Raw genomic sequence first — 55,357 nt, forward strand, 5'->3', positions numbered from 1 at the left:
TGCCTCACGGATTGCGGCACAGAAATGGTGGGCTTGGCTCGCCATTTCCTCGCCGGCAATAACGGCCGCAGACCCAATCTTATCGGCGTGCTGCCGTTGGCTCGACGACGCAGCCCGCCCTTTTCATGCCAAGCGCCGACCATGGCGATCTCCGGCGCCCATCTATTAGCCGGCGCTCATGTGATTTCGTTTTGTCAACACCTTTGATCTCTGCCGACCCTGTACTTATAGGCAACTGAATCTGTTGCGATCATTCGGCTAAAGGTCAGGCTGCGGATAGTCAGCGAGATGGCTAGGGCGATGAAAACCTATCGCGTCGAAGAAGTCGAAAACGACATCGTTCTGGCGACGCACCTGATTGAAGCACCGATCCCTTTCGAAGCCGCCGAACGGGCGATAAGAAGAGCAGTCACCTTGAGACGAGGTGAAACGAGCTGGATCAGAGTGACGGAAACCTGGATCAGGGCGGGTCAAACGACATCCAGGGAAAGAGTTTTCGAGTATGTGGCGATCGGCAGGGAACGACCTTCGTGAGGCTTCACGCCCGGCGTCGGCTCTCTCGATGCCTCACAAAAAGCCCGCCGGCGCTGACCAGCGGGCGAATGGAGGTTAGAGCCACCAGGATTTAACCTGGCATCAAAGCCACGAGCCGGGACAGGTTTAGTTTCAAGCTGAACACAAAAAGCCGTCCGACCAGCGCGAGCAAGGACACCGCCCGTCGCGGCGATGACCTCGAACCGCCTGATTGTCATCGTCAGGCGACAGCTCTTGATGACCATCGCCCTCGCCTCTCACCGCCGCGTGAGGGTGGCCGATTGCGACGGCCATGCCCAAAACTGCTGCCGAAGAAATACACCCAAAAAAAGTCAAGTTGAAAACGCTCTGGCAAAACGCACCAGCCGGCGAAAAACCAGTCGATTCAAGCGCCTAGATGGCGGCTCAAGCGCTGCCGTTGGCCCCGGCCAGAGGCCATCAAAAACCGCAGAAAACCGCCCTTTCCCAAGCTTTTCATGGTCGCGAAAGTGCTGGCGCGGACCGCCGGCGCGGCCCCCAAAGTGGTTCGAAACAGCCGGTCAAGCGACCCGGCAGGCGGCGTTGACAGCGCCCACCGCCAACGGATATTCGCTCACCCATGGGTCACGCCATAACCGTGGGCTGTTGATAACGGGGCTGAGGGGTTTCGGGAACAACGGCATTGGCGGGGGCGCCGGACGGGCGGGCACTTACAAGTGTACCGCCCGCTCCTGGCAGCCAGAACTTTCTCCCCACGGGGAGCGGCCCCAAATGCGACTATTTCCTCTGATTATTCCGTGGACGCAGGTATCGCTGTTGTCACCATGGATAGCTTTTGGCGCTTGTCGAGCGTCGGCTTCTTGTAGATTTTCTTCATCGTTGTTCTCACCCCAAAATGATCCTTCGGCAGATGCCGCCAGGGTGGCAGCGTTGTCAAGTTATCGCTAAAATATGAGCCGCTGCTATGCGCGTGTCGGCACCAACTGGCGGACTCCGCGCGACAAGGACCGGCGACACCGCGCTGACGGCCACGTGCGGATTGCTTACCAAGGGTGCAACGCGGGCGACCTTGGCGACCGGGAGATCGCGGCGCGGTTGCCGCAGAATCGCGAGACGTGGTAGTGTGATCCCATGAAGAACGGTTTCAAAGTCGTCCGCTCGGCCAAAAGCGGCCAGTTCGTCCTGAGCAGCGACAGGGGCGAAAAGATCAGCGCTGTCGAAGGCATGAAGTTGTCCCCGCGTATGGGCACAATCCTGAAAGAGAGCCGCGAGCGCGGACTGAGCGGCGATGAGCATAGGACGCTCATCCGCGAACAGGCACACCGCAAAAAATAGAGTTGGCCGGTGGTCTACGCCGCTGAAGACGACCCATTGTGCTACCCCGGCACGACAGTTCTTCGCAACAAGCTGAATATCGGGGATCAGGCCGAACTCGACGAGTTCGAGTTGGCACTCTTTCTGACCCGGGCCGATGAACAGATTCCTGCCGGCAATCTGGACTACGAGCACTACAGGGCGATCCACCATCATTTGTTCCAGGACGTCTATGAATGGGCGGGTAAAGTCCGCACCATTCGCATCGGCAAGGGTGGCAACTGGTTCTGCTACCCCGAGTACATCGACCAGGAGATGCAGCGGATTTTCGGCGCGTTGGTCGATGCCGATCACCTTTGCGGGATAGCCGTCCTCGATTTCGCCGGCCAGGCGGCGCACGTGATTGCCGAAATCAACGCCGTGCATCCGTTCCGCGAAGGCAACGGCCGCACGCAGCTTACCTTTCTGGCGATGCTGACTGAGAACGCAGGGTTTTCGTTCAATGCCGACGTGCTCGAGCGCGAACGTGTGCTCAACGCCATGATCGAGAGCTTTGCCGGCGAGGAAACGCCACTGGCAGATCTCATAAGAGATATTGCCAGCCAATAATCTGAGCCCTCGTGAAGAGACAGAAATCGAACTGGCCGCCGGCTCAGCTGGCGACCGCGAGCGGCGCTTTCCTGGCGGCGGGCTGGCGGCGGCGCAGGCGGCGTTTGGTGGCGAGCTTGAGCGCCACCGGCGGCTCGTTGGACAAGGCGCCAAGCGCGGCGTCGACCATGTCGTGGGCGACGAAATCGGCATTCAGGTCGCCGGCCAGTTTGGCGGCAGCCTCCTTGTCGTCGTTGCCGGTCTCCGACCAGAACACGATGCCGACCCTGAGTGCCGGCCGGGCGCGCTTCAACCGGCGCACCAGAAAGCGGGCGTGCTTGACGGAGTCGCGGTTGAGGAAGCCGACCACGACGGTGTCGACCGCACCGAGTTCAAGGCCGCGAATGCTTGCCGCTTCAATGTCGGCAAAGCTCGCCTTCGAGGCCGTCGCCCCTTGCACTTCCAGCACCTGCGCCAGCATGGCGGCGGCGGCATCGTCAAGTTCGCCGCGGCCGCCGGCACACAGCACCGAGATGCCGGTGCCGTCAGGCAGTTCGGTGTCGTCCTCGCTTTCTTCCGCTGCCTCTTTTCCCGCGTCGACCTTGGCGCCATCGGCCGGCTCCTCGTCCTCGTCCGCTTCCTCCTGCGCACTGTCGTCGAGGTTCGCCACCAGCGTCAGCGCACTCGCCGCCACCTGCCGCCTTTGCTGGTCGCCCATGACGCCACGCACGCGGTCCTGCTCGCCGAGCAGCAAGGCTGGAATGGCGACCTTGTCGTAGAACTCGACCAGATATTTTTCCTCCAGCATCTCCTCGGCATGGTCGGTGGCCTCGTCGGGATCGCCGGCCAGCAGCCGCTGGTAGAGCCTGGCATGCGGTTCCAGCACCGGCTCGTTGCCGAACAGCACGTCGAGAAATTCGAACTGCGGCACGTGCCGGCCGAGCACGACCAGACAGACGGTGAGCGGGGTCGACAGGACCAGGCCGAGCGGTCCCCACAGCCAGGTCCAGAAGATCGCCGCGACAATGATGGCCAGTGGCGACAGGCCGGTGCGCGAGCCGTAGAGCCAAGGTTCGATGACGTTGCCGGTGACCAGCTCCATGGCCACGAACAGCCCGGCGGTCCACAGCACCAGCGACCAGCCGGGCGCCACGGCCAGTGCCAGGAACAGCGGCAGCAGCGCGCCAATGACCGGGCCGATATAGGGAACGAAGCGCAGCGCCAGGGCCAGCAACCCCCATAGCAGCGCATTGGGTATGCCCAGGATCCACAGCCCTATGGCAATGGGGATGGCGTAGACGGTGTTCACGATCAGCTGCATGATCAGATACTGCCCGACCCGCTTGCCGGCATCCTGCAGCGCCTGGGTGGTGCGGTGGAGATCGCCATAGCCGACGAGGCGTATGAAGCGATCGCGCAGATCCTCCCGCTCCAAAAGCATGAAGATGACGACGATGACGATCAACCCGGCCGAGGCCAGCGGGCTGATCAGCGGACCGACAAGGTTCTGCAGAACCTGCAGCGGCCGTTCGCGGGCGACGATCTCGACCGGCACCGGCTCGCGCTTCGGCTTGTCGGCGACAGGCGGCGACGGATCCTGCTGGTCGATCTCCTGGCCGACGCGCTCGATCACCCGGCTCAACCGCGCAATGATCCCGCCCTCGACGCCGGTTTGCTTGAGCGAATGGATCTTGGTCAGGATGTTGGTCTGGTAGACCGGAATGTTCTGCGCCAGTTCGCTGACCTGCGTGGCGACAATGAAGGAGAAAAAGGCGAGCGCGGCAAAGGCGCCGAGCACGCTGACGATGACTGCGGGAAGGCGGGGAATGCCGACACGCTTCAGCGCCGACACCACGGGGGCAAGGGCGAAGGTCAACAGTAGCGCGATGGCGATCGGCAGGAACACCTCGCGCCCGAAATAAAGTGCTGCCACCGCCGTCACGATCGTGGCGACGGTAGGCAATGAGGTGCGCGGATGGATGTTGGCGGCGGACAGAATGCCCGCCAGTCCGGGCTGCGTGCCGTTTCGACGATTTGCCGCCACTGAATGTCTCCGCTGCCAACCGCCATGATCGGGTATATTTAGCTGGCGTGCAACAAATGGCTGGCGAATTGAGAGCGCACCTCTGGCTTCGACCTGTGGGGGCGAGGTCGGATTGCCCCGATTTGTCCTTCACAAATCGAATGGCAATCCGAGTCAGGGGTGAGCCTCCACCAAGCTGCAAGGCTGCTCGGCGCGCTTGACCGTGTCGGCATCGGCGGGATAAGCCCGGCGCTGTTAATGACTGCCCAATGAAAGATCCGACATGACAGACGCGATCGTGAAAGACAGCAATGGCGCGCAGTTGCACGAGGGCGATTCCGTGACCCTGATCAAGGATTTGAAGGTCAAGGGCACGTCGGAGACGATCAAGCGAGGCACGCTGGTGAAAAACATCCGCCTCACCGGCAACCCCGGCGAAATCGAGTGCAGCACAAAGCAGGTCAAGGGCCTGGTGCTGAAAACCGAGTTCCTGAAGAAGGCGTGAGTGCGCGAGCGCAAGCTGCCAATCTCCCCTTATGTTGCACCGCGATAGATTTGTTGCATTGCGATATCGGCCTGTAGGGTCGAGTCTTTGCATCGGGCGGGCTGTCAACGGCTACGGCTCCACGCGTCCATTCCGGCGCGCAGGGACGCTGCAGCACGTGTGATCCCGGCGAGACTGTTACGGCGTCTCGCCAGCCGGACTTCGGTTCGGGATCATGCGACAGGACAAGGTTTTACCATGTCAGCATCGTTCCGGCCCGATATCGAAGGATTGCGCGCCCTGGCGGTGGCCGGCGTGATCGCCTTCCATTTCGGCCTGACCGGCCTGCCCGGCGGCTTTGTCGGCGTCGACATCTTCTTCGTCATCTCCGGCTATCTGATCACCAAACACCTGCTGGCCGAGATCGGTGAGACCGGGCGGCTGAACCTGTGGCGCTTCTACGCAAGACGGGCCAGGCGGCTGTTGCCGGCGGCGCTGTTCGTCATCCTGGCCACGCTGGTGGCGGGTGCCTTGATCCTGTCGCCGGAGGAACAGGCGCTCTATTCCAAGGGCGCCATGTACGCCTCGGCCTATGCGATCAATCTGTGGCTGATCCGCTGGTCGTTCGACTATTTCGCCGCCGATGCCACCAACAACCCGTTCATCCATTTCTGGTCGCTGTCGGTGGAGGAGCAGTTTTACCTCACCTGGCCGGCGCTGCTGCTGTTGGCGGCATGGCTCAAGCCCGGCAAGCGCGGCGCCATCCTGGCGATCGGCATCGCCGGCGCGGTGTCGTTCGCCATCTGCGCCTGGCTCACCACCGTGGCGCAGCCCTGGGCCTTCTATTTCTCGCCGCTGCGTGCCTGGGAGTTCGCCGCCGGCGGCCTGGCGACGCTGGCGCCGCAAAAGATCTGGCAGGAGCGGCCAAAACTCGGCGCCGCCCTCGCATGGCTCGGCCTGGCGATGATTGCCGGCGCCTATCTCGGCTTTACCGAGGACGCCCCCTTCCCCGGCTTCCTGGCGCCGCTGCCGGTTGCCGGCACGGTGCTGTTGCTGTTGGCGGGAGCGGCCGGCGTCAGGACTGGCCCCAGTGCCGTCCTGGCGCTGCCGCCCTTGCAGTGGGTCGGCAAGCTCTCCTACTCGCTCTATCTCTGGCACTGGCCGGTGATCGTCTATGCCGCGATGCTGGTGCCCGACCTTTCGCCGCTGCAGCGCCTCGGCTGCCTGGCGCTGACGCTGGTGCTGTCGCTGTTCACCTATCACGTCATCGAGAACCCGATCCGCCGCAACCGCTGGCTGATGGCCAATGCGGCGCGGGCGCTGGTGCCGGCCGCAGCGCTGACCGTTGCCGGCGTGGTGGCGGCCTATGCCAATGCGCGGCTCGTCATGCATGATCTCGACCCGCAGCAGCGCAGCATCGCCGCCAGTGCGGCGCGCCCCTCCACCGCCCGCAAGGCCGGCTGCGTTCTCAGCTATGAGACGGTGACGCCAAAACCCTGCATGTTCGGCGAAAAAGCCGCCGGGCACACGATTGCGCTGTTTGGCGACTCGCATGCCGATCACTGGTCGACGCCGCTGATCGAGGCGGCTGAGAAGAACAACACCAAGGTCGTCACCTGGCTCAAATCCTCCTGCCGGGCCTCGCGGCTGACGGTCTGGGTGAGCAAGCTGAAACGCGACTACACCGAGTGCGATCAATGGCGCGAGCGATCGATCAAGCAGATCATCGCCGCGCGGCCGAGCCTGGTGGTGATTTCGGAGATCGCGCAGACGAGTTTGCGCAAGATGTCGGCCGGCATGCAGGCGCCCGACAGCCAGGATGCCGACTCGCGCGCCGCGCTGCGCTCGACGCTGCAAGCGTTCAGCCGGGCCGGGCTGAAGGTCGCCTTCATCCGCGACGTGCCGTTCAATGATGAGCATATCGACACCTGCGTGGCGCGCGCGCTCTGGCGAGGCGAGAGGCCGTCGCTGTGCGACCAGAAGCGGACCGACGCCGCCAACGACACCGACGCGGCGATAGAGCGCAACATCGTGCGCGCCATTCCGGGCGCCAGCTACATCGACATGACCAACCAGTTCTGCGACGCCAAGACCTGCCATGTGTTCATCGGCGGCCAGCTCGCCTACCGCGACCGCCATCATCTGGCGACGCCGTTTGCGGAATCGCTGGAGCCGGCGGTGGAACGGGCATTGTTTTAAGGGGGGTGAGATGAGAACAGCGGGGGCGCTGGCGGCCTGACCTTTCTCCTCGAGGGAGAGGTCACATTGCTCCGATCCGTCCCCTCCCGGATCGGGCAAATGCGGGTGAGAGGTGATCTCCAGGCTGGAGCACCTCTCACCCGGCTCCAGCGTGCCGTCGCCAGGCTCGAAGAACCCACGCCGAAGGAGCCTAGGCGCCGGTTTCCTTCGTCACCTTCACCTCGACGGTCATCCCCAGGAAACTCGAGGCACTGCCGGAGTAACTTCCAGAAAGCGGTATGGCCTGTTGCGGATGCCGGGCGACGGCCACCCTGATCAAATCGCGGTTGCCGACAATGCCATTGGTGGGATCGAACTCGACCCAACCGGCGCCGGGCAGGTAAACCTGGCACCAGGCATGCGTCGAGCCTCCGCCACGCACATCCGCACTGTCGCGGCTCGGCACATAGACGTAGCCGGTGACAAAACGGGCAGCAAAGCCCAGCGAGCGAACCGCTTCCATCATGAAAAGCGCAAAGTCCCGGCATGTACCTTTGCGCAGATGCAAGGTCATCAGCGGCGGCTGCGTCCCGGTTTCGAACCGACGGGAATAGACGAAGCTCTCGTGGATGGCGTAGCAGAGCGTCATCAGCAATTTGCCGGTCTCGGTGTGTCCCGTGGCACTGACGAACTGTCGCGCCCATTTGCCGATCTCGTCGCCGTCGTCGGGATGATGGCGCTCCATGGTCTGCGCAAGGTCGGCCGCCTCGTCGGGATCGTAAGAGAATGGATAATTCAGCGCGGCCTCATCGATGCGGAAATCCGGCGCATGCTGCGGCGTGTGATCGAGCCGGATGTCGGTCGCGAAACGGAGTTCACTGGCCGAACCCTCGAAATCGATCACCGCAACGCAATTGCCAAAAACGTCATGGATCCAGCCAATCGCCTTTGGCTCGGGGTCCACGGACAAAGCATGGTCCAGCAACCGCTGATCGAAACTGTCCCGCGGCCTGAACATCACCCGGTGCTCGCCAAAGCTCACGGGCTGGCGATAGCGATAGACGGTCGTGTGCTTGACTGAGAAGATGGGCATCGGCATCCGTCGGCGAATTCACCTGCGGCGCAATCATATAATGTTTTCCTCATACTTCCGATGGGTCCTGGTCGGAGCCGGCCGTCCTGTTTCCGCTGCGGCGACCCCTTCCTGCACGGTCGCGAAAGGGCGACGCCGGCGCCTTGCCGAGAGACGGCTCCATCATTGAATGCTGGGTGAAAGCGCGATCACAATCGGATGGTCGCTGAGCGTAATTTCGAGCGAACGCACATTGCTCAACGTTTGGACAGGCTCAACGCCAATTGTTGGATCGTAGGTTCTTACCGACGCGTGCGTGTCGCCAAAATGGACCGTCACACGGTCTTGACCGCTCAATCGTTCGTCCCACACGACAAGTTGGAACGTGCCGTCGCTGCGCTGCAGGAGCAGCTCGTGAACGGTCTCGGGTTGGTCTGCGATCGTGAAGTCGAGCTGGCCGGGTTTGGCTAGGATACCTTTGTCCGCCAAAATCGTCGTAAGGTTGTGAAGGTAGATCGCCGCCTTGCGCGGTGAATAATCCGCCTTGTAGAAGCCGAAAGATTGGTTGCCGCCTTCGTCGGTACGGTCCCGCAATAGATAGACCGATGTATGGGCGTAGCCGCGCTTGAACTGCGCGAGGTACAAGCTCATCAAATACAAGCCGTGCATTTGTTCCGTGACCGCACCTCCGATCGTGGTCCCGGTCTCGGTCGTGACACGCGGCAGCGTATCGAGTTGCTCCTGGGTGTAACCCCGAAACCCTCTCGCCCAGGTGACGCCGAAATTGCCGAACAGCCCGTCCACCCTGGATGCGGCGGTTGGATCGGCAGCGCGCCACGTCTTGTTGTCGGCCGGATACGGCGAATGTGAGTGATAGATGTAGTTGTGCACATTAGCGTAGTCGGCATACTTCGTGCCGTCTGGCATCAGGGTTCCGGCGCCGGGCGGGATCGTAAGGAACTGAAGGCCGACATTGTCTTTCTGCGCGCCGGGTTCCGAGATCGACCAGACAGGATACTTGGCAAGCACCGGATCGCTTTTGACGGCCTGGTAGAGATCGCGCTGAAGCTTTGCGACGGCCATCCACGAGCGCTCGCTACCGCCGCCCTTCTCGCCCTGATAGGTGACACCCCAGTTGTTCGGCTCGTTGTTGCCCTCGAACGCGAGCAGCGCGCCGGCTTCAGCAAGCACCTTGCCTGTTTCGACCAGCTTCTTCACATCAGTCCCACCACTGACCAATCCCCAATTCAGGCGCACGCCGGTTTCGCGATGCAGATCGAGAAAGGTTTGGATGGTTGTGGGGCCGTTGTCGCTCAGGCCTTCTATTCCCGCCCTTACCCATCGAAAGCCGCAATAGCGGACCATCTCGACAGTCTTGGCCAACGGCTGGCCTCGATCGGGGAATGTGGAAACGACGCCGATGCTGTTGAGAAAGTCGTTCGTCGCAATGGCGGTTTGGGGCGCCGCAAGCGAATGGCCAAGGGGCACCACAGCCAGCGCCAACCACGCGAGGGAGCAAAACATTTTGGAAGGGGTGATCATCGCCTGGGAGCCTCACTAAACCACACCTCACCATGGCGCATGAGCCAGTGCTCGCGAAAGCTCACCTTCTGGCTGAGCGATACACGGTGGTGTGTGCTTGACTGAAAAGATGGTGGCTTCCGCGGCGCCCGCTTGCGCAGGTCTCACCGCTTACCGACCATTAGCGGGGGACAACCGTCCGAACGGGGTTATGTTACAGAGTCGCTAATATTAGGGTCAGCCTTGGCCGGCTTGCCCCCGAAAGAGACCCCCAAGCCGGTCAGGCCCGATGGCCCGTCGAACCTACCCCAACAGGCTGTCGGGCCGCTGCCGTCCAGCGACCTCCTGTTGTCTTGCCTTCGCCAAGACGAGGTCGCGCCATGACGCCGCATCTCAGTTTTGAGAGGGGCTGCGAAACTCTTGCCGCTCTCGCCAACGGAACATCAGAAGTGCTGGCGCATTGCTAGTGAACGCCAATGTGGCGCACTGCCCACGGTCCCAAGATGCGACGCGCGATAACAGATGTATGGGAGTTGGTGCGAGAAAGCGTCGTTGGCTTTGTCGACGACAATGCTCTTAGTCATGGCGCAGCAATGGCCTTTTACGCCACCACCTCGTTGGCGCCAATTCTGCTCATCGTGGTCGCAATCGCGGGTCTCGCTTTCGGTCATGAAGCTGCGCAAGTGGCATTGTCTGCCCAGATTTCAGGTCTGATGGGTCCAGAAAGCGCAAGTCTTCTTCAGACCGCGCTAGAGAGCGCATCCGGCAAATCATCCGGCACCTGGGCGGCGGTCATTGGCTTCGTCACCTTGTTGGTGACCGCATCTGGTGTCTTTGGCGAAATTCAGCAGTCGTTGAACGCGATATGGAAGGTCCAACCGCAAGGCAGTTCGTTGTCGCGTCTGGTGCGCGCCCGTGCCGCAAGTCTGGGACTGGTCGGGGCACTTGGTTTCATGTTGCTCGTCTCTCTCGTCGCGAGCGCGGCGATCTCGGCACTGGGCAACATCATCAACGCTCAGTTGCCGTTTGGCACAATCGTCCTCAGTGTGATCAATGCAGTGGTTTCGTTTGTCCTGATCTCAGCGATGTTCGCCGCCATCTATAAGATCTTGCCTGATCGAACCCTGGAATGGCGCGATGTCGGGATCGGGGCCGTTGTGACCGCTGCGCTGTTCACGTTCGGGAAATCGCTTATCGGTTGGTATATCGGCTCCAGCGCGATCGCGTCTTCATATGGGGCTGCCGGTGGGCTGCTCGTCATACTGCTCTGGGTCTACTACTCGTCGGAGATTTTTCTTCTCGGTGCGGAATTCACCCGCGCCTATGCCGTTCGACACGGCAGCAGGTCCGATCTTGACGCGCTGGTTCACAGTGCCTCGCCTGCACAACTCGTCGTGCCATATCGCACTCAGCAGTCGAGTTCGGCTGGCGTTGTCGCGCTGTTAGCGGTGGCATGCGCGAGCGCAACGCTGACCAACCTGTTGCTCGGTCTTCGCCGCCCGTGATGGAGGCGGGAGGGAAACTCGATCCCTGAAATCGACAGCGCTTTCCGGCAAGGTTGCGGCCAGACCACGATAAACCGCTTCCCTAAAGAGAGAAGCCCGCCGCACTCACGAACGACGGGCTTCGGCCTGCGCCACTGGAAAGCGCGGCCCGCAGCGCTCCCACTCACTGCTCACAGCGTAAACGAATAACCTCGGCGCGGGTTTCAAGAAAAAGCCGGCAGCACGAGCCAGTCGGTTCTGTGGGCTTTGGACGTTGCTAGTTCTTAGAAGGCGGCGATGCGATGAATGCTACGACTTTTCCAAGCAGCTCGCGCTTCACCAGCGTCGGTCGTTCATATGTCTTCTTCATAAGGATTCCCCAATTGCCCGATTGTTTGGACATGCCTTTGCTCAACGGCGGCTGTCAAGCCAGCGCTCATGCAAAAAGCCGGATTGCCAGCGGCTTAGGACGCGCGTTTCGGTTCAATTCAAGCTGCCGGGAGATGACGTATGGGGTGCCTGGGAAGGGTTAGCGTCGGAAGCCAGAAACTGGGATCCCCTCACTCCCCCCTCCCCATCATCCCTTCAAACCCATCCGCCAGATTCGCCGCCGCCGCCACCAGCATCGAGCGCACGCTTTTCGGGCGGCCGGGGGTCGGGTTGGCGTCGAGCAGCACCGGCTGGCCCTGGTGGAGGACGAAATCGAATTTGCCGTAGTCGAAGCCAAGTTTTTGGCGCAGAAGGCGCAATTCGTCGGGCACTGGCACCGGCTCGCGCCTGATCGTCTCGGAGGCTTTCACCACGGCGTTGGGCGAGACATAGCGGGCGCAGCGTTCGCGCGTCCCGCAGAATACCCAGATGCGGGTGCCGAAACCGTCGGCGACGATTTCCGGCATGAATTTATCCACGACCAGATCGGGCCTTTCGAGCAGCCCTGAGGGCAAGTCGCCGCGTGTGGCGAAAACCTCGTAGCGGGGCATTTCGCGCGCGCCCGGAAAGGGCAGTTCGCCGCCGTGACGCGCGGCGCGTAGATTGAAGCGCGCTTCGGGCAGGCCATGGTGGTTGAGGTTGCTCTTGACGATCACCGGCCCACTCCAGCCATCGCCGTCGCGCAACAGCGCCTGGCTGATGCGGCGCTTGGAAATGTCTGAGACCGCAAGGTTCAGGCAGAACGGAAAGCGGCCGGCATAGTCGACATAGGCTTGCGGCACGATGGTGGCGTCGACATGCAGGATCGCGAGGTCGGCAGCGGGCGGTTGCGTCAGGCCGCTGAGCAGGTTGACCCGGTGGCCGCGCCGCTTGAGCTCGGCCAGGATGTCGAACAACATATAGGGACTATCGCGTCGGCGCAGCGGGCGCCACGGCGTCTGGAACCGGTCATATTCATGCGTGACCACAGCAATGCGCGCCACGTGTGCTCCCCCAAGCGGCGGCGCGCATATTCAAACGGTTTTTGTGGGATCGCAAGGATGGGTGCTGAGTGAGACATGCGCACGCAGCGATCGCGGTTGCCGCGAAACGCCCAGATGGTCTCGAGCGGACATCATGAAACCTTTTGATTTTTAAGCCGTTATGGGCCTTATGTCGGGGGCTAAAACCAAGCCGAAATCGGTCGACGGCGCCAAACCAGGGGGCGCCGAAAAGTCGCGGCAGGAAAAGGCATCGGCTGTAGAAGCCGCGCCTGAGGTGGACGGCCAGCCCGCGCCGCCGCCGGAGGCCGTCGAGCCCGATCCGGATTTGACGCCCGAGCAGGCCGAGCAGGCACGCAAGAAATACCTGCTGCGGCGTTTCTGGATCAGCGCGCGTGGTTACTGGAGCCGGCGCGGCGACCGGCTCGCCTGGCCATTCACGATCGGGGTGCTGCTGCTGATCTGCATCAACATCGGCTTCCAGTATGGCATCAATGTCTGGCACCGCTCGATGTTCGATGCGCTCGAGCAGCGCAACGCCCGCAGCGTCTATTTCCTCAGTGCCGTATTCGTGCCGCTGGTGCTCTGCAGCGGCAGCCTCGTCGTCGCGCAGGTTTACCTGCGCATGACGATCCAGCGCCGCTGGCGTTCCTGGCTSACYACSGCGGTYATCGCRCGCTGGCTGGCAAACGGCCGCTACTACCAGCTGAACCTCGTCAGCGGCGACCACCASAACCCCGAGGCCCGCATGACCGAGGATCTGCGCATCGCCACCGAGTCGCCGGTCGATTTCATCGCCGGCGTGCTCAACGCGTTCCTSTCGGCCTCGACCTTCATCGTCGTGCTGTGGACYATCGGCGGCGCGCTCAYCCTGCCGATCGGCGGCGAGAGCATCACCATTCCCGGCTTCCTGGTCATCACCGCGATGATCTATGCCGCCATCACCTCGACCTCGATGGTGGTCATCGGCCGCAATTTCGTCCAGCTCTCCGAACGRAAGAACCAGGCGGAGGCCGAACTGCGCTACACGCTGACGCGCGTRCGCGARAACGGCGAGAGCATCGCCTTGCTGGGSGGCGAGGARGAGGAGCGCAGCGGCATCGACCGGAATTTCGGCCATGTGCTGAGGCAATGGGCGCTGCTGACCGGCCAGCACATGCGCACGGCGGCGGTGTCGCAGGGATCGAGCCTGTTTGCGCCGGTCGTGCCGATCCTGYTWTGCGCGCCAAAATTCCTCGAAGGCTCGATGACGCTTGGCGAGGTGATGCAGGCAGCGTCTGCCTTTGGCATCGTGCAAGGCGCGTTCGGATGGCTGGTCGACAACTATCCCCGTCTCGCCGACTGGAACGCGTCGGCGCGACGCATCGCTTCGCTGATGATGTCGCTCGACGGGCTGGAGCGCGCGGAACAGAGCGATGCGCTCGGACGCATCAACCGAGGCGAAACCGACGACGGCGCCATCCTCAGCCTCGATAATCTCTCGGTCACGCTCGACGACGGCACCTCCGTGGTCAAGGAAACCGAGGTCGCGATCGAACCGGGCGAGCGGGTGCTGGTGGCCGGCGAATCCGGCTCGGGGAAGTCTACGCTGGTGCGGGCCGTCGCGGGTCTGTGGCCGTGGGGCGGCGGCAGCGTCAACTTCCATGCCGACAGGCGGCTGTTCATGCTGCCGCAGCGCCCATACATTCCATCGGGCACGCTTCGCCGCGCCGTCGCCTATCCCGCCGCCGCCGACAATTGGTCGATAAAAGAGATCAGGGCTGCCCTCGACAAGGTGGGCCTCGCCTATCTCGCCGCCAAGATCGAGGAAGACGCGGCATGGGACCAGACCTTGTCGGGCGGCGAAAAGCAGCGGCTCGCCTTCGCGCGTCTGCTTCTGCACGCTCCCAATATCCTCGTGCTGGATGAGGCAACCTCGGCACTCGATGAGAAGAGCCAAGGCAAGATGATGGAGATGCTCATCCACGAACTGCCTGATGTCACCATCATCAGCGTGGCGCATCGCGCCGAGTTGGAACCCTTCCACAGCCGCAAGATCACGCTGGAGCGGCGCAAGGGAGGCGCCAAGCTTGTCAGCGATATCGAGCTTGTCCCGCCCAAGGGCAAACGAAACCTGCTCACACGCGCCTTATGGGGCTCTGGTTCTCGCCGTGAGGTGAAGTAGTCGTGATCGCCCCACGGGACATGTGACTCTATCCGGAATGGGATGTTCAACGATCGCTTCGAGGCGCAAGGCAGTCAAGCGCGCCTCCACCTATAAGTGCAGTCCGCGTGCCTGCGCCTACTCACATCATGGAGTGCAAGATGGCCTGCATGTGCTGTTCCAAGTCGAGTTCGCCGCGTGCCTCGACAGTCAACAGGTAGTCGGCTTTGGTCCGGCGATCGCCTCTGCTGATCGCGGGATAGGAACAGATGGCGAGCAATGCTTGTTCTTCAACTTGGTCTGCCGTCTCGCGGTCGTGCCAGCTGCTGCCAGCTCGGTGAACCCGATGGAGCTCGGCATAGGCCGTGGCATGGGTAGCAATCAGCGCCTGCAATTGGCGTGAGGTATCTTCTCCCCCGGCAAACGTCGGTTCAACGCCAGACGCAACGGCGGAGAACGCTAGAAATGTACGACGGGTGACTGCGGCCATGCCTCATATCCTTGCCGGCTGACGACTGCCGGCAACCATAGCACTGGCGCGGTAGCTCTTGGAGGTGGTCTGCCACCCGATTGCATAGTCTGCTGACAAAACCTCGTTGCTCCTCCGGTGCGCCTGGGCCCAAAGGCCGCGGCCAGAAGCGGCACAGAGCCGGCCTGGGAGCCACGGGCGCACCGCCGGCACTCGATCCTCCGAGGCGGGGGCATTTTCGCCCTGAGCTCAGGAAGCAGCGGCTGTCCCTATGGTTTCTTCAAGGTCAACGTCAAAAACGCACACCAGTCCGGTCGGGTCGAACGTAATGGTGACGTTGCCTGCAGACTCGGGCCCAAGAAGCCTTTCAAGCATTCGTGTGCCGAAACCTTTGCGCTCGATAGCTGGAACCGGTGGGCCGTCCAGCTCGCGCCATTCTATTCGAACACGCCTTTGCGCCGCTTGCCCGCTTACGGCCCAGCATATCGATACGGTTCCGTCTTTGCCCGAAAGAGCCCCGTATTTGACTGCATTGGTCGTCAGCTCGTGGAAACCCAGTGACAGCGACAGCGCCAGCGTGGGGGATAGCCACACCGAATCTCCTGAGACTTGGAACCGGCTTGTATCTGCATGCGGTGAAAGCGCCGCTGTGACGACCTCCCTGAGATCGGCGCCGCTCCAGTTCTCCTGCGTAAGGATATCGTGCGCCTTAGCCAACGAGACGAGCCTGCTTGCGAGCGCCCGTCCCGCCTCAGGTAAACTGGTCGCATTGCGAAGGGTTTGGCTTGCAATCGACTGGACGACTGCCAAGGTGTTTTTGACCCGGTGGTTGAGCTCATTGACGAGAAGCTTGCGCTGTTCTTCACCGCGCTTGCGCTCACTTATGTCGAGGCTGACCTGCACCGCGCCGATAACATTGCCAGAGGTGCCTCGGATTGGCCGCGCGCTTGACAGAAGTGTGCGCTGAACGCCATTCGGAAGGATGTAGGCGAATTCCTGGTTATCAGTTTGTTCCCCACGCATTGCTCTGCTGAGCGGCCGATCTTCTCGGCTCACGGTGTGCCCATCCTGCAAAGCGATCGTGTCGATGACCAAGTCGGTAGTGCCGAAGGATTTGCGTGTGTCGGTAGGCAGCCCCATGAGCTCGGCCGCAAAACGATTGCGTATTACCTTGCGCGCTTGCGGATCATATGTGAACCAGACTGCCGCTGGGGCCGTCTCCAGAACGGCTTGCAATTCGAACTCGCGCTCAGCCAGTGTGCGCTCGGCGGCGAGAAGCGCGTCGGCGATCACTGCAAACTCGGAGATGGCGGTAGACATCGCTTTGACCGGTCGGCCGTGCCCCAAGGCATCGGCGAGGTTCGCCAGATCACCGGCCGCCTTGGCGAACCCCTTGCCGACGACATAGGCGAGCGCGGTAGAGATTAACATCGCGACAAGGGCGAGGGCGGCAATGGCTGCCAGAGATCGCCAGAAGGGCGCCTGGACGACCGAGAGCGGCACGTTTGCAGTGTAGAACCAGTTGGAGGCACCGGACCGGTAATAACCGGCGAGCAGTGTCACGCCCTGAAAGTTTCGCGAGGTGAACGTGCCAGAGCGGCCTGCAACCTTCTCCAGATATTCTGGCAAACCCGGCTTGCCAGTCATCTCCTCGTGCAGCGAGGATCGTGCCACATAGGCGCCTTCGCGATCGCCGACGCCAATCGTCCAGCCTTCAGGTACAGCGGGCATCATGACGTCGCGAATGTCGGCCGTCGGAACGGATATGGCGAGGAGCCAGTCCTCCCTGTTCGGGCCACGCACGGGGATTGCAACAGCGATGCGATACCCGTCGGGGGCGGCATAGACGCTGCTGACGATGGGCAGATTGGATTTGACCTTGGCTAGATCCGGCGTCGACAGCGGAGGGACGAGCGGTAGCTCCGATCCATACGGTGTGCTGGTGTTGACCAGCTGCTGCTGGCCCAGATCGCGCAGGAAGATGATGCGATGCGTGTCCTGCACCAAGCGAGTTGCCTCCGCATGAAAAGCCATGAGGTCGCCCCCAGCCATGGAGGAGGATTTGGACAGGCCTTGAACTACTGTGGCGAGGTTGGTGATTTCGCCTTCGACCACCAATGACATTTGGCGAGCCACCTGCAGAGCTTCGCTGTCGAACCGTGACCGTTCGTTGAAAGCATATTGAGCAAGGAGATAGGCAGCAAACAGCCAAACTGGAACGACTACGGCGGTAATCAAGCCCAGCAGATACAATCGAGCTGACAGACGAGGCAACTTCCCCCAAACGGTTTTGAGCGTTCTATTCGGAGGCAAGGACATAATTGATTGCATCCGCAAGCTGCTGCGATTCGAATGGCTTTTGAAGCGTCACGACTTGCTTGTAGCGCTCGTCCAAGCCCCGCAGACCATATCCTGTGGCGAACAGGAATGGGATGCCTCTGTCCTGAAGCACTTTTGCTACAGGAAAGGATTGTTCGTTTGCCAAATTTACGTCCAGGACGGCGAGGTCGAAACTCTCGTCCATTGCCATTTTTAGCGCGCTCTCGAGGCGCATCGCCGGGCCGAGAACGTCGAATCCCAACTCCATCAGCATGTCTTCGATGAGCATTGCGACGAGCGCTTCGTCCTCGACAACAAGCACTCTCAGGGGCATTTCATCTGCCAATTTGCGATCGCCCTCAATCCAGTGGTAATCCTAGCGAACGAAAAGCATGATGAGAATGATGATTGAAATTGGAGTTCCAAGAAGCCAAGCAAGAAGCCATGCGGCCCACTGGGGCCTCCGTTATGTTGGTCAGCGCACGCTAACAATTCGCAAAAGGACTATTCGTTCCCTGACGACGGCTCGCTTCGATGTGAGTTAGGCCGGGAAGACCCTTGGTTGCTCAATATCTTAGGTGAGACTGCGGTCTCGTCTGTGTCGCCGCTGAAGTCTGTAGTCACACGTTTGGACAAGCCCGGTTCACAGCGATAGCGGACAACCCGCCTACTTTTTCTTGGCGGCAGCCGCTGGATTATTTCCCGTCGGGGAGGTCGATTTGGCATCCTTTGAGTGTGCGGCTAATGCAGGTCCAGCTCCTGTCGCCTTCCTCATATCGCCAGTTTTGCTTTCGGCCGCTCTCTTGCTCGCCGATCCTGAAAACAACTTTCCGAAAAAACCCATTTGAACCTCCCGATAATGGCTGCCGACCAGTGGTCGACGCCTGTTGCTAAATTGCGGGTCGGGGATTTTGTTCCTCAAGCAACCGAATTGTCCTGACCCATTTTATCTCGGGAGCCGACGCCGGGCGTATCGCTGCTTCACAGCCCGAACGATTTGCAGCAGGCGAGGGTCCTGTATTGGAGGAGCAGGTGCTGGCGCGGGAGCCAGAGGCTCCTGAGGAACAGATTCACGACATTGTACCTCTGGTCGGGCTCGATAATGCGTCGATTTTCCGCGAAGCCCGACAGTTGCCGCGCAAACGCTCGGCCAACGCTGGGGAAAGACCGAGCTGGGATTGCGATAGCTTCAGCTCGATAGGGCTTCGGAGGCGACGGAAGTCTTCCAACAGGAAGCGACCATCGACTGAACAATTTCCACGATGTCCATTGCCGCGGCAGGTTTGTAGATCACATGCTGTGGCTGCAGGGCTGCATGATCGCCTTCGAGATTGTCACCCGTATAAAGAGCGAAGGGTATGCCGCTTGCGGTCAAAATCTCCGCAATGCCAACGCAATCTCCATCCCTCAGCTTCACATCCAGAATAGCAGCGGCCGGGCGATGCGCTGTCAACCACGCCGCCGCGTCCGTGCATGAATGCACAAGCGTGACGTCAAAACCTACTTCTGACAGCGCTGCTTCGAGTTCTATGCCTATGAACACCTCGTCCTCAAGAACCAGGACGACGGGCATTGTCTTCTCGACCGTTTTCGGCTGCTCGACAAGAATGTCACGCTGCTCTTGGTGCTGGTTCATCTCATCTCGCTTTTTGGCGCGTCGCAATGGCAACCAGGAATGCTTTCGCCGCCGCATCGCAGGCGATACGCGAGGGTCCATTGGCTGCAAGTATGACCCGGGCTGACTGTAGGGCTAAGCCATGTTTGTCAGCGAAAAAGGTGGCATCGTATCCGGTGTCCTCGGCAACCAGGACTTTGTCGCTGCGCGATTTCATAACTCGCCCTCCGAGTTTTCGTCGAAATCGCCTTGTACAATCTCGATAAGCAGCCCGCCGGCGTAAGTGTCGGAAGGCGTTCGGTCGAATTCAATGGCCGCGGAATGGAGTTCGGCGAAGCCAAGCACCAGTCGCTCGGCGTCGCGTGGGCTTAGCGCTTCAGATTGGTGTCTTGCCAGAATTTCGGCCGCGGTCACCGGAATGTTGACAATCCCGATCTCGGATATGGCTCGGAGGACCGATCTGTTGGCGTCTTCGCAAAGGCTGCTGGAATAACTCATGGTCAACTCCTGTCCAAGGACGGGGTTTTCCCCTCGACTCAACGTATGCGCTCGTCGATCGGAAAAAGCAAAGCAAATACACAAATTATATAATTTTTTCAACTAGTTAGCAGAATGGCTAATATGATCATCCGACTGTGGTTGATCCAATTGAGTTGATGCAGTGCGCCATGCTATTGCAGCCGACGACGCAAATGGCTACTTATTAGCGGCTTGCACCACTTACTCATTTTGCTCAAGGGCAAAAGCGGGGTGAAAAAAATGGCTGACCTGGAAAGAGAAGAGCGCCTTCAAGTGATGCTAACAGCTGAAGAGTTGGCGGCGTTGGACACCTGGCGGTTCGACAAGCGAATGCCAAGCCGCGCTGCAGCTGTGAGAGAGCTGCTCCGAAGGGGCCTGGCCGCGGACGGCTTTTTGACCGCGGAGCAGGGGACTCATTCCGCTGAATTTGGAGTGGTTCGAAAGTGACTCTGCATGCCGATCATGCCGATCGTCTGCGAGACTGGGTCGGCAATCGCGCCCTCTACAATACGTAAACTTCCCTTGGTCTTCTGAGCAGAAGTAGCGGTCCACCGGCGCGACAGCCCGCCACCGGCACTGATGCCAAGGAACCTAATGCAGCCTTGCCGGGTTCCCTCTGTTGCAATTGTAGGGGGCCCGTCGTGACAGATGCTATCAGCCCGAGTGCAGCGCGGGCATCAGTTTTCGCCGAGCTCGACTACAAAGATTTTTTTGAGAATGGTGGCGTTGCGCTTCACGTCGTTGATGGGGAGGGAAAGATCCTTTACGCCAATCAGGCGGAACTCGATCTCCTCGGTCATCAAGCGGGCGACTACATAGGTCGAAACATCACCGAATTTTACCCCGACCCCGATGCCATCGGTGATATCCTTGCGCGCCTCGGCCGCGGCGAAAAGATTGAGAGATATCCAGCCCGCCTTTGCGCGTCGGATGGGTCTCTCAGGCACGTCGAGATCACGTCATCCGCCCATTTCGAAGGCGGAAAACTTGTCGGGACGCGCTGCTTTACGATTGATGTGACAGAGCTGCAACGCACACGGATCGAGCTTGTCCAGCAAGACGATCAGTTTCACCAGATCCTCGATAATTTGCCTGTCGCCGTCTATACCACGGACGCGGCGGGCACGATCACATACTTCAATCCAGCTGCGGCAGGCTTCGCCGGTCGGACGCCGGAAATTGGTAAGGATAAGTGGTGTGTCACGTTTCGGCTGTTCAATCCTGACGGCTCGGATTTGCCCCACGATCAATGCCCAATGGCAATCACTCTTCGAGAAAACCGTCCCGTTCGCAATCAGCAAGCTTTGGCTCAGCGCCCAGACGGGTCACTCTTTCCGTTTCAGCCTTTTCCAACTCCGATCCGTGATGAGAACGGCAAGTTGATCGGCGCCGTGAACATGCTGCTGGACCTTACCCCGCAAGCAATAGCGGACGAAGCAAGGCAGCACCTTTCAGCGATTGTAGAGTCTTCCTTCGATGCCATCGTCAGCAAGAATCTGGATGGGGTCATCACCAGCTGGAACGCCGGCGCGGAACGACTTTTTGGCTATACGGCGGACGAAGCAATAGGGAATCCTGTCGCTATGCTCATTCCCGAAGATCATCAGGATGAAGAGCCGCGCATCCTGGACCGGATAGGGAAGGGCGAGCGGGTGGAAAGTTATGAAACTGTCCGCCAACGAAAGGACGGAAGCCTCGTCCCTGTCTCGTTGACGGTGTCGCCAGTGCGCGGCGCCGTCGGCCGGATTGTCGGCGCTTCGAAGATTGCCCGGGACATTTCGGGTGCAAAGGAGAGCGAGCACCGTATCCGGATGCTTATGCGTGAAGTCAACCACAGGGTGAAGAACCAATATTCAGTCATCTTGTCGATGATCCGCGAAACGAACAAGCGCTCCGAAAGTCCGGCGGTGTTCGAACGGCAGGTCCGAGAGCGTATCATGGCGCTTTCGCGTTCTCACGACCTGCTTGTGTCAGGGGACTGGAAGGGCGCGACCATTTTCGAATTGTTGTTGGCGCAGTCCAAGCCATTTGGTGGTGAGGACCTGCTGTCAATGTCAGGTCCATCGATAATTCTTAGTCCAAATTCCGTACAGTATCTGGGAATTGCGTTCCACGAGCTCGCCACCAACTCCGCCAAATATGGCGTCCTTTCCGGCAATACGGGAAAGATCACTGTTGGCTGGCACGTTACAAGGCGAGAGGGACAGCGGGTCATGCGGCTGACCTGGGTCGAAACAGATGGGCCAAAAGTTCAATCGATTGCCAGTGGCGGGTTCGGCACCGTCGTCCTGAAACGTATCGCTCCGCAGGCTTTGAACGGTACAGGCAATCTCGAATACAGTGAACACGGAGTCGTTTGGACGCTTGAAGCGCCGCTTGCCTTTGTGGAGGCAGGCTTGAACGAATCCGCCGTGGCTTGATAGCGGCGAAGGGTGGCGCGCGCCCTTTTCTACACGCCGAAGACAATCGACCACGGGAACCACTAGGGGCGGCCTGATGTTATCCATCAGCCTTATATGCGGAGTACAAAATGGCTGACAGCGAAAACCGCAGGGAATCCGGCGCGACGAAATATCCAGCTAGAACTGGATCTGATCCCTCCGACCAGTCCTCCCAAGATGCTGCCGGAAACAAAAAACCCAAAGACGGGACTGGATTGACCAGGCGACAGGGTGAGGTTGAAGAAAAGACGCATCAATCCGACGGCCAAAGCGTTCCCGCTCGCCCCGGCGGCCCTACCGAGGATTGACCAGACTGGCGTAGTAACTCGAAGGCCTCGAAGGGCGATCGCTTCTCTTGTCGATCGACGGCATCGAGATTGCCCAGTCGAAGGCCGAATTATCGGCGGCTTGCACCTACACGACCCACAAGCAGCGAATTTTAATAGGGCGCTCCCGCCAGAGCCGCGCGGGATCTCGCCGGGTCAATGCGACTTCGTTGTGGTGTTGTATTCCCGGTTTGCCGCATAGTCGATCGTGAACGTGCCCTCGGCAATGCGAGCGGGTTGCTTGACGTTGAAGATGCTTATCGTCGTCGTTAATCCGCTTTCGTCGGTGACGCTCCATTTGCGCAAGTCGAGCGATTTTCTATCAAACATCATCGTGATATCGGATTTGCCGAAGGCCGATTTGTCGGCCAGCCTGATGAATATCAGGTCGCCGTTTTCCTTTATGCTTTTGAAGCGCCTGCTCGAAAAGTCGACGTGGTCTTCGAGGAGCAGTTTGAGTGGCGTCTTCGAGAGCGCGTAGAGCCGCGATGTCTTGAGTTTCTTGTTGTAGACGACCAACGATTTGCCATCGGCAATGACGCTGACTCCCGATTGGCCTGCATAGTTGAATCGGATCTTGCCGGGGCGCTGGAGAAAGAACCTGCCGCTGGTCTTTCCAGCCTTCGGCCCCGACTGAACAAAATCGCCGGACATCGATTTTACGGATGAGAAATGATCGGCGATCTGCTGCGGCTCAACAGGTGCGGCCGAGGCCGCATGCGTGAGTTCCATGTTGATAGCGCCGCCCAGGACAAATCCAAAACCAATCAGCGTCATCGTGAGGCGGCGCATACAATTTTCCCAGCCAGAGCAGCGTGATCGAAACTGATCACGCGCCTCGATTTCAATAGCCGTCAGGGCAACGTGCAATGTAGACGCGGCCATGGCGATCGCGATATCGGCATTGGCCGGCTTCGCTGGCGTGGCCGATTACCGCGCCGGCGATCGCACCGACCGCGCCGCCAACAACGGCTCCCTGTACGGGATCGTTGGCCACAGCGGCACCAATCGCAGCGCCACCCAGGCCGCCAACTGCAGCGCCTTGCTCGGTCTGGGAGCATGCTCCCAGCGGAATGAGCAGGCTCAACAAAAGTAGTGTCTTTTTCATTCGTACTCTCCAGGGCTTTAATTAGCCGGAGATAAAATGCGCCAGTGAGTTTTTCGATCCATCGATTCCAATGGTTGCCACGTTTCATTGGAACCAGTCGATGTTAGTGAGACCAAAGAATCCCTCAGGACCCAATGCTATAAGACCTTGTGCGGTCGCATGACGCGCCATTCGTGCCATATCAAGACCATGACCACCGCATCGAAGACGGTGAGTATTAGCAGACCCGGCGAATGCGTGTAGGAATAGCGGTAGACCTGATAGATCATGAACGCACCCAGTGCCGCGAGCGAGGCCGGATACGACCACAGCTTGCCTCGCAAAAGCCCGGCAACCAGGAGCAGCTTTATCAGGCCGTGGCTGAGAAGGTAGAAGGCGTAGAACTCCTTGCTGGCGATCGAAAAATGGCTTGCCATTTGCGACAGATAGCCAGCTATGAAGTCGTTCGATCGACCAATTCGTCCTGGGTTAGAGCATTGACCCACGAGGCAATGGTGTCTGTGGTGACGAGGTAAAGCAGGACACCGCCAAGACACTCGATCAGCGCGTGCGCACCCTTGAGCCAGACGCTGATTTCAAAAATCTGATGGATGCGGCGTTGGTCGATGGCTTTCACAAAATTCACCTCGGCCTACTGCGAGAACTCCCAGCTGAACAACCTAGTAGAACGATTGTGGTGTGCCAGCCCATCGCTGTCGGATGCGACTTCAGAATTAGGCGACGAAATATCGATATCCCAGCCATCCAGCCAGTGCGACCGATCCGGCCCATATGCAAGCGATCGTCGCCGCCGCGCCGCGGCTCACAGGTCTATTTACAGCCAAGGCCGCCGCCGCTCTGTGTTTCGCCATGACTTCAGGCGGTATCATCTTCACCACGGCAAGCACGCCTAAGGGGACAAGTATCGCATCGTCGAGGTACCCGATCACCGGTATGAAGTCCGGGATTAGGTCGATTGGCGACAGGGCGTAGCCGGCGACGCATCGGCAAGCGCCTTTGCGTACCATGGTGTTCGGGGATCGCGCGATGCGAGGTAAAGCGCATGCACGTCGCGCTTGATTGTCCTTGCCCTCTCAGCCTGCTCCTGGCATTCCCGCTAAGCGAGCAATGTGAAGTCCGACAGGATGCATCTCACATGTGAGAGGACCTCCCGACAGGGAGGCCCTTCAAGAAAAGCTGGTTCAGCGTTTGATCATCCTGGCCACTGCAATCAAGATGCAAGCCCCGATGAAGCCAGCAACCAGGTAACCAAGCCACCCGGCCAACGAGACGCCGAGCGCCCCCAGGAGTACGTTGGCAATAACGGCGCCCACAATCCCCAAAATGATGTTCATGAGCACGCCCATGTTGCTTTTCATGAACATCTCGGCGAGCCAGCCGGCAAGGCCGCCTATGATGATCGCCGCAATCCAGCCGACGCCAGGATTCTGCATTTGTGTTCCCCTTTCCTTGAACCGCAATTGGTTCGGGCCGGAAACGCTTGTTGAGCCAACTGGTTCCGCCAGAAGGGCGATGATTTGGCAGGGCTGCGAGCCGAATGCGAGCCAACTCATTTGGCTCGCACAATGATGGAACTTCGATCCGTAAGGCTCGTTGTGCAGACGCAAACAGTGCCGCGTTCAGCCACCGATGCAATGGTTAAACCGAACGCGGCGTGCATCAACATAACGCACAAGGAAACCTATCATGATCCGCAAACTTTTGGCTACAACAGCCGTCGCAACGCTTCTCACCGCCGGAGTCTGGGCCACAGGGGCCTCAGCCGAAGATGCTGCAAAGCCTGCCAGCACAACGCAGACAACTACGGCCGCCCCGGCGACAATGGCCGAGGGGAGCCTGGCTACCAAGATCATCGGCGCTGACGTCTACGACAGTGCTGCGGACGATGCCGCCAAGATCGGCGACGTGAAAGACATCGTCCTCTCCAAGGACGGCAAGGCCAAGTATATTGTTATCGGCGTTGGCGGCTTTCTGGGCATTGGCGAAAAGAACGTCGCCTATGACTTCAGCAAGGCTGAATGGGTCGAAAAAAAGGGCGAACGCTGGCTGGTCGCCAAGACCACCAAGGAAGACCTCCAGGCGCAGCCCGATTTCGACCTTAAGGTCTATGATCCGGCGACAGCTGCGAACGGCGCCGCTGCCACCACCGCCAACAACGAACCGGCTCCTGCGACCACAACGGACAACACAAAAACGGCTGCCATCGACAAGGCGTCGCTGACCGAGCTGCCGATGGATAAGATCAGCACCAAGGACTTCATCGGCACGACCGTCTACGGCGCCGACGATGCAAAAGTTGGCGAGATCGGCGACGTCGTTCTGAGCGCCGACAAGAAGGTGGATGCCGTAGTCGTCGACGTCGGCGGCTTCCTCGGTATGGGGGAAAAGGAAGTGGCCGTGGGCCTGGAGAAATTGAAGTTCATGTCCGACAAGGACGGAAACCGCTATCTTTACACCAATTTCACCAAGGCCCAGCTGGAAGCGCAGACCGCTTATGATAAGGGCACCTACGCCCAGAACCGCGACAAGCAGCGGATCGTCATCAGCCAGTAAACGAATGGCCCGCGCCGACCCGTCGGGGCGGGCCACACTCCCATGAAAAGATAGCAAGAGGGCTTTAATGGTTGACAAAGCAGCGGCAGAAAGCGGTGCAAGGTTCGATCTGGGACGGATGACCCGCGTGTCCGTGCCGCGGCACGAATTGGATTTCATCGGCAAGCTCGGCCGCATCGATCACCAGGAAGCATTGGCCCTCTTGCAGAAACACAAGGGAGATCGAGAAGCGGTCTTTTCGGAGCTCGTGTCTCGACAGAAGCGGTGAGGCGTATCGAAATTTCTGAAAGGGCATTCGCGTCTGTCAAGAACGCGTCGCTCGCAAGCGGAACATCAGCAGGGCTGATGCATTGCTGGTGGACGCCAATGGAATTGCCGACGGGCTCGACATGCGCCGCGCGATCAAAACTGCATGGGATCTGTTGCGAGAAAGCGTAGTGGGCTTTGTCAACGACAATGCGCTCAGCCATGGCGCTGCCATGGCCTTTTACGCCACCACATCGTTGGCGCCAATTCTGCTCATCGTAGTCGCAATCGCAGGTCTCGCATTCGGTCATGAAGCCGCGCAATTGGCGTTGTCTGCCCAGGTCTCCGGCCTGATGGGTCCAGAAAGCGCAAGTTTCCTTCAAACCGCGCTCGAGAGCGCGTCGGCCAAATCATCCGGCACCTGGGCGGCGGTCGTGGGCATCGTTACCTTGCTTCTGACTGCATCTGGTGTCTTTGCCGAAATGCAGCAGTCGTTGAACACAATATGGAAGGTTGAGCCGCAGGGCAGTTCGTTGTCACGCCTTGTGCGCGCACGTGCTGCGAGTTTGGGACTGGTCGCTGCCCTTGGTTTCATGTTGCTCGTCTCTCTCGTCGCGAGCGCGGCGATCTCGGCCCTAAGCAACGTCATCAACGCTCAGTTGCCGTTTGGCACAATCGTCCTCAGTGTGATCAATGCGGTGGTTTCGTTTGTCCTGATCTCAGCGATGTTCGCTGCCATCTACAAGATCTTGCCGGATCGATCTCTGGAATGGCGCGATGTCGGGATAGGGGCTGTTGTGACCGCTGCCCTTTTCACGATCGGGAAATCGCTTATCGGTTGGTATATCGGCTCCAGCGCGATCGCGTCCTCATATGGGGCCGCGGGTGGGCTGCTCATCATACTGCTTTGGGTTTACTACTCATCGGAGATTTTTCTTCTCGGGGCGGAATTCACTCGCGCCTATTCCGTTCGACACGGCAGCAGGTCCGATCTTGATGCGCTGGTTCACAACGATGTGCCTGCGAGCCGCGTTGTCGTCTCGCGCACAGAGAAACATTCCAACAGCGCTGGCGTTGTCGCGCTGGTTGCCGTGGCATGCGCGAGCGCAACGCTGACATCGTTGATGCTGGGTCTTCGCCGCTGAAGACGCGCCAACTAGCGCAATGCCGGCGCAACTCTCATGCAGGATGTCCCCGTTTGCTTTAACGCACGGAACCATTCGCTTCGCCCGCTCTTTCATCTGAAGCCAATTCGGGCAAGGAGCATTGTAATGAAAACGCTGGCCGATATTTTCGAGCATACCCTCCAGGACATGTATTATGCGGAGAACGCGATTACCAAGGCTTTGCCGAAAGTGGCCGCGGCGGTGAAGGACGCCAAGCTAAAGAAGGCGGCCGAAGACCACCTTGAGGAAACGAAGGGGCAGATCAGGAAGTTGGATCAGGTGTTCAAGTCGATAGGCAAGAAGGCGTCTGGTGAAAAGTGCGATGCTATCGAGGGGCTCCTCAAGGAAGCCGATGGACTGATGAAAGAAGCATCGGGGACGGCTCTCGATTCCGGCTTGCTGGCTGCTTGCCAGGCAGTTGAGCACTACGAAATTTCCCGGTACGGCTCGCTGCGGGAATGGGCAAAGGACCTTGGGCACGACGAGGCGCACAAGTTGCTAAGCGAAATCCTCGACGAGGAGAAAGCCACCAACAACAAGTTGACGAACCTTGCAGTTACGTCGATCAACAGGACAAATTGACAGACTTGGCTTGGCGTTGGGACAGTCAGGGCGCAACGCATAGGGTTGGCAACCGCGACGGCTAGCGCAGCAGGCCCTCGTCCTCGAACTCGTCCCATCCCTCCGGTCTTGGCGAGGGGTCACCTGCTCGAAAGTTACTCTTGGCGACGCGGGCTTTCGCGTTGCCCTTTCCTGCACGCGTCAGGGCTGCCTTGCCGGCGCCGCGCCGCCTGTTTTCGGCAACTTCCCGCGCATCCTCTTCCCGCCAGACGGTAGGCAAGTCGCGATCAAGGACGTCCTCGATGTGGCGGGGATCGAAAACGTGGAAGGTGACTTTCTTCGATCGCCCCCGCATCTTCACGGTACGCGTGCCGATACTTTGCAACCGACCATCCTTGACCCATTTGTGGCGCTCGCGCGACGAGATCGTCAGAACATCTTCGACCTCGCGCGGGAGCACGGGTAACTCGTCGATGCCCACAAGCATTTTGGTGATGGTGGCCGAGGCGGTCTCGAACTCGTCCGCCTCGTCTTCCAGCATTCGCAACGCAATGCGCCCTGTCTCAGCCTTTACGTGCTTGCGCACCGCCCATAGCAGGCGCGCCCGCACTTCGCGTTCGATCCCCTTTGCGCGCACTGATGACCCGAGCGTCGCGGATGTCGGCAACGGCCATTCAGCAATCAAGGATTGCGACATGCTTACCTCCGACGCCGTCCCGTTCACCTTGCGGTGGCGGATCGTGCTTATCAACTTGGCTCCAAATTTCTTGAGCGCTGGCGAATGAAGATTTCCGACCATTTTCGAAACGGCGCGGTTGCGATATCGTCCATGCTTGTCCAATGAACACCTGCAGGCTGGCTCAGTGGGAACTTCAAAGGGCACGCGAGGTTCCACGTACGGATCAGGCCGACACGTTCGATTCGTGACCATTGACTACCTTGGGCAAGAAGCGGACTGGCGGCTTCTGGCTGCCGAGAAGTGACAGCGAACGTTTAAACCTGCAGGGGCTACTCGGAAACCTATCCCATGGCGCTGTTTCATCGCAGCGTAAAAAGCCGTCGCAGGCCGCGCGGAGCGCAGACTCTGCTCCAGTTTCCCATCACAAAAGGAACTACGGACTTGTGCTACTCGCCAAGAATCATGTGCAAGAGTTGGACCGTGCTTCGTGCGTTGGTTTTCTTGAGAAGATTGGCCCTATGGAACTCGACCGTTCGCGGGGCAATTTTCAAGGTGCGGGCAATCTCCTTACTCGAATAACCCCTGACGATTTGGGCGAGCACGATACGCTCGCGGGCAGTGAAAGCGGTGTGGTCGGTGTCCGCTAGGATATCCAGTGCGCCATTCAGCTTCCTGATTTCCTGCCTGGCGGCCTGGAGCTCCGGCGTCTCGAGAAATTCCCATTCTCCGTTTCGTCGGGTGATGGTGAATTGATGCGCTCGCGCGACATCGAGCAGGTCCACGGCCCTGCTTTTCGACAGGGAATAAGTGCACAGAACGAGCATCTTCTGACCCGCCAGCGAGTGGTCGAGTTCATGCTCGTATTGGCAAAACTCCTGCCAGTGGCTGGTCCCGATCCAGAATGCGTTACCGCTGATTCTGATTCCGGCATAGCCCCGTTCCAACGCTGCGCGCAGCTTCTCATTCCATCCGCCGGTGATGCGCTGTATGTCGAACTCGCCGCCCGGAAGGTACCAGTCCGTGGCAGGGATCATCTCCATTTGGCCGGCCAACAGGCGTGCATCGATGTCGGGGATCGATTGCCGCAGCGCATCCTTCGCCGTCTCTGCGTTGATCGGATCGGAGACCGCCCAGATGCAGAATTCGTTGTTCTCCAGCCCAGCCGCGAAATAGGAAGCGTTTGCGGCAAGCAGGTCCTGTTCCGCTTCATAGAAGACGCAGATGTGTGTGCCCCAGGACATCTCGCCCATGACGCGGATGCCGGACTTACGGAGCGCGTGGGCAGGCTCATCGTTCATGTCCATGCCGCTTTCCGGGTGCACGAGTGCGTCACTGAGCCACTAATCAGTCGCAGCCCACGGGGCCAACGCTACGTCGACCATTCCGTGACGGAACCTGTTGATCGTGCCAGTAGAATATGCGCGATAGCTGGCCATTTATGGGGGCATGCATATCCGGATACTATCAGCCGTGGCCCCAACATGACAGAGATTTTCAAGGCCGGGTTCGGCAGTCTGATCCGCACCACCGCAGCCTCCAATCCGCGCCGCTTAAGCGTGCCGGAAGCGATCGCCACCCGGCTGCCCGATCTATCGAGAGATGGTTTGGCCATCAGCGATCTGCGTGAAAGGGGCATGGCGCTCGTCTACGTCAACCGCGCTTTCCAGGACATCACCGGCTATCCTAGTGACGAACTGATAGGGAGAAACTGCCGTTTCCTGCAAGGCAGCGATCGGCTTCAACCCGAAATCCAGTCCATTCGCGACGCAGTCGCCCGGCGAGCGGATGTTGCCGTCACATTGAAGAACTACCGAAAGGACGGTAGCTGGTTCTGGAACGAACTCCGCCTCGCGGCCATGAGCATCGCTGGTGGCGAGCCGACGCACTATGTCGGACTCATCCGGGACGTGACGGTGAGCAGGGCCGCTGCAGCCCAAATTGCCCAGAGCACCCGCGCCGACATGCTCACCGGTGTGCTCAACAGATATGCCTTCGTCGAGGACGTTGACGTCCTGCTGAGTAAAGGGGAACGGCCGATCCTAATTGCGAAGATCGACATGGCACGGTTCCATGACATCAACGAAGGTTACGGATATGACGTTGGCGACCAGGTGCTGATGCAGATTGCCCAACGCCTGACCAACACTGGCGCGGCACTGGTCTGCCGCACGGGATCCAATGAGTTTGCGCTTGCCCAGCCTCTGAGCCATGCCGACGAGGCTCGAGCGACAATTGAAATGATCCGGCAGTCCTTGGCGCCGCGGTATCTCGTTGCGGGCGCAACGATCAGGATACGTTTCGCGATGGGCTATGTCGTTGGCAACCAAACGACGGACGCCATGACGCTGGTTCGTCGTGCCGGTGCCGCTTTGCATCGGTCGAAGTCGTCCGCGTTTCTTGATGTTTGCGCATTCAGCTCCGAGGACGATAAGCGCGCCCGAAACCGACTGCGAATGACCAGCGAAATGCAGCAGGCCCTGGAACATGACGAGTTCGATTTCCACTACCAGCCGCAGGTCGACCTCGCCACGGGAACTATTGTCGGCGCTGAGGCCCTATTGCGATGGGACCATGGCCTGTTTGGGATGCAGTCGCCGGACAGGTTCATCGGCCATGCCGAAGACACGGGTCTCATACTTGACATTGGCGCCCGTGGTCTTCGAACCGTTGCGGACCTTGCCGCGCGCGTGAACAGGGACCGACCAGTGCCGATAGGCTTTTCATTCAACGTTTCGCCGATTGAGTTCAAGCTTCGCGACATGCCGAAATTTGTCTCCGACGTGCTCACGGCCAGCGGCGCCGATGCCGCATGGATCAAGCTTGAGCTCACCGAGAGCCTGATGGTCGAGAGTTCCGCGGAAATGCTGTCGATCATGAGAGATTTGCGGGAACTTGGCGTCGGCCTATCGATCGACGATTTCGGTACCGGTTACGCAAATCTGCGCTATCTCGAAGATTTCCCCCTCACAGAGATCAAGATCGATCGAGGTTTTGTCAAAGGGCTGGCACAAAGCCGATCCAAGCGGGTCATCATTGAGTCGATCATCAGGATTTCAAGAGAACTCGGCTTTCATGTCGTCGCTGAGGGAATAGAGACAGAGATGGAACGCACGCTCTTGCGAGATATGGACTGTGATTTCGGGCAAGGATTTCTGTTCGGTCGGCCGGTCGCCGCTGCAGGATTTGAATCACTGGTTTGAAAGCTCGCACGACCACATGAGGGCAGTACCCTCGCGTGGATTTGAGGTCGTGCGACGCGGCTGAAGAAGGCATATGGTCTAGCCGGCGTGGTCGACCCGTTGCTCTCCTTGCGGCAGCGGGTTTTTTCGGGGCATCAAGAGGCTCGAATTTTTTTGCGCAGGGGTCTTGAAGCTGTTTTCGACGCTTCCCAAATCGTCCGCCGTCGAGGCTGTATGGCTCGACTACGGGCGGCGCCGTTGGGCGACGCACCTTGTACCCATGTTGCTTCAAGGAGAATGTGGCTATGAGAACCTTTGACTCGCTTTATCGAACCACCGTCGGATTCGATCGTCTTTTCGACATGCTCGAAAACAGCGCCAGGACCGACTGGCCGCCTTACAATATCGAGAAGACCGGTGAAAACGACTACCGTATCGCCATGGCTATTGCCGGCTTCAGTTCCGAGGAAGTGGAGTTGACGCAGAATGGCCCGGAACTTGTGGTTGTCGGCCAGAAATCCACCGACACGGACGGGCGTCAAGTGCTGCACCAGGGCCTTGCCTTGCGCAACTTCAGACAGGTGTTCAAGCTGGCCGACCACATGAAGGTGGTGGCTGCGTCCCTTGAGAATGGCTTGCTCAGCGTCGAGATCGTGCGGGAAATCCCCGAGGAACTGAAGCCTCGCCGCATCAACATCGGCCCTGGCGACGCCAGGGCGGTCAGCAAGCAGATCATCCAGGACGTCGAGAAACCGCGTAAGGTTGCCTGACGCCGATATTCAACACGGACACTGCGGTCGCCTCCCGGCTTCGGTCGGGAGGCCTCGATTGCGGAGATTGGAGATGAATCAGCAGACTGAAACATCCCGCGCGGCAACCCGGCGCGGCGGACTTTTCGAGGGTCTTTTTTGCCTTCTCGACAGTCCGAGCAATGTGCTCAACCAGCCACGCATGAGCCTGGACGAGAAGCGGGCCTTGCTCGCATCATGGGCGTCTGATGCGTATGCCGTCGAAAATCAGCCAATCCTACGCAAACTGGACAACGGCAAGATCGTCCCTGTCAACGATATCTTGCGATGCCTAAAGGCGTTGGATCAAGTCGGCCCCACCGGCAAGGATCTTTCGCGTCGGGCAATGCCGTGGAACATGGCATTTGACCGCCGCGGCCCGCGCATAAATCGCTTGCTGCGTAAGCGGCGCTCTACCGGCAGGGACGATGACGATGATCCGCCGCCTTGCCCGGCGGCAGTATCACCACGCGTACCTGGCGGCGGCCAAAGTGGCGCGTACATGATGGTTGAGCGCGAGCCCGCTTATGCCTGACGGATCGCCTCTCGGTTTCCGAAAGCACAAAGAACCCGCTGCGTCGGTTCGCAGCGGGTTCGCAAGGCGTCCCGCCTGCTGTTGAAGATGATCTGCAAACTCCGCCCTTTGCTGAAGTGCTCGGCGTTCCGGCTGCAATGAACGGCCGCGTGTCTTCATCATTATCTGGCATGTCCGTCAGGACTATCGCCAGTCTTTGCAATCTGCTTTTTGGTCGAGTCGCTTGCTGTCCATTGAAGCTCGAACATTCGGTGAAGCGTTGTCTGAATGGTCGCCGACCGTCCGGTCGTTTCACGGACATCAGCGCGCGACCGGCCGGCCTGTGTCGTTGACTCAGGCCTTGCCAAAAGCGTAAGTCGCGGTGCGCGTCTCACGTCCAAGGCGCAGCGCTTCATCATAAAGGTATCAAAAATGGACGACAAATATGCCAACGCGCGCGAGCACTTTTTCGCGGCGATCAGGACGCTAGCAGCGTCTTCGGACAGTGTTCAAACGCGCCTGATCGACGCAAATACGAACATTCTGGACGTTACGATCGATGAGTTCGATGGTGACCCAGAACTCAAGTTCAAATTTGCAAAAATACTGGATCTGCTTGCTGTCGATCAAGACGATATGGAAACGGTCGCTGTTGAGACCGCAGCGCACATGACGGATTTTGAAGCGGTCAAGGTCGCGGACCTGATTTGTGATTTCTACTATGAGCTGACGTAATTTGGCGTAGCGGGCGGAGCGCCTCGGCTTCGTCCGCGGCCAGTTTCAATACCCGTGATCTACATGAGTGCGATAGCGGCATCCACGGGGGCGCCTCGGACGTTCCGGAAAGCGTGATGATCACCAACCGCGTCTTCCTGCGCAGATTATCACGGCCTTGTCGACGTTGCTGAATCGGCATGATTCCGACAATTGCTGGCTACCTATGGCATCGAAGTCTTTGATCAGGCCAGGGCAATCAACCGGTCATAGGACCTAGGTCGTATGCGCCTCAGGACTGAAGCCCTTGGTGGGAACTAACCCGTGGAGCAGTCGTTTCCTCAATGATTTCAATATCAAGGAGGAATTCATGGCAGACCGACCTACCATCGTGAACTCAGGCGGAGGGGGAAACTGCTGTCGCAGTTGTTCTTGCCATAGTGGCGATCGCGATCCTGCTTCTCTTCACCGGGGTGATTCATCTCGGGAGTAGTGGCGGGACCAAAGATGTCAACGTCAAGGTGGATGTGCCGAAAGTTGAGGCCCCATCGCCCGCCTCCCCAGCGCCTGCACCGGCCGCACCCGCTAGTGGAGGCTGAGCATGTGCAATGGCACCAGCGCGCGACGCTCGAGCGCTAGAGCCGCTTTGTGAATGTCGCGATCAAGGAGCAAGGTATGAAGGAGCGGCACAACAGCCTTATCGAGGCAGGTTGGTTACGGGCGGTGCCCGCGTCACTTGCGCTGACGCTGCGTTTCGCAGGCTTCTTTCTGTCATGAACCGATTTCTATTTCTCGCCGCTGACTTTCTGTCGCGTCCGCCCGGCTTCTATATGTTGGTCGTGGCGATGGTTCTCTGCACGTTATTGGTGCCGTTCGGTTTAACAAATGCCGTCACCTACGCGCTGTCGGTTGCAGCAATTATCATCACCGGCGTTGTGCTGATTCAGGGCTATCGTGACACGGCCGCCATACATGCAAAGCTGGACGAGCTCATTATTGCGTTGTCAGAAGCGCGGAATGATGTGGTTGGGCTGGAACATGCCGAGCCGCATGTGATCAAAACCAAACTGACTAAGCTTGAAAAGGAAGCGGTAGCGGATCTGTCGGTCCAGGCTCCGCAAGAGCAGGCCGACACGTGAGAAAGTCAAAGCCCGTCGCCCACCAAGAGGAGACGAGCTTGCGGCGTAGCATCGAAAACGACCGTCCGCTTTGCGGGTCAAGGCAGGCAACTCGTCGTCACGCGACAGCTGCCTGGTGGCTGCACCGTCCTTGGCAGCGCTTCATTTGAAGCGGTCTGGAACGAATGCCGCAGCGCTTAGTTTGAATAGCGACGGGACACCACGGAGAAATTGAAATGACAAGCCGACCAAAGATTTTGGCCAGCACCGCTCTCGGTTTGCTGATCGCCTCTGCGCCGTTCGGGGCACTGCTCAGCAGCACAGCGTTTGGTGCCGCACGGTTCATCGCATCTGAACCGCCAATTCTTATCAAGCTAAAATGCAAGGAGGGCGAGTCTGCCGAAGCCTGCGCGCTGAGGCAACAGACTCCGGCCGAAAACGCTGCTCCACTTCCAACGACCGAAGAGCAGCCTGCTCAGGAACCGCAGGTGCAGCCAGAGGCGGCCCCAGCGCCTGAGGCAAGTCCAGTTCCAGAATCTGCTCCCCAGATCGACCCGTCCGCGAAGGAACAGCCGGCCCAGCCGGCCGTGACCACACCACAATCCCAGCCTGCGCCGGCTTCCACCGACCAAAAGACGCCAGCCGCGGACAAATCGGCGCCTAAGCAAGTCGAGCCTGCAGGTCAGGCGCCAGCGGTCAACGCGCCTGCCTCGGCCCCTGCCGCGGTCGACGAGCCTGCCCCGGCCGCCGAGCCCGCGCCAAAGCAGCCGGCGACTGGCGAGCAACCTTCAACCGGTCAGCAACCTTCATCCTCCGAGCAGCCAGCCAGTGGCGAGCCGGCTAAGCCCCCTCAAAGCGAAAAGCCTGTCCAGGGCGAGGCGCCAGCAAATCCGAACGCCGCGCCCATCCTCGACAGTGAAAAGGATGCAAAACGTCCGGGCAAGGACGGCAAACCGCCTGCTCAGCAGAGCGATGGCGGTCAGACGTCCGCGCCTGCGGCTGCCCCAGTAGAGGCCGGACCACCGCCTGCTGACGACAAGGCAGCGCAGCAGGAGATCAAGCCGGAGAAGATCGTTCCGGTAACGGACGAAAAAGGGACCCGACGAGACAAGGCGCCAGAAAGCCAGGCGCCGGATCGCCCAAAGGGCGCTGACGTCCTCACGGAAATTGGCGGCCGGATTATCATCCAGTTCAACAACCAAACGATAGTCGAGAGCAACGAAGCTCCGCGAATGAACCGTGGTGCCAAGGACGTGTACTACGAGGATTTGCCGGGCGGCCGCACCCGCGAGACGATCATTCGCGACAACGGCAACCAAATCGTCACCATCCGCAACCGCAATGGTGACGTCTTACAGCGCTCGCGCATCACGCCCGACGGCCACGAGTATGTCTTGAGTTATGTCGACGAGCGGTATTACCAGGATTTGCACGATTGGCGCGACCCCGGAGATGACCTGCCAGCGATGCGTCTCTCCATCCCGCGCAACCAATATATCCTGGACTCGGAATTGGTCGAAGATCCCGGTGACTACTACACCTTCCTCGAACAACCCCCGGTGGAAAAGGTCCAGCGCCTCTATTCGGTCGACGAGGTTAAGCGCTCCGCGCGTGTGCGCGACATCGCCCGGCGCGTCGATCTCGACACGTTGAATTTCGAGTCCGGATCGGCAACGATCTCGGATAGCGAAGTCCAAAAGCTGCAAGGTGTCGCGGACGCAATGGAGCGGTTGCTGAAGAAGAACCCGGCAGAGACTTTTTTGATCGAGGGCCACACCGATGCGGTCGGCAGCGACAACGCAAACCTGGCCTTGTCCGACCGTCGAGCTGAGGCAGTTGCCGAGGCCCTTACCAACACCTTTGGCATCGCGCCAGAGAACCTGACGACCCAAGGCTACGGCGAGCGCTATCTTAAGGTGAACACGACAGCGGCGGAACGACAAAACCGCCGTGTCGCTATCCGCCGCATCACGCCGCTAGTAGCGCCCGTCGCCAGTTCCAACTGAACGGGACGTCTCGCGATTCGGCCAGCTCGCCGACTCGCGAGACGCTTGCCGCGCCGTGGCGGCGCGATGCCAATCGTTCTGCGTCCGACTGCCATGCGCTGGCTTGGGCTGAAGCAAAATCCGCGCAACCCATCTGGTCCTGTCCTTCCAGCTGTACGATGGGGAAGGAGGTGCGGGCTCGATGCGTAGTGAAGGCATAGTCGTCAGCCGCTGGGCGATAATGCGCGGCAAGATCGTCGACCCTGATACTGTGCCGCAGGCAGCAATGACGCCGGCGTCCCGCCAAGCCTATATGGCTGGCGGACAGTGGGCGTGCCCCCCGCCGCCGGACTTAAGTCTGATCAAATAACGCAAAGGTCCTAGCCGTCACTTGAATTGGAACAGCCTAAGGCCAAGGTCGTTGTTTCCCAAATAGTTGGGAGAAATCAGATGGATAGAAGTGTGCAGCAGGCGCGCTGGTTGCTCGCCCCGATCTTCGCAACGGCGATGGCTCTACTTGTGATTGGCATCGCTCTTTCCTGACAACCGCAGATTGGCGCAGTCCCGTCCCGTCCTGCGCCGATAGGGTTCGCCRCCACGAGTGCCGAGCGAACCCTCATTTTTTCAATTTTCGTAATCATCAAGGAGAGAAGTCATGGCTGAGGGTCCAACCGTTATTAACTCAGGCGGGGGCGGAGGCGGCGGCACTGCCATCGCGGTCGTTCTCGCGATTGTCGCAGTGGTAGTGCTGCTGCTGTTCACCGGTGTAATCAACCTCCATAGCGGCGGCAGCGGACAGGACATCAACGTCAAAGTGGAAGCGCCAAAGGTCGAGGCGCCGGCAGCGACTGCTCCTGCGAAACCGGCCGAACCTGCACCGGCCGCGACGGCGCCGGCCAGTGGCGGCTAAGCAGCGCACGCTCTACAATAAAAGATAAAGATCCGGAACAATATATACTTGGCAGAGTTGTGCTTCAGCAGTGAAAATGCTGCTCAAGTGAACTTAGTAACGAAAGGTTCGATCATGAAGAAGTATCTTGTCGCCACCGCTGCAGGTCTTGTGATGGCCGCCGGAATCGGTGCCGCTTTTGCGGAAGACGTCATCATTCTCAAGCCCGAGCAGCAGACGGTCGTTCGCGAATACGTCCACTCGCATAAGCTTGCTTCGGTGAGCTTGCTGGGTGTCGAGCTTGGTGTGGGCACCGCGCTGCCGGACACCGTCGAATTGCACGCCATCGATGTTCCTGACGTGAAGTACAAGTATACGGTCGTCGGAGACCATGCGGTCTTGGTCGACCCGGATACGCGCAAGGTCGTGCAGATCATCGAATAATCTGCTTCGATCAAGGAAGGCCCGCCGCTGCCGTTGATGGAGTGGCGGGTTTTTCATTTTTGCTCGTTTACGCGCGGATGGAACTCATGGGCGTCTCGCGCTTTGACCGGGCCGACCCCGTTCGGTCCTCAATCCCCGGAATGCACTGCCCCGCCGGCTCGCGCCGGCCGGTTTTTTTGAAACCTGCGTCGAAGTTATTCGTTAGGCTAGGAGCGGTGCGTGGGAGCGCTGCGAGCCCGCGCTTTCCAGTGGCGCAGGCCGAAGCCGTCGTTAGGGGGTGGCGGCGGGCTTTTTCGTTTCGGCTCGGAACTTCCTTCGTCAGTGGCTGTTGAGCTGCAGCGGCTGGTTCTGCCGGTTCCGGCTGCTGACTGGGAGTCCCTCCTCGGTCGGCCCGCGTCCTGCTATAGGGCGCGGGCCACTCCGCAATCCGCCTACGCCATGCGGAGTTATTGAGTTTCGGAACCATTTTAGCGCATGCTTATTGATCGCCGGGCGTGAGGTTCAATGCATGCGTGTGAGCGAATAGATATTGAGGTCGAAGACGCGCTCGACGCCTCTTGGCGTTTCTTCGCCAGCGGTCGGCCTGATCGGCACCTTGATGACGCTGAACTTTGCCCGCGCTCCTTCTCCCCGAATGCGGGGCTGCGACCGTTTTGTTGAAGAGTCCAGAAAGCGGCTAAACGATAAACCGCCTGGCATGTCGGAACATTAGCTGTTTCGATTAGTTTTGGTTCATGCTTCGGATGTTGTCACTGGCATCCGGTGCAAAGGCTGGTGGGAGCCGGCCCGCGTCATTGGTCCCTCCATGACGCGGGCTTTTGCAAGCTCTCTCAGCTACATTAGCAACTACTGAAACAAAACTCGGGTCTGAACGTTATGGATTTCGCCAGAGCTCAATCTGGCTGCTCCAGAACCCTCCCGCTGGCTTCGGCCGGCGGGTTTTTTCGTTTCGCTAGGAACTTCGCTCGTTGCGGCATGTTGATCAGCGGCGGCTGGTTTTCTTCCGCACCGGCTGCTGACTAAGAGACCCTCATTTCTTGGTCGGCTCGCGTCCGCTGCAAATGGGCGCGGGCCAATTTCTGCGCAACCGCAAGGGGGGCCGTCACCGGTGCCCAACGGAACATTAGGGCCATCTAATAGTTATAGCTGAGCGGTAAGACTTATGACATCGGGTGACGGATGAAAATGACAGCAAAGCGGATTGCAATCCAGGAAGGGTATGCAAACAACGAGAGCCCAAAGGCTATCGCCACACGACTTAACTGTAGCGTGGCTTCTGTCAAAGCTACGGCCAGTCAGCTAGGCATCACCCGCAGCCAGAAAGCTGCGTCAGACTTTCGACGTGGCTTCGCAGTCCCGGCAGAGATGCTGGTGCACTACAAGAAACTGATGGCCAACAGATTCAGCTCGAAGGAAAGTGGAGAGCTTCTGGGGCTGGTGTGATTGACACTGATGAGCGAACGTTGCGAGAAACGTTCCGTTAACCATTCGGGCTCACCCTCAATGAGCGGCTTCAAGCACCGCGTTACAGGCAACCGACAAAAGGCCCGTCGCTCCCGTACCCCTCGGAGCGGCGGGTTTTTGCAAAGGTGGCGCGGCAAGGAATGCAACCAAAAGTGAACATGAAGAAGATCTACGCACGACCGACGATCATCAAGGCTGCCAAACTAGCGGCGATTGTGGCCTTTGCGGTTTCTAAAGGCGCATAGCCAGCAGCAGCGCAGATCATTGCTGGCGCATAAAAGCCCCGCTAGATGCGGGGTTTTTCTTTTGGGGAACCATTTTAGCTTACGCTAATTGAATCGCCGTGTGGGTGGATCATGAGTTTGAAGTTTGTCGAGCCGTTAATGCCGACCTTGGTTGAGAAACCTCCCGAGGGCGATGGCTGGCTGCATGAGGTGAAATTCGACGGGTATCGTTCGCAGATGATCATCGGCGACAAGGGGACACGGATCTTCACGAGACGTGGGCTGGACTGGACCTCCAAATATCGCGACCTCGCCGCGGCAGGCGGGGCACTCGGCGTCGAAAGCGCCATCATCGACGGTGAGATCATCGTTCTCAACGACAAGGGCCTGTCTGACTTCGGCGAATTGCGGAAAGCCATCACGTGTCGACAGCATGACCTGTATTTCGTGGCCTTCGATCTCCTGCACCTCAGCGGCCACGATCTGCGCGATATGCCGCTGGAGGATCGGCGCGAGATCCTCGCCGGGAAGATCCCGAAAGGCAGTCGCATTCAATTCAGCGAAGCGCTGTCAGGCACCGGCGCCGCTGTCTTTCACCTCGTCGACCAGGCCGGGTTGGAAGGCATGGTGTCAAAGCGCAAAGACAGCAAATATCGAAGCGGCCCGTCAACCAACTGGCTGAAGGCAAAGTGCTATGCGATCGACGAGTTCGATTTGCTAGGCGTCGAGCGCGAGGCCGGCAAACCCGCCTTCGCTCTGATGGCGGAATGCGGCACCGGGCGCTATGTCGGCAGCGCCTTTATCACCTTGAACAGGGAATTGCGCGAACGGCTCTGGCAACGCGTCCAGGACCATGCGGGGACGGCGCCCAAGGGCATGAAGCGACCTGCAACGCAATGGGTTAAGCCGGGCCTGGTGGCCACTGTGAAGCACCTACGCGGCGAGGAAGACTTACGCCACGCCTCGCTGCAGGACTTTCGGGAGGAGGAGTGATGGCCTTGGCTAAAAAGGACCATGAGCGTTTTGCATATGCATGGATGTACGGCGTCCAGGCTCGCAAGGACGGCAAGGCGCGAGACGTGCCACAGTACTGGGACGAATATGCGGACGCGTGGCTGAAGGGCTTCGACGGAGAGCCGATTGCCGACAGGCCCAAGTCTGTCAGCGATCAGTTGGAAGCGGAGCTCGATGATCCTGCGGTCCGGCCGCTTGGAACCTAACGCCTGCTTCCGGGCTTATGGGCGGATGAGCACACGCGGCACCGACTTTTTGTACAAATGGATCGGCGCCAACGTCCCCGAGACGGTAGGCGCTGATATCCTCTCAGTTGCAGAGCTCGTGCAAAAGCTTTTCGCCGACGCCAAGTCGATAGGCATCCCGAGCATTGAGATCGAGGAAGACACTGGCAGCGTCTACGAGGCGATCCTTGCTGCCATCGTGCACCACCAAGCCGGCTTGGTGGATTGACGATTTCGCCTCTTGCCGGTGACGTCGGTTTGAGGAATATAATCCTCCCGTTGCGGCGACCCCCTCAAACGGAGTTCGCTACCATGGCCAGGACCAAACTTTCCAAACAGCTTTCTCAACCTGAAATCGACCGCTTTCTGGTGGCAGCGGAAGCGCTGCATAGGAGCGTGGTACAACCGCTACTATCGCCTAGCTGCGCACACTTCCGAGCGCTTCAGGCGGCTCATGAAGCTTTGCTGAAGACGGTGCGAGATATCACCGGCAAGGATGCGTCATGGTCAGTTCTTTGTCGTCTTCGACCACGCAACCATTCGCCGCAGGATCTCGAAGGGAACGACTGAAGTGTAATTTGTTGGACGGCGCCGCCTCTGACGGCTCACCATGCGATCCAGGGCTGCCGTGGCAATGGGCGCTGTGTCTGCCAATTGTGGGTCGCGGAACCATACGGAACGATACGGGAAGACTTTTGATTTTGGCCCACGAAAAACTCAACAAAATCAACGTTTTTTGTTCGCCCTCCGGGCCCACCAACTTATTATATATCAATACCTTACGCCTAATTCCTTGAGTTTGAATTGAGCGCTATCGGGTAAACCTATGGCTTCTGGGCAAAATGGTTTTGAGCCTGTTCGTCAATTTTCTCCGTCTCGTTGATGGCACCCGTCACACGTAGCTCAAGAATTTCTGCTTCGAAAGACCTTCCCACGATTCATGGGGTAATCGGCGGCAATGGCGTGCATATAGGCGGCAACACAGACCTACCTCTATGCTCATCTCGCGCTGAAGGAGGCCGCACTAGCGAAGGTGACAGCTATGGAGTGGCAAAAAGAAGCAGTCATTCGCTTATGCATTTGATCCCTGAGTGGCAGACAGGGGCAAGCTGGAAGTCTGCGTATATCCTGCGGCGTCTTGGAACGGTGGTGTGGAGGCTTATCCGCCTACGCTGGCCTCCATCCAGCCAGCATAGACACCTTAGTATAATCGACGTGTGCGGCTCTTTTGGGCAATGTCCGAGCCGAAGCGCAGCGCCACCGGATCGCCCCAGGGCGAACGTTCGCGAATAAGTAGCTTATGCGATTAGTCCGTACTGCCGTGCTTTGTTCCGCAGGAACGGCAGACCATTGCCCATAACCACCGCTTCACTCTCGGCCACTGGACGCCACACGCTGAGGCCAAACGCCAGAAGCGGATCCATATTGATGAAGCTCTCCATCGCGAGCCCCCCCTTGAAACCGATCGCCGCCAACGTCGCGAACGTTTCGTCCCAATTGCAATTGCCTTCGCCCGGGGTGCCGCGATCAGACTCGGAGAGATGGATATATTTGAGATAATCGCGGGCGACGATAATACCGTTGCCCATACCCTTTTCCTCGATGTTCATGTGGTAGGTATCAAGATGCACGAACATATTGTCAGCGCCCACTCGTTCGATTAGCGTCACCGCCTGCGCCGCAGTATTGATGATGTGGTTCTCATAGCGGTTCACGGCTTCGACACCGAGTTCGATCCCTCGCGACTTGGCTTGCGCGGCCGCGACCGTCATCACTTTCGCGATGTTATCCAGTTCGTCCTGCGTAGGTGGCACGCCGGTGCGCTCGCCGATGCCGCCATAGATTACGCCGCATAGCGCCTGGGCCCCGATATCGGCCGTCTTGTCGATAGCCACCTTGAGAAAGTCGATCGCTTCCTGCGGATGGCGAGACGCCCACGCATATTCGGGCAGCCCAAGCGAGCACACCGCCTGCATGCCATTTGCCGCCAGCAGCTTGCGGGTGTGATCGGCATCGCAAGAAAATGGATCGGCCAGTGAAATTTCGATGAAATCGAGATCGTATTTCTTGACCGCCGCTACAGTGTGCTCGGCGCCCTCTACGGACCAACCACTCGTCCACATGCTCGTATGAACGCCAAAACCTTTCATCGTGTTATCCTCATGAAATTGAGCTGCCCGGCAGCCCACCGCAAGATCATGACGCCGATCAGCATGATGCCCCAAATGGCCGTGGCCAGGTGCTGGCTGGCGCCCAAGAGATTCAGTCCCGAAGAAAGCAACTGCAAAACGATGAGGGCGAGGAAGACCGAAACGACCTTGCCGAAGCCGCCGAACGGGTTCACCCCGCCCAAGAAGCAGGCAAGCACAGTAATCAGCACATAGGACTCGCCATGGCCGACCCGGACCGAATTGAATCGTGCCATCATGATAATTCCGGCCAACGCACACATGGCGCCAGACAGCGCGTAGATTAGAATGATGACGCGTCGCGTCGAGATGCCGGAATAGCGCGTCGCTTCGATGTTAGAGCCGACCATGTAGTTTGAAAAACCAAGCTTGGTTCGGGTCATCAAGATATGCCAGACGACGACTGCGCCGAGCAGGATTAGCAGGGGGATTGGAATGCCGGCGACACTGCCGTGACCGAGCGGCTGGATGAATTCGGGAAAGCCCGAAATATCTGCGCCGCGGGTCAGGAATTCGCCAAGGCCGCGCAGGAAAATCATCACCGAGAGCGAAACGAGGATGGGATGCGCGCCGGTATAGGCGATCACCGGACCCATGACCAAGCCGCTTGCAGTGCCAACGCCGACTGCAAGCACTGAACCGAGTAGAAAGGCATAGATGCTTGCGTCAGGTCCTCCGTTGGCCTGAAGGACCCAGGCGAGCGTGAGGCCGCAGAGATTGGCCGTGAACGTCACGGCGAGATTGATGCCGCCCGAGATGATTGGCATCAACATGGCGAGCGTAAGCAGTCCAAGTTCAGGCAGCTGAAAGGCTACCGATTCAAAGGTAGCTTTGGACAGGAACCGCGGTGAGAGAGACCCGAAGAATCCAATCACCAAAATCAATGCCAGCAAAAGTCCAATATTCTCGGCGCCCAGCTTGCCGGCGAGACGGCGCAAGAATCCATGCCGTAGCGCTCCAGTTTCGAGCACGCGCTGGGTCATGTGCCCATTCTCTGCCGCAAGCTGGTCAGAATGTGCCCGAGCGGCGCATTGGACAGGGTGATGGCGATCAGAATGATCGCCCCGACGATCATCTTGAAAGCATAGGGTGAGATGCCAAGGAGGTTCAGCCCGTTTTGCGTCACCGACACAAGAAACACCCCAAGGATGCAACCGAGCACGGTGCCGCGCCCGCCACCCAGTCTGGCACCGCCGAGGACTACAGCTGCGAGCACGTCCAGTTCGCGCCCCACCAACGCGTTGGGCACGACTTCCTGAGAATAGTGCACCTGCACGAGTCCCGCGATCCCCGCCATCAAACCAAGCCAGCCGAAGGCAATGAAGTGCATTGCGGCGATGTTGATACCGAGGCGACGGGCGCCCTCCGGGTTGTCGCCAAAGGCGTATAGCTGCCGTCCGGTGGTCGTATAACGGATAAGCCCCCAGGTGGCGGCGACGCAGACCGCCATGATCGCAACCGGCAGGGTTAGCTCGGCCCAATTGCCATTCGCCTGTTGGAACTCGAAAAGCACAGTGCGATGCGTCCACCAGGCAGGCAGATTGTAGATCGATACACCATGCGTGAAGAACATCAGCAGGCCGAAAAAGATATTGAAGGTAGCGATGGTGACAACGATGGAAATGATCTGGAAGCAGTAGATGAGGCCGGCGTTTACCGCACCCAGGGCTATCCCGACAATTGCCGCCAAGGTGAGGCCGATGAACCAATCGCCACCGCCTATTTGGGCAAGAGCCAGCGCCACAACGTATTGAACCACTGACGCGGCCACAGCGAAGGAAATGTCGATGCCCCCCGCGATCAACACCACCAGCAGCCCAACCGCGAAGATCAGGTTTGTCGAGCTTGTGTTGAGCAGGTTGAAGAGATTGGCGATGGTGAAGAATTTGTCACTCGCGAGGGAGAGACCTGCGCTCATGATGAGAAGAACCACAATGAGCCATGTCTCGGTGGGGTGAGCCCGGAAGAGCTTGCCGCGGCTATGCATAGACGGCAGCTTCCAGGTCACCGAGCGAGACGGCGTGCGGATCGTATTCGGCGACTATCTTGCCCGCGGCCATATGAAGGATACGATCGGCGTTGAAATAGACCTCCGGCACTTCATCGGATATCAGCAGAATAGCCAAGCCCTCGGCAGCGAGCTTGGCGACAATCTCGAAGATGCCGGCACGCGCGCCAACGTCCACCCCCACGGTTGGCGAATCAAGAATGATCAGCTTCAGACCGACCGCCAGCCATTTGGCGATGGCCACCCGCTGCTGATTGCCACCCGAGAGCGTGGAAATCGCATCGGTCTGCCGCCCGATTTTTATCGCCAGTTCCTCGATCCAATGATTGACGAGCGCATCCTTCTTCTCTGAGGAGATCAGCCCGCGATCAAGGATCTTGTCGAGCACCGGGATAACGGCGTTGTCGGCGATCGACTGCGGCTGTATGAGACCAAGAGACAGACGGTCTTCGGAGAGGTAGCCAATCCCTGCGCGGATTGCGTCGCGGTTGGAGTTCAGATGAAGAACCGTCCCGTTGAGTGAGATGCTGCCGCGATCCGGGCGCAGCATGCCGAAAATCGAAAGCGCGAGTTCTGTGCGACCGGCGCCGAGTAGTCCGGTCAGGCCAAGCGTTTCACCGCGCCGTATTGTCAGCGAAACGTCGTCATAGTCGCCTGCGCGGGTCAATCGATCGATCTTCAATACAACCGGTGAACCGCTCAGGTTTCTTGTGCTCACGGTTTGGTCAAACGTCTTGCCGGTCAYCAGTTCTGTGAGGCGTGACTGGGTCATTCCGGCGGTCGGAAACACCCCGACGACCTTTCCGTCGCGCAGAACGGTGACGCGGCTCGAAATCTCCAGAACTTCTGCAAGACGGTGGCTGACAAAGACGATGGCCATGCCTTCGTCGCAGAGGGTTCGAACGATGGCGAGCAGTCGGTCGGTTTCCGATTGAGTAAGCGACGATGTCGGCTCGTCCATGAAAATAACCTTCGCATCGCCGGCCAGCGCCCGGGCGATGGCGACGATCTGACGTTGGGCGATGGCGAAGCTACGCAGGGGCGCGTCGACATTGAGGTCGGCCCCAAGCCGCGCCAACAGCCCTCGCGCCACCTCGCGAATGCGCGAATGATCGACGAGCCGAGGCATGTTGCCGAGCACAGTTCTGATCCCGATATTTTCAGCGACTGTCATTTCAGGAAACAGTGCGAGGTCCTGCCAGATGACCTCCACCCCGGCGCTGCGCGCGGCAGCCGGCGACATGATGTCGACGGACTTGCCGGCGATCGACATGTGTGCGCCGGCTAGCGGCTGACAAACGCCGGTGATTACCTTGATCAGGGTGCTCTTGCCGCTGCCGTTCTCGCCGGCGATGCATTGCACTTCGCCCGGGAGTACCTCGAAGGCGACATCCTGGAGGGCTCTGACGCCACCAAATGTAACGCTTATGTTGCTAAACGACAGAACCGATGGGAGGTCCTGCGTCGTAGACGCGACAAGGCTCACGGCAGGTCTTTCTGAAATGACAAGGATGGGGCGTGCCGGGATTGATCTGCCACCCCGGCACGCCAGCCATGGTCCGCCGCCTAAAGCCCTAGGGCCGCAAGACCATCGACCGTTTCGACCGTGATAGGCTGCACAGCGTCCACGATGATGGTGCCGGTTTTGAAGTCAGGGTGAACGACACCCAGACCCTCGATCGTCATGCCGTCGGTGATTTCACCGCCGCCCGCCAGAAAATCAGCCATCGTTACGAATACTTTGCCTGCTTCCAGAGGATTCCACATATAGCCGCCATCGATAATGCCGGACTTGAGCATGGCGCTGCCTTGGCTAGGCGAGAATGATCCGACAAGAACAACCTTGTCACCCAGCTTCTGCTCCTCGATCGCGCGTCCGGCGCCGATCGGTCCCTGGCTGCCGAACGTCAGGAAGCCGCCGAGATCCGGGTTGGCGGCAAGCACGTCCAGAGCCGTCTTCCGGCTGTCATCGGCGCTTTCGGCGACGCCGTATCTGTCGCCAACCATTTGCATGTCGGGAAAGTTCTTCTTCAGATAGGCGATTGCAGCATCGGCCCAGGCATTGTGTGCGGGTACGGTAAGAGAACCTACGTACACGACATACTTGCCCTTGCCGCCCATTTTCTCGGCAAACAGCTTGGCATGAGCCTCACCGAAGCCAACGGACGAGACCATCTCGAAGTCCCAATCAGCGTTCACCTGGTCTGGCGATTCATGAGTTATGACCTTGATGCCCGTGTCGCGCGCCTTTTTTAGCACTGGCTCGAGAACGTTTGCATCATTCGGCACAACGCCAATTACGTTGACGCCCTGAGCTATCAGGTCTTCGATCGCGCGGACCTGAAGTGCCGGGTCGGCGCTGGTCGGCCCGACCATGAAGCCGTCGTCGCCAAGCTCTTTCGACTTTTCCTTTATTCCCGTTTCCATAGCATTGAACCAAGGAATACCGCCGATCTTCACGACGACTCCAACCTTGACGTCCTTTGCCAGCGCAGCATCCATTGCGACGACCGAAAGGGCTGCGCCGAACGCTGCCACGAGTATAGTTTTTGCGAACATTTAGTTCCTCCCTGATTGACGAGTTTTTGGGCTGCCTGGTGCCCATGTCGGCTTAGTTGGGCTCACGCCTTTGTGCCCGACGCATTGACGCACTCGGCGCCGCATTCCTCCCAGAGCGCACCATAAAAGACCGTGAACGGCGGCCGGTCAAGGTGCTAAATAGATTTAGCAAGGGCTATCCGACCACCAGCGTCGAAAAAACATTTCTCGATTGATGTAAACGATCCGCCCTACCGCAATCAGGCTGCACCCGCGGAAACGACCTGCGATCCCCGCGAGCCTTGGGTGGAGGCGGTGCTACCCAGATCCGAAGCGCCGATGAACGGAGTTGAACTTCTGCAACGATGTCTTGTGACAAGGAATTGCTAGTCGATGGATGCCGAATCCCAATCTTCCTGGGCGCCGTCATGCTCTCCGGTTCGCCCAAAGCTGGTCGGTACGGTCACCAGCGGAAAATGGTCTATTGGATAATTCTCCAGCAGCGAAAATCCTTCAGCAATCATCACCTCGACATTCTGCCGGACCATGGTCACGTCGAAGGGCAAATGCGCCGCGAATGGATCCCAATCGAAGCTTCCAACAACAATCCGTCCAAGCTCACTTGAGGCCAGTGTCGAAGTGAACCGCAATGTTCCTTCAAGAGCTGTGACGCCGTTGACGAACATACCCGAGGGCAGGTGCCCAAGCTGAGCGTATCGTGCAGCGAGAGACCGGGCAGCATTGGTCGGTGCATATCCGCAGCAGTCAATCGTACCTGGGCCCGCAACAATCCCGTGAGCTGCCAGGACATCGTGAAAACCCAGCAAACGGCTACGGGTTGCGTCATCATCGGCAACTCCGCCAAAGAAAAAGAGATCGTCGGTCGAGCCCCCGCGTTCTTTCAGTTTCTGAACAATGGTCTCGGTGAGCGCCTTGGCGCCTCCGTAGTTGTCAGAAACAACTGAGGGAGCGCGACGGCCTGGCAGATCGATGTTGATGCACCGGACGCCCGCTGCCCGGCACAGATCATTCAGCGGATCGGGGTCACGGACGCCCGCAAGGAAGAGAAATTCGACCTGCTGAGCCAACAGGGTTTCCGTCACGCTCAACTCGTTATCAGGATTGCGATGCGTGCTGACGACGATCGGACACAAATGGCGGACGCGAGATTCCGCTTCAAAGGCTTCGGCCAATCCGGCGAAGAAGCGATTGCGATAGTGTGGCAAGATCATTCCGGCGAGCCCGGATCGGGAAAGCCGCAATCCTCGTGCCTTGAGGTTGACGGCATAGCCAAGGCGGTCAGCCCAGTCGAGGATCGTCGCTGCGGTTTCCGCCTTGATCCGGTGCTGTTGCCACGAGCCATTGAGGACGAGACTGACCGCGGTCGGCGACGAATTGGCCGCCACCGCGATATCATAAATCGTTGACTTGCGTCGGACAGACTTTCTCGCCATTTGTGACGCTCCCGCTGGCAGATGCAGTAGACGCTAGTGCGGGGTCAAGGCAACATCTCTAAATTGCGTCAGCCGCCGTGGTGCCCTCGGGGATGGCGCGAACGTCACGAGTCTCCAACATGAGACACATCAGATCGAGAATGTTGTCTTCGGTGCGTTTCAGGACGCTGGCAATCGAGCGACGGCACCATATGGAAAGTTTGCAGAGCCAATTGCGCTACAATGGGCACCGCACCCGGCGCTACCGCTGACGCGCTCGTAGAGTCGATTTTCGGCGTTGCTGGAACTGAGCTGATCACCAAGTGCCGTAGGGCCGCTCGCGCGATATCGCGGCCTACTTCGAGCTGACGTAGTGGCACTAGCAGTCCCGGCACCTCGATCGTTGTTCAGGGCCGCATCTCCAAGGCCGGCGACGCGGACGTGCAGCGCGCGCTACGAGGCGGCATCAGGATTGATGACGCACTTCAAGGGCAAGGACAAGGTCAAGGGGCTGGGAGACCGCCAAGCGCTCCTGCCACCGATCTCGGCTCTCTCGGACCGCGCCGGCCTCTAAGGGCTCTTGCTGATTTGCCTTGACTGCGCGAGAAAACTCTACTGTATTTGTGGATACAAAAATCCAATTCGACGTTGATCGGAAATTTCGGCGGAAAGATCCATAGATGAGCCATTCGGCAATTCCCTACGCCCAGACGCCGGCCACTGCGGAGCAGGAAGCTTTTCTACATTTGCAATCTGCAATACGCCTCGGGCGTTACCGTGCAGGCGACCGGCTCATCCCGGAAGAGATCGCGGCCGAGATCGGTATGAGCCGGATGCCTGTGCGGGAGGCCTTCCAGCGGCTGGCGCTCGAAGGGCTGGTTGTGATCCGCCCAAATCGTGGCTGTATCGTCGCTGGTCTGACGCTGGACGAGATCTACGAGACGTTCGAGATTCGCTCGGTACTGGAAGGGCTTGCCGTTCGCCTGGCAATGCCTCGGATGAACGCCGAAACCATTGCCGAACTTGAGCGCTTGTTGGCCCGGATGGAGCGCAGTGGCGCTGCCGGCGGAGCCGATTGGGTGACAAGGCACCAGGAATTTCACGGCTATATCTGCAATCTCAGCGGCCGCCCGAAGCTTATTCGGCAGATCGCATCACTGCATGTGACTATCGAACCCTATCTGCGCATCTGGTTCGACTATGTCGAAAAGCCGCTCAGTGCGGCGGAGGAGCATCTGGCCGTGATCGATTCGCTACGCGGCGGCGATGCCGGAGCCGCTGAAGCGGTCATGCGCAGCCACATTCTCGACACGGCGCCGCTGCTGGCCGAGTTCGCGAGCCCGAGCCGACGTTGAGGCAGTCGGGCCGGAAGGATTCTCGATTTCTACAAGTGCCCTCGAAGGGCCGAAAAAAGGGGAACAGAACCATGAAACTATTAGCCATTGCATGTCTTGCGGCCGGATTGAGCTTAGCTGCCGCTTTGTCGGCTTCGGCCGAGGATGCACCAAAGAAAATCACCATAGCGACGGAGGGCGCCTATGCGCCCTGGAACTTTACCACCGCTGATGGAAAGCCCGATGGCATGGAGGTCGAGCTCGCGCGCAATCTCTGTGAGCGTATGAAAGTCGAATGCACCATCATTACGCAGGACTGGGATGGGCTCATCCCGGCACTGACGGTAGGCAAGTTCGACGTCATCATGGCGAGCATGTTCATCACCGACAAACGACTTGAAGTCATCGACTTCACTCAACCCTATGCCATCGATCCTTCCGGATTCGCCGTGGCAAAGGACAGCCCGCTCGCTGCGTTGGCCGGTTCGACCGAGAAGATAAAACTGGAGGACGAGGCCCCCGCCAAGGCGGCAATCGACAAGATCAAGCCCCTGATCGCCGGCAAGATCGTCGGCGTCCAGGCTGCGACAGCGAACCTGGAGTTCCTGAAAAAGTATTTCGATGGCGCCGTCGAAATCCGCGAGTACAAGACCACGGAACAGCACGACCTCGATCTCGCGGCCGGCCGTGTGGATGCCCTGTTTGCACAGCAGACCGCTTTGGCGGCAACATTGGCCAAGCCGGAATTCTCAGGCTACACGGTCGCTGGTCCCGGTTTTCTCGGCGGGGTTTTCGGACGGGGCACTGGGGCAGGGCTGCGCAAGCAGGATACGGTGCTCAAGGCGATGTTCAACAAGGCGATCGATGAAGCCATCGCCGACGGCACCATCAAAAAGCTTTCGCTGAAATGGCTGAAGGCCGACGTCACGCCGCCCAAGTGAAATGCCCTTCCCGGAGCGCGAACTAGCCGATGCTGGATAGCGTTCGTCTGCTGGGGTTTGGCGACGGCGGCTGGGCGGTGGCGCTGCTCAGCGCTGCCCTCGTAACGCTTCTGCTTTCGGTCGCCGGATTTATGGTCGGCTCGGTGATCGGCGCTTTGGCAGCTGCGGCCCGGGTCAGCGGGTCGCGCTCCCTCGGCCTGCTCGCCGATGCCTATTCCACGGTATTCAGGGGAGTGCCCGACCTCTTGACCATCTATCTCCTGTATTTCGGCGGTAGCATGGCGCTGACTGCGGTCGGCCATTGGTTCGGCGCCCAGGGCTTCCTCGGATTACCCGCTTTCGCCACCGGCACGACGGCAATCGGCATAATTTCGGGTGCCTATCAGGCGGAGGTCTTTCGCGGTGCCTATATCGCCATCGACCGCGGCCAGATCGAAGCAGCGCGCGCCTATGGCATGCCGCCTGCGCTCATGTTGCGCCGGGTGATCGTGCCCCAGCTTATGCGCCACGCCATACCGGGGCTAGGGAATGTGTGGCAACTGGTGCTCAAGGATTCAGCGCTGATTTCGGTAATCGGGCTTGTCGAACTGATGCGTCAGGCACAGATCGGGGCCGGTTCGACTCGCGAGCCGTTTCTCTTCTACACGGCTGCCGCCGCGCTCTACCTGGCCATCGCCTCAGCGACCGGGTTGCTGTTCAAGCGCGCTGAACGCCGCGCGCTCCGCGGCATTCGGAGAGTGTGATGGATTTCGCCTTTTTCGCTGAAATACTGCCTAAGCTGCTTGCCGGCCTGCCGCTGACGCTTGAGCTTGCCGGCACGTCTATCCTGCTTGGCGCCATCCTCGCCTTGGCCTTGGCGCTGGCCCAGCGCCTCCGTCAGCCCTTGATTGACTGGCCGATCAAGGGTTTCGTCGCGGTGTTTCGCGGCACACCTCTGTTGGTCCAGATATTCCTGATTTACTACGGCCTTGGCCAGTTTCGGCCGACGTTACAGGAACTCGGTCTGTGGGGCCTTTTCCGCGAACCTTATTGGTGCGCCATCCTGGCGCTGACCCTCAACACCGCGGCCTATGGCAGTGAAATCCTCCGCGGCGCCATGCAGTCGGTGCCGTCCGGCCAGATTGAGGCGGCGCAGGCCTTTGGCATGACGCGCCTGATGACGCTGCGCCGCATCGTCCTGCCGATCGCACTGCGCCAGGCTTTGCCAAGCTATGGCAACGAAATCATCTTGATGGTCAAGGGAACGTCACTTGCGTCCATCGTTACGCTGATGGAAATCACCGGCATCGCCCAGGGCATCATCTCGCAAACCTACCGGGCCATGGAAGTTTTCGTCTGCGCCGGCGCTATCTACCTGATCCTCAATTTCATCATCACCCGGACGCTGGGCCGGCTCGAATACAATCTGTCACGGCATCTGCGCCCTGCATCGGGCCTTGCGACCAGTCCAGCGTGATTGGCTAGCCCGTCACAGAATTCGTTTTAGGGAGTTTTTTCGCATATGAGGGATTTCGAGAAACCAAACCGGTCGGTCGTGGTCGCACGGCATGGCATGGCTGCGACGTCCCATCCGTCGGCCACGCTTGCAGCCGTTCGGATTCTGGAGGCTGGCGGCAACGCACTCGATGCGGCCATCGCCGCCAGCGCCGTACAGTGCGTGGTCGAACCGGGATCGACCGGCATCGGCGGAGACTGTTTCGTCCTGATGTCGAAAGAAGGGTCCAGCGAGATCATCGCCTATAACGGATCCGGCCGTGCTCCGGCGGCCGCAACAGCCGATTGGTATGCATCTCAGGGCATCACGGAAATCGAGCGTCACTCACCGCATGCAGTAACCGTTCCCGGTTCGGTTGACGCCTGGACACAGCTCAATGCCGATCATGGAAAATTGCCGCTGGGCAAGCTTTTCGCTCCTGCGATCGAGTTCGCCGAAAGCGGCTACGCCATCTCCCCACGCGTGCATTTCGACTGGGACCGGGAGGCGGCGCTGCTTTCAGGCGATCCCGGCGCAAAACGCATCTTTCTCCCTGAGGGGCGGGCGCCAAGGATCGGCGAGGTGCACCGGCAACCCGAACTCGCCGCAACATTGCGCAAGATCGCGAAGGATGGACGCAACGCCTTCTACATGGGGGAGGTCGCGCAGGACATGGTTTCGCGCCTGCAATCCCTCGGCGGTTTGCACACACTGGATGATTTCAAGGGCGCCAGGGGCGAATATGTGACGCCGATAAGGACAGGTTTCCGCGGCCACGACGTCTACGAATGTCCGCCAAATGGCCAGGGCGTCATAGCGCTCATGATCCTCAATATCCTGTCGCGCTTCGAGGCCAAGGGTGACCCTCAGTCCGCCGACCGGCTGCACATCGAGATCGAGGCGACGCGACTTGCTTATGCGGCGCGCGATGCTTTGCTCGCCGACCCGGCGAAGGTGGCGGTGCCGGTCGAGCAACTGCTTTCAAGCGCGACGGCGGATCGTCTGGCGGGGATGATTGATCTTGGCCGCGCGCGCGCGGATCTTCCTTCATTCGATATGCCGGTGCATCGCGACACGGTCTATATTTCCGTCGTCGACAAGGATCGCAACGCCGTCAGTTTCATCAACTCGATCTATTATGGTTTTGGCTCGGGCATCGTCGCGGCGCGCTCGGGCGTGATACTCAACAATCGTGGTATAAGTTTTTCGCTGGATCCCAACCACCCCAACGTTATCGAACCAGGCAAGCGCCCCCTGAACACGATCATTCCGGGCATGCTGGTGAAGGATGGGCGCGTTGTCATGCCTTTCGGCGTGATGGGTGGAGCGTATCAGGCCATGGGTCACGCGCACTTCCTGTCAAAAGTTCTTGATTTTGGCCTCGACCTTCAGCAAGCCATTGATCTGCCCCGCGTCTTTCCAATTCCTGGCACGATGGACGTGGAGGTCGAGAGCACGCTTCCAGTCGCGGTTCAGGACGAACTGGCCGGTCGCGGGTTCCGCATCGTCCCGGCGGAGGAGCCGATCGGGGGCGCCCAAGCGATTATGATCGACTGGATGAATGGAACGCTGCAGGGCGGTTCAGACCCACGCAAGGACGGCTGCGCAATCGGCATTTAGAACGCTACACAGGCGTTGGAGGAGGAACAAAGGTCGAGGCCACTGCCGGCCATCTCGCATATTTGGGCCTGTAGCCTCATCCTCGTAGCAACCAGCGGGGTCTGATTTGACCATGCCTTCTTCTACCACCAAGCGTGCGCTGATCACCGGGGCGGGTGCTGCCGACGGCATCGGCTTTGCCATTGCGCGGCAGCTCGGCCTTGCCGGTCATGCCGTTTTCCTGAACGGTGCCAGCGCGCGTGTACTCGATCGCGCCGCCGAGCTTTGCGCCGAAGGCATCAATGCCAAAGCCGCGGTCGCCGATCTCACCATCGCAGCCGAAGTCGCGCGGCTGCGGGCTGATGTCGGCGCTGTCGACATCCTGGTCAACAATGCCGGCATGGGTTCGCTGGCATCGCCCTCGGCGGACAAGGCGTTTCTCGCCATGACCGAGGCCGACTGGGACCAAGGGATCGACGTCAGCCTCAAGACCGCATTCCTGGTCACCCGCGCGTTTCTGCCGGCGATGGTAGAGGCGGGCTATGGGCGCATC

The 55,357-nt window shown here is 59.4% G+C and carries 55 protein-coding genes and 2 pseudogenes; 33 read left to right on the top strand and 24 right to left on the bottom strand.

The features are described 5' to 3' along the window. Positions 1-300: 300 nt before the first annotated feature. The 3 genes from AC1DXN_RS28275 (at position 301) to AC1DXN_RS28285 (ending at position 2,436) form a co-directional block, all read left to right on the top strand. Positions 301-534, top strand: coding sequence for a hypothetical protein (locus AC1DXN_RS28275; protein WP_477278169.1), 234 nt, complete (start codon positions 301-303; stop codon positions 532-534). A 1,110-nt stretch (positions 535-1,644) separates the two neighbouring features. After that, positions 1,645-1,848 carry a hypothetical protein gene (locus AC1DXN_RS28280; RefSeq protein WP_477278171.1) on the top strand — a complete coding sequence of 68 codons (204 nt, stop codon included), beginning with the start codon at positions 1,645-1,647 and terminating at the stop codon, positions 1,846-1,848. A 9-nt stretch (positions 1,849-1,857) separates the two neighbouring features. Then, on the top strand, positions 1,858-2,436 hold the full coding sequence (locus AC1DXN_RS28285; protein WP_477278173.1) for a Fic/DOC family protein: 579 nt from the start codon (positions 1,858-1,860) through the stop codon (positions 2,434-2,436). Positions 2,437-2,479: 43 nt separating this feature from the next. On the opposite strand, the gene AC1DXN_RS28290 is transcribed toward AC1DXN_RS28285, so the two are convergent. Then, entirely contained in the window at positions 2,480-4,459 is a 1,980-nt protein-coding gene (locus tag AC1DXN_RS28290; protein ID WP_477278175.1) for an AI-2E family transporter, read from the bottom strand. A 262-nt stretch (positions 4,460-4,721) separates the two neighbouring features. Between AC1DXN_RS28290 and AC1DXN_RS28295 the strand changes: the two genes are divergently transcribed. Both AC1DXN_RS28295 and AC1DXN_RS28300 read left to right on the top strand, forming a co-directional pair. Beyond that, positions 4,722-4,943 (top strand): alkylphosphonate utilization protein, encoded by a 222-nt coding sequence (locus AC1DXN_RS28295; protein ID WP_477242115.1) that lies wholly within the window; start codon positions 4,722-4,724, stop codon positions 4,941-4,943. 237 nt (positions 4,944-5,180) lie between these two features. After that, positions 5,181-7,121 carry an acyltransferase family protein gene (locus AC1DXN_RS28300; RefSeq protein WP_477278177.1) on the top strand — a complete coding sequence of 647 codons (1,941 nt, stop codon included), beginning with the start codon at positions 5,181-5,183 and terminating at the stop codon, positions 7,119-7,121. Positions 7,122-7,311: 190 nt separating this feature from the next. On the opposite strand, the gene AC1DXN_RS28305 is transcribed toward AC1DXN_RS28300, so the two are convergent. Together AC1DXN_RS28305 and AC1DXN_RS28310 are read right to left on the bottom strand one after the other, a co-directional pair. Continuing rightward, positions 7,312-8,193 (bottom strand): transglutaminase family protein, encoded by an 882-nt coding sequence (locus tag AC1DXN_RS28305; protein WP_477278179.1) that lies wholly within the window; start codon positions 8,191-8,193, stop codon positions 7,312-7,314. Between the two features lie 162 nt (positions 8,194-8,355). After that, positions 8,356-9,714 carry a glycosyl hydrolase gene (locus AC1DXN_RS28310; RefSeq protein WP_477278181.1) on the bottom strand — a complete coding sequence of 453 codons (1,359 nt, stop codon included), beginning with the start codon at positions 9,712-9,714 and terminating at the stop codon, positions 8,356-8,358. A 455-nt stretch (positions 9,715-10,169) separates the two neighbouring features. On the opposite strand from AC1DXN_RS28310, the gene AC1DXN_RS28315 reads away from it, so the two are divergent. Then, positions 10,170-11,198, top strand: a complete 1,029-nt coding sequence (locus AC1DXN_RS28315; RefSeq protein WP_477278183.1) for a YihY/virulence factor BrkB family protein — start codon at positions 10,170-10,172, stop codon at positions 11,196-11,198. A gap of 539 nt (positions 11,199-11,737) precedes the next feature. Here the strand turns inward: AC1DXN_RS28315 and AC1DXN_RS28320 are convergent. After that, positions 11,738-12,589, bottom strand: a complete 852-nt coding sequence (locus AC1DXN_RS28320) for an ATP-grasp domain-containing protein (protein WP_477278185.1) — start codon at positions 12,587-12,589, stop codon at positions 11,738-11,740. Positions 12,590-12,758: 169 nt separating this feature from the next. Here AC1DXN_RS28320 and AC1DXN_RS28325 point away from each other — a divergent pair, with 169 nt between their 5' ends. Then, positions 12,759-14,750, top strand: coding sequence for an ABC transporter ATP-binding protein/permease (locus AC1DXN_RS28325; protein WP_477421755.1), 1,992 nt, complete (start codon positions 12,759-12,761; stop codon positions 14,748-14,750). Positions 14,751-14,871: 121 nt separating this feature from the next. Here the strand turns inward: AC1DXN_RS28325 and AC1DXN_RS28330 are convergent, their stop codons facing one another. The 6 genes from AC1DXN_RS28330 to AC1DXN_RS28355 all read right to left on the bottom strand — a co-directional run bounded on the left by AC1DXN_RS28330 (position 14,872) and on the right by AC1DXN_RS28355 (position 19,630). Then, positions 14,872-15,219: a hypothetical protein gene (locus AC1DXN_RS28330; protein ID WP_477272524.1), complete on the bottom strand. Its 348-nt coding sequence runs from the start codon at positions 15,217-15,219 to the stop codon at positions 14,872-14,874. A 228-nt stretch (positions 15,220-15,447) separates the two neighbouring features. Then, positions 15,448-17,529, bottom strand: coding sequence for a sensor histidine kinase (locus AC1DXN_RS28335; protein WP_477272522.1), 2,082 nt, complete (start codon positions 17,527-17,529; stop codon positions 15,448-15,450). After that, positions 17,498-17,851, bottom strand: a complete 354-nt coding sequence (locus AC1DXN_RS28340) for a response regulator (protein ID WP_477273385.1) — start codon at positions 17,849-17,851, stop codon at positions 17,498-17,500. The genes AC1DXN_RS28335 and AC1DXN_RS28340 overlap by 32 nt, the downstream gene beginning before the upstream one ends. Before the next feature lie 855 nt (positions 17,852-18,706). Next, complete coding sequence (locus tag AC1DXN_RS28345; protein WP_477272520.1) at positions 18,707-19,153, bottom strand: response regulator; 447 nt, start codon at positions 19,151-19,153, stop codon at positions 18,707-18,709. Position 19,154: 1 nt separating this feature from the next. Continuing rightward, positions 19,155-19,349, bottom strand: coding sequence for a hypothetical protein (locus tag AC1DXN_RS28350; protein WP_477272518.1), 195 nt, complete (start codon positions 19,347-19,349; stop codon positions 19,155-19,157). Beyond that, positions 19,346-19,630 (bottom strand): hypothetical protein, encoded by a 285-nt coding sequence (locus tag AC1DXN_RS28355; protein ID WP_477272516.1) that lies wholly within the window; start codon positions 19,628-19,630, stop codon positions 19,346-19,348. The genes AC1DXN_RS28350 and AC1DXN_RS28355 overlap by 4 nt, the downstream gene beginning before the upstream one ends. A gap of 261 nt (positions 19,631-19,891) precedes the next feature. Between AC1DXN_RS28355 and AC1DXN_RS28360 the strand changes: the two genes are divergently transcribed. From AC1DXN_RS28360 to AC1DXN_RS28370, 3 genes are all read left to right on the top strand, one after another. Then, positions 19,892-20,098: a hypothetical protein gene (locus AC1DXN_RS28360; RefSeq protein ID WP_477272515.1), complete on the top strand. Its 207-nt coding sequence runs from the start codon at positions 19,892-19,894 to the stop codon at positions 20,096-20,098. A 194-nt stretch (positions 20,099-20,292) separates the two neighbouring features. Further along, a complete protein-coding gene (locus AC1DXN_RS28365; protein WP_477272513.1) occupies positions 20,293-22,071 on the top strand; it encodes a PAS domain S-box protein in 1,779 nt (592 codons plus the stop codon). Positions 22,072-22,181: 110 nt separating this feature from the next. Beyond that, a complete protein-coding gene (locus tag AC1DXN_RS28370; RefSeq protein WP_477272511.1) occupies positions 22,182-22,400 on the top strand; it encodes a hypothetical protein in 219 nt (72 codons plus the stop codon). 174 nt (positions 22,401-22,574) lie between these two features. Here the strand turns inward: AC1DXN_RS28370 and AC1DXN_RS28375 are convergent, their stop codons facing one another. The 6 genes and pseudogenes from AC1DXN_RS28375 to AC1DXN_RS28400 form a co-directional block, all read right to left on the bottom strand. Continuing rightward, entirely contained in the window at positions 22,575-23,195 is a 621-nt protein-coding gene (locus tag AC1DXN_RS28375) for an outer-membrane lipoprotein carrier protein LolA (protein WP_477273383.1), read from the bottom strand. Between the two features lie 67 nt (positions 23,196-23,262). Beyond that, positions 23,263-23,526 (bottom strand): YMGG-like glycine zipper-containing protein, encoded by a 264-nt coding sequence (locus AC1DXN_RS28380; RefSeq protein WP_477272509.1) that lies wholly within the window; start codon positions 23,524-23,526, stop codon positions 23,263-23,265. Between the two features lie 137 nt (positions 23,527-23,663). Further along, positions 23,664-23,942, bottom strand: coding sequence for a DUF2127 domain-containing protein (locus tag AC1DXN_RS28385; protein ID WP_477272507.1), 279 nt, complete (start codon positions 23,940-23,942; stop codon positions 23,664-23,666). Positions 23,943-23,959: 17 nt separating this feature from the next. After that, the gene (locus AC1DXN_RS28390; protein WP_477272505.1) at positions 23,960-24,142 is read right to left on the bottom strand and encodes a hypothetical protein; all 183 of its coding nucleotides are present in this window, start codon (positions 24,140-24,142) and stop codon (positions 23,960-23,962) included. 151 nt (positions 24,143-24,293) lie between these two features. Beyond that, positions 24,294-24,595, bottom strand: a pseudogene (locus AC1DXN_RS28395) (YkvA family protein); the annotation flags it as partial. 112 nt (positions 24,596-24,707) lie between these two features. After that, positions 24,708-24,959 (bottom strand): GlsB/YeaQ/YmgE family stress response membrane protein, encoded by a 252-nt coding sequence (locus tag AC1DXN_RS28400; RefSeq protein ID WP_477273381.1) that lies wholly within the window; start codon positions 24,957-24,959, stop codon positions 24,708-24,710. Between the two features lie 253 nt (positions 24,960-25,212). On the opposite strand from AC1DXN_RS28400, the gene AC1DXN_RS28405 reads away from it, so the two are divergent. The 4 genes from AC1DXN_RS28405 (at position 25,213) to AC1DXN_RS28420 (ending at position 28,073) form a co-directional block, all read left to right on the top strand. Beyond that, positions 25,213-26,079 (top strand): PRC-barrel domain-containing protein, encoded by an 867-nt coding sequence (locus AC1DXN_RS28405; protein ID WP_477272503.1) that lies wholly within the window; start codon positions 25,213-25,215, stop codon positions 26,077-26,079. Positions 26,080-26,146: 67 nt separating this feature from the next. After that, entirely contained in the window at positions 26,147-26,347 is a 201-nt protein-coding gene (locus AC1DXN_RS28410; protein WP_477272502.1) for a hypothetical protein, read from the top strand. 88 nt (positions 26,348-26,435) lie between these two features. Beyond that, positions 26,436-27,470, top strand: coding sequence for a YihY/virulence factor BrkB family protein (locus AC1DXN_RS28415; protein ID WP_477273379.1), 1,035 nt, complete (start codon positions 26,436-26,438; stop codon positions 27,468-27,470). Positions 27,471-27,596: 126 nt separating this feature from the next. After that, entirely contained in the window at positions 27,597-28,073 is a 477-nt protein-coding gene (locus AC1DXN_RS28420) for a YciE/YciF ferroxidase family protein (protein ID WP_477272500.1), read from the top strand. A 61-nt stretch (positions 28,074-28,134) separates the two neighbouring features. Here the strand turns inward: AC1DXN_RS28420 and AC1DXN_RS28425 are convergent, their stop codons facing one another. Both AC1DXN_RS28425 and AC1DXN_RS28430 read right to left on the bottom strand, forming a co-directional pair. Then, complete coding sequence (locus AC1DXN_RS28425; RefSeq protein WP_477273377.1) at positions 28,135-28,749, bottom strand: hypothetical protein; 615 nt, start codon at positions 28,747-28,749, stop codon at positions 28,135-28,137. A 428-nt stretch (positions 28,750-29,177) separates the two neighbouring features. Continuing rightward, the gene (locus AC1DXN_RS28430) at positions 29,178-30,035 is read right to left on the bottom strand and encodes an MEDS domain-containing protein (protein ID WP_477272498.1); all 858 of its coding nucleotides are present in this window, start codon (positions 30,033-30,035) and stop codon (positions 29,178-29,180) included. 177 nt (positions 30,036-30,212) lie between these two features. Between AC1DXN_RS28430 and AC1DXN_RS28435 the strand changes: the two genes are divergently transcribed. From AC1DXN_RS28435 to AC1DXN_RS28490, 12 genes are all read left to right on the top strand, one after another. Next, the gene (locus AC1DXN_RS28435) at positions 30,213-31,931 is read left to right on the top strand and encodes a putative bifunctional diguanylate cyclase/phosphodiesterase (RefSeq protein ID WP_477272496.1); all 1,719 of its coding nucleotides are present in this window, start codon (positions 30,213-30,215) and stop codon (positions 31,929-31,931) included. A gap of 284 nt (positions 31,932-32,215) precedes the next feature. Beyond that, positions 32,216-32,680, top strand: a complete 465-nt coding sequence (locus AC1DXN_RS28440) for an Hsp20 family protein (RefSeq protein ID WP_477272494.1) — start codon at positions 32,216-32,218, stop codon at positions 32,678-32,680. A 73-nt stretch (positions 32,681-32,753) separates the two neighbouring features. Then, positions 32,754-33,233: a hypothetical protein gene (locus AC1DXN_RS28445; protein ID WP_477272492.1), complete on the top strand. Its 480-nt coding sequence runs from the start codon at positions 32,754-32,756 to the stop codon at positions 33,231-33,233. Between the two features lie 267 nt (positions 33,234-33,500). Next, complete coding sequence (locus AC1DXN_RS28450) at positions 33,501-33,947, top strand: hypothetical protein (protein WP_477272490.1); 447 nt, start codon at positions 33,501-33,503, stop codon at positions 33,945-33,947. 752 nt (positions 33,948-34,699) lie between these two features. Then, positions 34,700-35,065, top strand: a complete 366-nt coding sequence (locus AC1DXN_RS28455) for a low affinity iron permease family protein (RefSeq protein WP_477272488.1) — start codon at positions 34,700-34,702, stop codon at positions 35,063-35,065. A 215-nt stretch (positions 35,066-35,280) separates the two neighbouring features. Then, positions 35,281-37,050, top strand: a complete 1,770-nt coding sequence (locus AC1DXN_RS28460; RefSeq protein ID WP_477272486.1) for an OmpA family protein — start codon at positions 35,281-35,283, stop codon at positions 37,048-37,050. A gap of 634 nt (positions 37,051-37,684) precedes the next feature. Then, positions 37,685-37,939, top strand: coding sequence for a hypothetical protein (locus AC1DXN_RS28465; protein WP_477272484.1), 255 nt, complete (start codon positions 37,685-37,687; stop codon positions 37,937-37,939). A 114-nt stretch (positions 37,940-38,053) separates the two neighbouring features. Then, the gene (locus tag AC1DXN_RS28470; protein WP_477272482.1) at positions 38,054-38,362 is read left to right on the top strand and encodes a DUF1236 domain-containing protein; all 309 of its coding nucleotides are present in this window, start codon (positions 38,054-38,056) and stop codon (positions 38,360-38,362) included. A gap of 1,820 nt (positions 38,363-40,182) precedes the next feature. Then, positions 40,183-41,043 (top strand): ATP-dependent DNA ligase, encoded by an 861-nt coding sequence (locus AC1DXN_RS28475; protein WP_477272480.1) that lies wholly within the window; start codon positions 40,183-40,185, stop codon positions 41,041-41,043. Beyond that, positions 41,043-41,270, top strand: coding sequence for a hypothetical protein (locus AC1DXN_RS28480; protein WP_477272478.1), 228 nt, complete (start codon positions 41,043-41,045; stop codon positions 41,268-41,270). Before AC1DXN_RS28475 ends, AC1DXN_RS28480 begins: the two co-directional genes overlap by 1 nt. Before the next feature lie 25 nt (positions 41,271-41,295). Beyond that, entirely contained in the window at positions 41,296-41,517 is a 222-nt protein-coding gene (locus AC1DXN_RS28485; RefSeq protein WP_477272476.1) for a DUF768 domain-containing protein, read from the top strand. A gap of 83 nt (positions 41,518-41,600) precedes the next feature. After that, entirely contained in the window at positions 41,601-41,858 is a 258-nt protein-coding gene (locus tag AC1DXN_RS28490) for a hypothetical protein (RefSeq protein WP_477272474.1), read from the top strand. Between the two features lie 728 nt (positions 41,859-42,586). Here AC1DXN_RS28490 and AC1DXN_RS28495 read toward each other — a convergent pair. From AC1DXN_RS28495 to AC1DXN_RS28520, 6 genes are all read right to left on the bottom strand, one after another. Continuing rightward, the gene (locus AC1DXN_RS28495) at positions 42,587-43,438 is read right to left on the bottom strand and encodes a sugar phosphate isomerase/epimerase family protein (protein WP_477272472.1); all 852 of its coding nucleotides are present in this window, start codon (positions 43,436-43,438) and stop codon (positions 42,587-42,589) included. Then, complete coding sequence (locus AC1DXN_RS28500; RefSeq protein ID WP_477272470.1) at positions 43,435-44,460, bottom strand: ABC transporter permease; 1,026 nt, start codon at positions 44,458-44,460, stop codon at positions 43,435-43,437. The genes AC1DXN_RS28495 and AC1DXN_RS28500 overlap by 4 nt, the downstream gene beginning before the upstream one ends. Next, a complete protein-coding gene (locus AC1DXN_RS28505) occupies positions 44,457-45,464 on the bottom strand; it encodes an ABC transporter permease (protein ID WP_477272468.1) in 1,008 nt (335 codons plus the stop codon). Before AC1DXN_RS28505 ends, AC1DXN_RS28500 begins: the two co-directional genes overlap by 4 nt. Continuing rightward, entirely contained in the window at positions 45,457-46,971 is a 1,515-nt protein-coding gene (locus AC1DXN_RS28510; protein ID WP_477421757.1) for a sugar ABC transporter ATP-binding protein, read from the bottom strand. Before AC1DXN_RS28510 ends, AC1DXN_RS28505 begins: the two co-directional genes overlap by 8 nt. 80 nt (positions 46,972-47,051) lie before the next feature. Next, a complete protein-coding gene (locus AC1DXN_RS28515; RefSeq protein WP_477272464.1) occupies positions 47,052-48,044 on the bottom strand; it encodes a substrate-binding domain-containing protein in 993 nt (330 codons plus the stop codon). A gap of 365 nt (positions 48,045-48,409) precedes the next feature. Then, positions 48,410-49,477, bottom strand: a complete 1,068-nt coding sequence (locus AC1DXN_RS28520; protein WP_477272462.1) for a substrate-binding domain-containing protein — start codon at positions 49,475-49,477, stop codon at positions 48,410-48,412. Between the two features lie 314 nt (positions 49,478-49,791). Here AC1DXN_RS28520 and AC1DXN_RS28525 point away from each other — a divergent pair. The 7 genes and pseudogenes from AC1DXN_RS28525 to AC1DXN_RS28555 form a co-directional block, all read left to right on the top strand. Next, positions 49,792-49,998: pseudogene (locus AC1DXN_RS28525) on the top strand (transposase); the annotation flags it as partial. 138 nt (positions 49,999-50,136) lie between these two features. Then, positions 50,137-50,811, top strand: coding sequence for a GntR family transcriptional regulator (locus AC1DXN_RS28530; RefSeq protein WP_477272461.1), 675 nt, complete (start codon positions 50,137-50,139; stop codon positions 50,809-50,811). 71 nt (positions 50,812-50,882) lie between these two features. Continuing rightward, positions 50,883-51,731: a transporter substrate-binding domain-containing protein gene (locus tag AC1DXN_RS28535; protein ID WP_477272459.1), complete on the top strand. Its 849-nt coding sequence runs from the start codon at positions 50,883-50,885 to the stop codon at positions 51,729-51,731. Between the two features lie 29 nt (positions 51,732-51,760). Next, positions 51,761-52,474, top strand: a complete 714-nt coding sequence (locus tag AC1DXN_RS28540) for an ABC transporter permease (RefSeq protein ID WP_477272457.1) — start codon at positions 51,761-51,763, stop codon at positions 52,472-52,474. Beyond that, positions 52,474-53,187 carry an ABC transporter permease gene (locus AC1DXN_RS28545; protein ID WP_477272455.1) on the top strand — a complete coding sequence of 238 codons (714 nt, stop codon included), beginning with the start codon at positions 52,474-52,476 and terminating at the stop codon, positions 53,185-53,187. Before AC1DXN_RS28540 ends, AC1DXN_RS28545 begins: the two co-directional genes overlap by 1 nt. 45 nt (positions 53,188-53,232) lie before the next feature. After that, the gene (gene ggt, locus AC1DXN_RS28550) at positions 53,233-54,825 is read left to right on the top strand and encodes a gamma-glutamyltransferase (RefSeq protein ID WP_477272453.1); all 1,593 of its coding nucleotides are present in this window, start codon (positions 53,233-53,235) and stop codon (positions 54,823-54,825) included. 112 nt (positions 54,826-54,937) lie between these two features. Beyond that, positions 54,938-55,357: SDR family NAD(P)-dependent oxidoreductase (locus tag AC1DXN_RS28555; protein WP_477421759.1), on the top strand; the 420-nt coding region annotated here is incomplete at its 3' end.

It is taken from the genome of Mesorhizobium sp. P2_H9 (genome assembly GCF_056403215.1).

Excerpts from the sequence above, each read along its gene's own strand:
- AC1DXN_RS28295 (WP_477242115.1), top strand. The coding sequence starts at position 4,722 with ATGACAGACGCGATCGTGAAAGACAGCAATGGCGCGCAGTTGCACGAG.
- AC1DXN_RS28355 (WP_477272516.1), bottom strand. The coding sequence starts at position 19,630 with ATGAGTTATTCCAGCAGCCTTTGCGAAGACGCCAACAGATCGGTCCTC.
- AC1DXN_RS28275 (WP_477278169.1), top strand. The coding sequence starts at position 301 with ATGAAAACCTATCGCGTCGAAGAAGTCGAAAACGACATCGTTCTGGCG.
- AC1DXN_RS28435 (WP_477272496.1), top strand. The coding sequence starts at position 30,213 with ATGACAGAGATTTTCAAGGCCGGGTTCGGCAGTCTGATCCGCACCACC.
- AC1DXN_RS28530 (WP_477272461.1), top strand. The coding sequence starts at position 50,137 with ATGAGCCATTCGGCAATTCCCTACGCCCAGACGCCGGCCACTGCGGAG.
- AC1DXN_RS28450 (WP_477272490.1), top strand. The coding sequence starts at position 33,501 with ATGGTCGCCGACCGTCCGGTCGTTTCACGGACATCAGCGCGCGACCGG.
- AC1DXN_RS28520 (WP_477272462.1), bottom strand. The coding sequence starts at position 49,477 with ATGGCGAGAAAGTCTGTCCGACGCAAGTCAACGATTTATGATATCGCG.
- AC1DXN_RS28445 (WP_477272492.1), top strand. The coding sequence starts at position 32,754 with ATGAATCAGCAGACTGAAACATCCCGCGCGGCAACCCGGCGCGGCGGA.
- AC1DXN_RS28535 (WP_477272459.1), top strand. The coding sequence starts at position 50,883 with ATGAAACTATTAGCCATTGCATGTCTTGCGGCCGGATTGAGCTTAGCT.
- AC1DXN_RS28425 (WP_477273377.1), bottom strand. The coding sequence starts at position 28,749 with ATGTCGCAATCCTTGATTGCTGAATGGCCGTTGCCGACATCCGCGACG.
- AC1DXN_RS28515 (WP_477272464.1), bottom strand. The coding sequence starts at position 48,044 with ATGTTCGCAAAAACTATACTCGTGGCAGCGTTCGGCGCAGCCCTTTCG.
- AC1DXN_RS28465 (WP_477272484.1), top strand. The coding sequence starts at position 37,685 with ATGGCTGAGGGTCCAACCGTTATTAACTCAGGCGGGGGCGGAGGCGGC.
- AC1DXN_RS28500 (WP_477272470.1), bottom strand. The coding sequence starts at position 44,460 with ATGACCCAGCGCGTGCTCGAAACTGGAGCGCTACGGCATGGATTCTTG.
- AC1DXN_RS28470 (WP_477272482.1), top strand. The coding sequence starts at position 38,054 with ATGAAGAAGTATCTTGTCGCCACCGCTGCAGGTCTTGTGATGGCCGCC.
- AC1DXN_RS28380 (WP_477272509.1), bottom strand. The coding sequence starts at position 23,526 with ATGAAAAAGACACTACTTTTGTTGAGCCTGCTCATTCCGCTGGGAGCA.
- AC1DXN_RS28460 (WP_477272486.1), top strand. The coding sequence starts at position 35,281 with ATGACAAGCCGACCAAAGATTTTGGCCAGCACCGCTCTCGGTTTGCTG.
- AC1DXN_RS28440 (WP_477272494.1), top strand. The coding sequence starts at position 32,216 with ATGAGAACCTTTGACTCGCTTTATCGAACCACCGTCGGATTCGATCGT.
- AC1DXN_RS28545 (WP_477272455.1), top strand. The coding sequence starts at position 52,474 with ATGGATTTCGCCTTTTTCGCTGAAATACTGCCTAAGCTGCTTGCCGGC.
- AC1DXN_RS28345 (WP_477272520.1), bottom strand. The coding sequence starts at position 19,153 with ATGAACCAGCACCAAGAGCAGCGTGACATTCTTGTCGAGCAGCCGAAA.
- AC1DXN_RS28315 (WP_477278183.1), top strand. The coding sequence starts at position 10,170 with ATGTGGCGCACTGCCCACGGTCCCAAGATGCGACGCGCGATAACAGAT.
- ggt (WP_477272453.1), top strand. The coding sequence starts at position 53,233 with ATGAGGGATTTCGAGAAACCAAACCGGTCGGTCGTGGTCGCACGGCAT.
- AC1DXN_RS28420 (WP_477272500.1), top strand. The coding sequence starts at position 27,597 with ATGAAAACGCTGGCCGATATTTTCGAGCATACCCTCCAGGACATGTAT.
- AC1DXN_RS28480 (WP_477272478.1), top strand. The coding sequence starts at position 41,043 with ATGGCCTTGGCTAAAAAGGACCATGAGCGTTTTGCATATGCATGGATG.
- AC1DXN_RS28305 (WP_477278179.1), bottom strand. The coding sequence starts at position 8,193 with ATGCCCATCTTCTCAGTCAAGCACACGACCGTCTATCGCTATCGCCAG.
- AC1DXN_RS28370 (WP_477272511.1), top strand. The coding sequence starts at position 22,182 with ATGGCTGACAGCGAAAACCGCAGGGAATCCGGCGCGACGAAATATCCA.
- AC1DXN_RS28280 (WP_477278171.1), top strand. The coding sequence starts at position 1,645 with ATGAAGAACGGTTTCAAAGTCGTCCGCTCGGCCAAAAGCGGCCAGTTC.
- AC1DXN_RS28430 (WP_477272498.1), bottom strand. The coding sequence starts at position 30,035 with ATGGACATGAACGATGAGCCTGCCCACGCGCTCCGTAAGTCCGGCATC.
- AC1DXN_RS28310 (WP_477278181.1), bottom strand. The coding sequence starts at position 9,714 with ATGATCACCCCTTCCAAAATGTTTTGCTCCCTCGCGTGGTTGGCGCTG.
- AC1DXN_RS28495 (WP_477272472.1), bottom strand. The coding sequence starts at position 43,438 with ATGAAAGGTTTTGGCGTTCATACGAGCATGTGGACGAGTGGTTGGTCC.
- AC1DXN_RS28540 (WP_477272457.1), top strand. The coding sequence starts at position 51,761 with ATGCTGGATAGCGTTCGTCTGCTGGGGTTTGGCGACGGCGGCTGGGCG.
- AC1DXN_RS28335 (WP_477272522.1), bottom strand. The coding sequence starts at position 17,529 with ATGCAATCAATTATGTCCTTGCCTCCGAATAGAACGCTCAAAACCGTT.
- AC1DXN_RS28410 (WP_477272502.1), top strand. The coding sequence starts at position 26,147 with ATGGTTGACAAAGCAGCGGCAGAAAGCGGTGCAAGGTTCGATCTGGGA.
- AC1DXN_RS28375 (WP_477273383.1), bottom strand. The coding sequence starts at position 23,195 with ATGACGCTGATTGGTTTTGGATTTGTCCTGGGCGGCGCTATCAACATG.
- AC1DXN_RS28455 (WP_477272488.1), top strand. The coding sequence starts at position 34,700 with ATGAACCGATTTCTATTTCTCGCCGCTGACTTTCTGTCGCGTCCGCCC.
- AC1DXN_RS28400 (WP_477273381.1), bottom strand. The coding sequence starts at position 24,959 with ATGCAGAATCCTGGCGTCGGCTGGATTGCGGCGATCATCATAGGCGGC.
- AC1DXN_RS28360 (WP_477272515.1), top strand. The coding sequence starts at position 19,892 with ATGGCTGACCTGGAAAGAGAAGAGCGCCTTCAAGTGATGCTAACAGCT.
- AC1DXN_RS28350 (WP_477272518.1), bottom strand. The coding sequence starts at position 19,349 with ATGAAATCGCGCAGCGACAAAGTCCTGGTTGCCGAGGACACCGGATAC.
- AC1DXN_RS28300 (WP_477278177.1), top strand. The coding sequence starts at position 5,181 with ATGTCAGCATCGTTCCGGCCCGATATCGAAGGATTGCGCGCCCTGGCG.
- AC1DXN_RS28405 (WP_477272503.1), top strand. The coding sequence starts at position 25,213 with ATGATCCGCAAACTTTTGGCTACAACAGCCGTCGCAACGCTTCTCACC.
- AC1DXN_RS28505 (WP_477272468.1), bottom strand. The coding sequence starts at position 45,464 with ATGCATAGCCGCGGCAAGCTCTTCCGGGCTCACCCCACCGAGACATGG.
- AC1DXN_RS28475 (WP_477272480.1), top strand. The coding sequence starts at position 40,183 with ATGAGTTTGAAGTTTGTCGAGCCGTTAATGCCGACCTTGGTTGAGAAA.
- AC1DXN_RS28330 (WP_477272524.1), bottom strand. The coding sequence starts at position 15,219 with ATGGCCGCAGTCACCCGTCGTACATTTCTAGCGTTCTCCGCCGTTGCG.
- AC1DXN_RS28340 (WP_477273385.1), bottom strand. The coding sequence starts at position 17,851 with ATGCCCCTGAGAGTGCTTGTTGTCGAGGACGAAGCGCTCGTCGCAATG.
- AC1DXN_RS28485 (WP_477272476.1), top strand. The coding sequence starts at position 41,296 with ATGAGCACACGCGGCACCGACTTTTTGTACAAATGGATCGGCGCCAAC.
- AC1DXN_RS28490 (WP_477272474.1), top strand. The coding sequence starts at position 41,601 with ATGGCCAGGACCAAACTTTCCAAACAGCTTTCTCAACCTGAAATCGAC.
- AC1DXN_RS28385 (WP_477272507.1), bottom strand. The coding sequence starts at position 23,942 with ATGGCAAGCCATTTTTCGATCGCCAGCAAGGAGTTCTACGCCTTCTAC.